45 protein-coding genes and 1 pseudogene (1 of these 46 running past the window's edge) are annotated in these 57,671 nt (G+C 55.7%); 39 read left to right on the top strand and 7 right to left on the bottom strand.

From position 1 onward, the window contains the following. On the top strand, positions 1 to 1,601 hold the final stretch of the coding sequence (gene hrpA, locus ACNAZA_RS13880) for an ATP-dependent RNA helicase HrpA (RefSeq protein WP_415797143.1). It extends 2,473 nt beyond the left edge of the window; 1,601 of the gene's 4,074 nt are visible here — the last part of the coding sequence; its start codon lies beyond the left edge, outside the window; the stop codon is at positions 1,599 to 1,601. A gap of 74 nt (positions 1,602 to 1,675) precedes the next feature. On the opposite strand, the gene ACNAZA_RS13875 is transcribed toward hrpA, so the two are convergent. From ACNAZA_RS13875 to ACNAZA_RS13855, 5 genes are all read right to left on the bottom strand, one after another. Further along, positions 1,676 to 2,161 carry a DUF305 domain-containing protein gene (locus ACNAZA_RS13875; RefSeq protein WP_415797142.1) on the bottom strand — a complete coding sequence of 162 codons (486 nt, stop codon included), beginning with the start codon at positions 2,159 to 2,161 and terminating at the stop codon, positions 1,676 to 1,678. Further along, positions 2,158 to 3,519 carry a YncE family protein gene (locus tag ACNAZA_RS13870; protein ID WP_415797141.1) on the bottom strand — a complete coding sequence of 454 codons (1,362 nt, stop codon included), beginning with the start codon at positions 3,517 to 3,519 and terminating at the stop codon, positions 2,158 to 2,160. Before ACNAZA_RS13870 ends, ACNAZA_RS13875 begins: the two co-directional genes overlap by 4 nt. Before the next feature lie 195 nt (positions 3,520 to 3,714). Then, positions 3,715 to 4,560: an anti-sigma factor family protein gene (locus ACNAZA_RS13865; RefSeq protein WP_415797140.1), complete on the bottom strand. Its 846-nt coding sequence runs from the start codon at positions 4,558 to 4,560 to the stop codon at positions 3,715 to 3,717. Position 4,561: 1 nt separating this feature from the next. Further along, positions 4,562 to 5,074 carry an RNA polymerase sigma factor gene (locus ACNAZA_RS13860; RefSeq protein ID WP_120967588.1) on the bottom strand — a complete coding sequence of 171 codons (513 nt, stop codon included), beginning with the start codon at positions 5,072 to 5,074 and terminating at the stop codon, positions 4,562 to 4,564. A 219-nt stretch (positions 5,075 to 5,293) separates the two neighbouring features. Further along, complete coding sequence (locus ACNAZA_RS13855) at positions 5,294 to 5,812, bottom strand: pyridoxamine 5'-phosphate oxidase (protein WP_415797208.1); 519 nt, start codon at positions 5,810 to 5,812, stop codon at positions 5,294 to 5,296. A gap of 281 nt (positions 5,813 to 6,093) precedes the next feature. Between ACNAZA_RS13855 and ACNAZA_RS13850 the strand changes: the two genes are divergently transcribed. The 28 genes and pseudogenes from ACNAZA_RS13850 to ACNAZA_RS13715 all read left to right on the top strand — a co-directional run bounded on the left by ACNAZA_RS13850 (position 6,094) and on the right by ACNAZA_RS13715 (position 45,086). Next, positions 6,094 to 7,776: a long-chain fatty acid--CoA ligase gene (locus ACNAZA_RS13850; RefSeq protein ID WP_415797139.1), complete on the top strand. Its 1,683-nt coding sequence runs from the start codon at positions 6,094 to 6,096 to the stop codon at positions 7,774 to 7,776. A 431-nt stretch (positions 7,777 to 8,207) separates the two neighbouring features. Continuing rightward, a pseudogene (locus ACNAZA_RS13845) lies at positions 8,208 to 8,953 on the top strand (IS5 family transposase). Positions 8,954 to 9,488: 535 nt separating this feature from the next. Beyond that, positions 9,489 to 10,307 carry an ABC transporter permease gene (locus ACNAZA_RS13840; RefSeq protein ID WP_415797138.1) on the top strand — a complete coding sequence of 273 codons (819 nt, stop codon included), beginning with the start codon at positions 9,489 to 9,491 and terminating at the stop codon, positions 10,305 to 10,307. Beyond that, entirely contained in the window at positions 10,304 to 10,978 is a 675-nt protein-coding gene (locus ACNAZA_RS13835; RefSeq protein WP_415797137.1) for an ABC transporter ATP-binding protein, read from the top strand. The genes ACNAZA_RS13840 and ACNAZA_RS13835 overlap by 4 nt, the downstream gene beginning before the upstream one ends. Next, complete coding sequence (locus tag ACNAZA_RS13830; protein ID WP_415797136.1) at positions 10,975 to 12,099, top strand: chain-length determining protein; 1,125 nt, start codon at positions 10,975 to 10,977, stop codon at positions 12,097 to 12,099. The genes ACNAZA_RS13835 and ACNAZA_RS13830 overlap by 4 nt, the downstream gene beginning before the upstream one ends. Before the next feature lie 65 nt (positions 12,100 to 12,164). Next, the gene (locus tag ACNAZA_RS13825; protein WP_415797135.1) at positions 12,165 to 13,961 is read left to right on the top strand and encodes a polysaccharide biosynthesis/export family protein; all 1,797 of its coding nucleotides are present in this window, start codon (positions 12,165 to 12,167) and stop codon (positions 13,959 to 13,961) included. A gap of 88 nt (positions 13,962 to 14,049) precedes the next feature. Further along, entirely contained in the window at positions 14,050 to 16,305 is a 2,256-nt protein-coding gene (locus tag ACNAZA_RS13820; RefSeq protein ID WP_415797134.1) for a coiled-coil domain-containing protein, read from the top strand. 41 nt (positions 16,306 to 16,346) lie between these two features. Further along, on the top strand, positions 16,347 to 17,654 hold the full coding sequence (locus tag ACNAZA_RS13815) for a coiled-coil domain-containing protein (protein WP_415797133.1): 1,308 nt from the start codon (positions 16,347 to 16,349) through the stop codon (positions 17,652 to 17,654). Beyond that, positions 17,654 to 18,847, top strand: a complete 1,194-nt coding sequence (locus ACNAZA_RS13810; RefSeq protein WP_415797132.1) for a glycosyltransferase family protein — start codon at positions 17,654 to 17,656, stop codon at positions 18,845 to 18,847. The genes ACNAZA_RS13815 and ACNAZA_RS13810 overlap by 1 nt, the downstream gene beginning before the upstream one ends. Positions 18,848 to 18,970: 123 nt before the next feature. After that, positions 18,971 to 22,513 carry a polysaccharide pyruvyl transferase family protein gene (locus ACNAZA_RS13805; RefSeq protein WP_415797131.1) on the top strand — a complete coding sequence of 1,181 codons (3,543 nt, stop codon included), beginning with the start codon at positions 18,971 to 18,973 and terminating at the stop codon, positions 22,511 to 22,513. Positions 22,514 to 23,108: 595 nt separating this feature from the next. After that, complete coding sequence (locus ACNAZA_RS13800; protein ID WP_415797130.1) at positions 23,109 to 24,530, top strand: mannose-1-phosphate guanylyltransferase/mannose-6-phosphate isomerase; 1,422 nt, start codon at positions 23,109 to 23,111, stop codon at positions 24,528 to 24,530. Between the two features lie 585 nt (positions 24,531 to 25,115). Then, entirely contained in the window at positions 25,116 to 26,120 is a 1,005-nt protein-coding gene (locus ACNAZA_RS13795) for a WcbI family polysaccharide biosynthesis putative acetyltransferase (RefSeq protein ID WP_415797129.1), read from the top strand. Positions 26,121 to 26,356: 236 nt separating this feature from the next. Beyond that, entirely contained in the window at positions 26,357 to 27,880 is a 1,524-nt protein-coding gene (locus tag ACNAZA_RS13790) for a glycosyltransferase family 2 protein (protein WP_415797128.1), read from the top strand. A gap of 369 nt (positions 27,881 to 28,249) precedes the next feature. Then, entirely contained in the window at positions 28,250 to 30,520 is a 2,271-nt protein-coding gene (locus ACNAZA_RS13785) for a capsular polysaccharide biosynthesis protein (RefSeq protein WP_415797127.1), read from the top strand. Positions 30,521 to 30,629: 109 nt separating this feature from the next. Continuing rightward, complete coding sequence (locus ACNAZA_RS13780) at positions 30,630 to 32,042, top strand: capsule biosynthesis protein (RefSeq protein ID WP_415797126.1); 1,413 nt, start codon at positions 30,630 to 30,632, stop codon at positions 32,040 to 32,042. Beyond that, on the top strand, positions 32,039 to 33,247 hold the full coding sequence (locus ACNAZA_RS13775) for a hypothetical protein (RefSeq protein ID WP_415797125.1): 1,209 nt from the start codon (positions 32,039 to 32,041) through the stop codon (positions 33,245 to 33,247). Before ACNAZA_RS13780 ends, ACNAZA_RS13775 begins: the two co-directional genes overlap by 4 nt. An 83-nt stretch (positions 33,248 to 33,330) precedes the next feature. Beyond that, the gene (locus tag ACNAZA_RS13770; protein ID WP_415797124.1) at positions 33,331 to 34,662 is read left to right on the top strand and encodes a cytochrome P450; all 1,332 of its coding nucleotides are present in this window, start codon (positions 33,331 to 33,333) and stop codon (positions 34,660 to 34,662) included. Between the two features lie 44 nt (positions 34,663 to 34,706). Further along, positions 34,707 to 35,006 (top strand): hypothetical protein, encoded by a 300-nt coding sequence (locus ACNAZA_RS13765; RefSeq protein ID WP_240466976.1) that lies wholly within the window; start codon positions 34,707 to 34,709, stop codon positions 35,004 to 35,006. Between the two features lie 175 nt (positions 35,007 to 35,181). Further along, positions 35,182 to 35,697 (top strand): hypothetical protein, encoded by a 516-nt coding sequence (locus ACNAZA_RS13760; RefSeq protein WP_415797123.1) that lies wholly within the window; start codon positions 35,182 to 35,184, stop codon positions 35,695 to 35,697. 371 nt (positions 35,698 to 36,068) lie between these two features. Next, on the top strand, positions 36,069 to 36,761 hold the full coding sequence (locus tag ACNAZA_RS13755) for a substrate-binding domain-containing protein (RefSeq protein WP_415797122.1): 693 nt from the start codon (positions 36,069 to 36,071) through the stop codon (positions 36,759 to 36,761). Positions 36,762 to 36,944: 183 nt separating this feature from the next. Beyond that, the gene (locus ACNAZA_RS13750) at positions 36,945 to 38,300 is read left to right on the top strand and encodes an MFS transporter (RefSeq protein ID WP_415797121.1); all 1,356 of its coding nucleotides are present in this window, start codon (positions 36,945 to 36,947) and stop codon (positions 38,298 to 38,300) included. A 55-nt stretch (positions 38,301 to 38,355) separates the two neighbouring features. Further along, on the top strand, positions 38,356 to 39,384 hold the full coding sequence (locus ACNAZA_RS13745) for an amidohydrolase family protein (RefSeq protein WP_415797120.1): 1,029 nt from the start codon (positions 38,356 to 38,358) through the stop codon (positions 39,382 to 39,384). A 139-nt stretch (positions 39,385 to 39,523) separates the two neighbouring features. Then, positions 39,524 to 40,207 (top strand): 4-carboxy-4-hydroxy-2-oxoadipate aldolase/oxaloacetate decarboxylase, encoded by a 684-nt coding sequence (gene ligK, locus ACNAZA_RS13740; RefSeq protein WP_415797119.1) that lies wholly within the window; start codon positions 39,524 to 39,526, stop codon positions 40,205 to 40,207. 180 nt (positions 40,208 to 40,387) lie between these two features. Then, entirely contained in the window at positions 40,388 to 41,305 is a 918-nt protein-coding gene (locus ACNAZA_RS13735; protein WP_415797118.1) for an amidohydrolase family protein, read from the top strand. Positions 41,306 to 41,486: 181 nt separating this feature from the next. Then, on the top strand, positions 41,487 to 41,945 hold the full coding sequence (gene ligA, locus ACNAZA_RS13730; protein WP_120967644.1) for a protocatechuate 4,5-dioxygenase subunit alpha: 459 nt from the start codon (positions 41,487 to 41,489) through the stop codon (positions 41,943 to 41,945). Between the two features lie 3 nt (positions 41,946 to 41,948). Continuing rightward, complete coding sequence (locus ACNAZA_RS13725) at positions 41,949 to 42,818, top strand: class III extradiol dioxygenase subunit beta (protein ID WP_120967646.1); 870 nt, start codon at positions 41,949 to 41,951, stop codon at positions 42,816 to 42,818. A 99-nt stretch (positions 42,819 to 42,917) separates the two neighbouring features. Further along, complete coding sequence (locus ACNAZA_RS13720; RefSeq protein ID WP_415797117.1) at positions 42,918 to 43,877, top strand: Gfo/Idh/MocA family oxidoreductase; 960 nt, start codon at positions 42,918 to 42,920, stop codon at positions 43,875 to 43,877. A 186-nt stretch (positions 43,878 to 44,063) separates the two neighbouring features. After that, positions 44,064 to 45,086: an aldo/keto reductase gene (locus tag ACNAZA_RS13715; RefSeq protein ID WP_415797116.1), complete on the top strand. Its 1,023-nt coding sequence runs from the start codon at positions 44,064 to 44,066 to the stop codon at positions 45,084 to 45,086. A gap of 9 nt (positions 45,087 to 45,095) precedes the next feature. Here ACNAZA_RS13715 and ACNAZA_RS13710 read toward each other — a convergent pair whose 3' ends face one another. After that, entirely contained in the window at positions 45,096 to 46,040 is a 945-nt protein-coding gene (locus ACNAZA_RS13710; protein ID WP_415797115.1) for a CoA transferase, read from the bottom strand. Positions 46,041 to 46,289: 249 nt separating this feature from the next. Between ACNAZA_RS13710 and ygiD the strand changes: the two genes are divergently transcribed. Next, complete coding sequence (ygiD, locus tag ACNAZA_RS13705; RefSeq protein WP_462936555.1) at positions 46,290 to 47,159, top strand: 4,5-DOPA-extradiol-dioxygenase; 870 nt, start codon at positions 46,290 to 46,292, stop codon at positions 47,157 to 47,159. Positions 47,160 to 47,362: 203 nt separating this feature from the next. On the opposite strand, the gene ACNAZA_RS13700 is transcribed toward ygiD, so the two are convergent. After that, the gene (locus tag ACNAZA_RS13700) at positions 47,363 to 48,559 is read right to left on the bottom strand and encodes an amino acid aminotransferase (protein ID WP_415797114.1); all 1,197 of its coding nucleotides are present in this window, start codon (positions 48,557 to 48,559) and stop codon (positions 47,363 to 47,365) included. A 116-nt stretch (positions 48,560 to 48,675) separates the two neighbouring features. Between ACNAZA_RS13700 and uvrB the strand changes: the two genes are divergently transcribed. The 9 genes from uvrB to dnaQ all read left to right on the top strand — a co-directional run bounded on the left by uvrB (position 48,676) and on the right by dnaQ (position 57,421). Further along, entirely contained in the window at positions 48,676 to 50,742 is a 2,067-nt protein-coding gene (gene uvrB / locus ACNAZA_RS13695; RefSeq protein ID WP_415797113.1) for an excinuclease ABC subunit UvrB, read from the top strand. 233 nt (positions 50,743 to 50,975) lie between these two features. Continuing rightward, positions 50,976 to 51,512, top strand: a complete 537-nt coding sequence (gene iscR, locus ACNAZA_RS13690; RefSeq protein WP_003054211.1) for a Fe-S cluster assembly transcriptional regulator IscR — start codon at positions 50,976 to 50,978, stop codon at positions 51,510 to 51,512. A gap of 170 nt (positions 51,513 to 51,682) precedes the next feature. Further along, positions 51,683 to 52,903, top strand: a complete 1,221-nt coding sequence (locus ACNAZA_RS13685; RefSeq protein ID WP_415797112.1) for an IscS subfamily cysteine desulfurase — start codon at positions 51,683 to 51,685, stop codon at positions 52,901 to 52,903. A 31-nt stretch (positions 52,904 to 52,934) separates the two neighbouring features. Beyond that, on the top strand, positions 52,935 to 53,333 hold the full coding sequence (iscU, locus tag ACNAZA_RS13680) for a Fe-S cluster assembly scaffold IscU (protein WP_415797111.1): 399 nt from the start codon (positions 52,935 to 52,937) through the stop codon (positions 53,331 to 53,333). 4 nt (positions 53,334 to 53,337) lie between these two features. Continuing rightward, a complete protein-coding gene (gene iscA / locus ACNAZA_RS13675; protein ID WP_120967660.1) occupies positions 53,338 to 53,661 on the top strand; it encodes an iron-sulfur cluster assembly protein IscA in 324 nt (107 codons plus the stop codon). A 163-nt stretch (positions 53,662 to 53,824) separates the two neighbouring features. Beyond that, on the top strand, positions 53,825 to 54,343 hold the full coding sequence (gene hscB, locus ACNAZA_RS13670; RefSeq protein WP_415797110.1) for a Fe-S protein assembly co-chaperone HscB: 519 nt from the start codon (positions 53,825 to 53,827) through the stop codon (positions 54,341 to 54,343). 105 nt (positions 54,344 to 54,448) lie between these two features. After that, a complete protein-coding gene (gene hscA, locus ACNAZA_RS13665) occupies positions 54,449 to 56,314 on the top strand; it encodes a Fe-S protein assembly chaperone HscA (RefSeq protein ID WP_415797109.1) in 1,866 nt (621 codons plus the stop codon). Between the two features lie 28 nt (positions 56,315 to 56,342). Beyond that, the gene (gene fdx, locus ACNAZA_RS13660) at positions 56,343 to 56,681 is read left to right on the top strand and encodes an ISC system 2Fe-2S type ferredoxin (protein ID WP_120967666.1); all 339 of its coding nucleotides are present in this window, start codon (positions 56,343 to 56,345) and stop codon (positions 56,679 to 56,681) included. 23 nt (positions 56,682 to 56,704) lie between these two features. Beyond that, positions 56,705 to 57,421, top strand: a complete 717-nt coding sequence (dnaQ, locus tag ACNAZA_RS13655) for a DNA polymerase III subunit epsilon (protein ID WP_415797108.1) — start codon at positions 56,705 to 56,707, stop codon at positions 57,419 to 57,421. The last annotated feature ends 250 nt before the right edge of the window (positions 57,422 to 57,671 follow it).

Here is a 57,671-nt window from a genome sequence, read left to right as displayed (position 1 = left end):
GGTTCCGCCAGGAGAGCAAGAGCAACCCCGATCTGCTGCGCCTGTCGCGTGACGAGCTGATGCGCCATGAGGCGGCCGGCATCACCACCGACAACTTCCCCAAGTTGGTGAAGCTGGGCGGTGTGGACTGCGCAGCCAGCTATCTGCACAGCCCCGGCGATCCGCGCGACGGCGTGACGGTGACCGTGCCGCTGTTTGTGCTCAATCAGGTGTCGGAGGAGCGGGCCGAGTGGCTGGTGCCCGGCATGCTCAAGGACAAGATTCAGGCGCTCTTGAAGAGCCTGCCCCAGCGCCCGCGCAGCCGTTTTGTGCCGCTGCCCGAGAGCGCGGCGCGGCTGGCCGAGCTGTTTACGCAGCCAGAGCACTGGGCAGAAAACACGAAGAACAGTGGGCTGATCGACGTGCTGCTCAAGCAGGTGCGCGAAGAAACCTCGCTGGATGTGAAGCGGGCCGATTTCAAGCTCGATATGCTGAGCCCGCATCTGTTCATGAACTTCCGTATCACGGACGAGCATGGTCGCCAGCTGGGCCAGGGCCGCAATCTGGGTGCCTTGAAAGCCGAGTGGGGTGCCAAGGCGCGCGGTGCTTTCCAGGCGCTTGCCTCATTAAAGATAGCTGCTGGCGCTGAAGCTGCTTCGGATTCAGCTAAAAACAAGCGTCAAGATGAGAAGAATCAAGCGCTAGCTGCTTCTCAATCAAGAGCAGCTACGCCGGCTGCCAAGACCGAAAAATCGGCGCCGGCCCAGGCGCATGATGCGCGTTACAAGGAATGGAGCTTTGGCCAGCTGCCCGAGCTGATGGAAATCAAGCAGGGCGGACAGACCCTGGTAGGCTTTCCGGCCTTGATCGACCATGGCGATTCGGTGGGCATCGAAGTGTTTGACGAGCCCGAGGTGGCGGCCGCCAAGCACCGCGTGGGCCTGCGCCGCTTGTTTGCGCTGCAGATTCGCGATGCGCTGAAATACCTGGAAAAAAACATTCCGGATCTGCAGAAAATGGCCGTGGCCTATATGCCGCTGGGCACGCAGGAAGAGCTGCGCGGCCAGATCATTGACGTGGCGATAGACCGCGCTTTTCTGCAGGAGCCGCTGCCGGCCAACGAAGCCGACTTCAAGCAGCGCGTGCAGGAAGGCCGTGGCCGCCTGACCCTGATCGCCAACGAAGTGGCGCGCATGTCCGCGACCATTCTGACCGAGTATGCGGCCGCCGCACGCAAGATCAAAGACACGAAAAATGCGCCAGAAGCCACAAAGGACGCGGGCGAGCAGCTACAAAAGCTGATGCCCAAGAACTTTATCGCCGTCGCTCCCTGGAGCCAGTTGGGCCATTACGCGCGCTATCTCAAGGCCATCACCATCCGCCTCGATAAATACCGGGCCGATCCGGCCCGCGATGCCGCCAAGCTCAAGGAGTTGCAGCCCATGGAGCAGCGTTACTGGCGTTTGCTGGCCGAGCGCAAGGGCCAGGTCGATGCCCGCATGCAGGAGTACCGCTGGATGCTGGAGGAGTTGCGCGTGAGCTTCTTCGCTCAGGAGCTGCGTACGCCGTATCCGGTCAGCACCAAGCGGCTGGACAAGGTCTGGCAGCAGCTGCAAAGCTGAGGTCGGCCGGGGGCGGTAGGGCTTGATAGCCGAGCCGCCTTTTCACCGTCTCGGGCATTGCAACTGTTGGCGCCTCAGTCTCCGCGCGTACCACCGAGCACGGGAAACTCGGCGCTGGCGGCGTTGCCGGTAGTACTAGCGGATTCAGCCTGGCGCAGCAAGGCCAGCCGCCTGGCCATGCTTTCAATCTCTATGGTCTGGCTGGCGATGATTTCCTCGGCCAGCTGGCGCGTCAGCGGGTCGCGGCCATGCTTTAACACCAGCCGCGCCATATCGACGGCACCCGCGTGGTGGGGAATCATCATGACCAGAAAATCCACATCGGCATTGCCGCTGTAGCCCGGGCCATGCATGTCCCGCATCATGCGGGCCATGCCGGCATCCATCTCGGTTTGGAACTCCGGCGCAGCGCCCGCGCTGTGGGTTGCGTGCATGGCCGCATGCTGGTGATCATGGGTCGCCTGCGCCAGTGCGTTGCCGGCCGTAAGCGCCGACGCCAGGGCCAGGCTCAGCACGCCATTCAGCGCAAGCCCCAGGCTTGGCAAGCAGGCTGTCTTCATGCGGTTTGCCCTTTGACGCCGGGTCGCACATAGACCAGATTGATGCTTTTCTTGTTGCGCAGCCCGCCCGAGGGCAGGGCCAGATTGCCCAGCGGGATCTGTGCAATGAATTGTGGCTGGAACGGATCGCTGACATCAAAGGCGCTGCACACGGTCTGGCCGGCGTTGGGCGTGCCGGGCAACTCGTCCTGTTCGTGGGCGACATAAAGCAAAGTGTTTTCAGGATTGGTCCACAGACCATGGGCTTCGCGGCCGTGGCTGAAAAAGCTGGCGACCATCTTGCGCTCGCCGGGCTTGGCGCTGCGGTCGATGATGGCGATCTGGCTGGAGGCCACGCCGCCGGAGCCGCTATCGTCCACCCGGGCCAGGCTGGCATAGACCACGCTGCCCTTGGCGTTGGCCACAAACTCCACATGGTTGGGCCGGCCCAAGGCGCCCAGGCTCACGTTGTCCAGCAGCTCGAAACCTTCGCGCGTGGAGCGGCAGGACACGGCGTCCATCAGCTTGTGAGAGAACCAGACCTCTTTGCCGTCGGGCGTGGTCTTCATGAAAGGCGTAAAGCCCAGCTTGTCCTGAGCGCTGATATCTAGCGTGCGCAGGTGCTGGGGCTGGGAGTAGCCGTCGGCGCCGGGGTTGACGCTGAACACATCGACCTTGGCCACTTTCTGGCTGGCCACAAAGGCCAGCGTGCCTTCGCGGTTGAACCAGACCTGTGCCGGGCCGTTGAGCGTGGGCAGGAACTGGCGTACCGCAGATACCTCTGAGCCCCGCAGCTGGCGCAGGGCACGGCCCACATCCAGAATGGCAATCCGGTCTTCGCCGCGCAAGGTGACCCAGAGTTCCTTGCCGTTGCGGCTGAAAGTGGGCTCGTGCGGTTCGCGCCCCACCAGAATGCCGCTGGACAGGCGCTCGGCGTTGGTGCTGGGGCCGGCGGCCGGGTTGGGCGTGTTGCCGATCACGCGTTTTTCCACCGCGTCAATCAGATAGATGTTGCTGGAGCCGCGCCCGCTGGTGGCGAGCAAGCGCCCATCGGGCGAGGGTACGGCGCCGTGAGCGTCAATGCAGCCGTGGTAGAGCGGCTTGTGGATCATTGCCGCATGGGTGGGTGCGACGCCGGCCGTGACGTAGCGAAACGGCGGGCGCGCATCTTCATCAAAACTGGTCAGATTGATGGTCGTCTCTACCGTGTTGCTGCGCGGGTCGATGACGACCACGGTGTTGGAGTCTTCGTTGGTGATAAACACCCGATCGCGTGCATCAATCCCCGCGGCAGTGTTTTGCGCAAAGCTGGCGGGCAGGGCCGCGACCGTGGCTGCGGCAGCCGTGTATCTGAGAATTTCTCGGCGATTGGCGTGCATAAAGATTCCTGAAAAATGGTGCTTGGTGAAAGAAGCGCGCAGGGCGAAGACGACCCGGCCAGGGAGCTGGCCGGTGATCGGGTGAACAGGGGTGGAGGTAGAGGAGGGCGGCTTGGCCGGTGCGCAGATTCTTCGTGCATTCAGCCCCGAAGTAACGGCCGCCCAATCGTTGCTTAGTTGTTGCTCAGCGGTCGTTTAACTGTCGTTCAACTGCCGGTAGACCTCGGTAGCCACGCGCGTCAGTTCGGCGCGGTGAGAGCCGCCAGAAATGGCGTAGCCCAGGTTTTTGTCTACCCAGTAAAAGACGTTGACCGGACCGTCGGTACCAAAGCGAAAGGCGGTTTCGGGCCGATTTGCGGCCTTGGGTACTTCGCGGGTGACGTAGAGCGTCAGGCGCTGGCCTATGCTGTCGTGGTACATGAACTGCGCGACCGGCCCAGTGTCGCCGGGCAGCAAGCGTCCGCCAATCAGCTCATAGCCAACAGCATGCAGGCTTGGCGGCTTGATTTCGATTCCGAGTCGCTTGGACAGCCAGCTTGCCAGTTGCTGCTCCTGGTCGGCATCCACTTCCACCGGGCGTCGTACATCGGGGCTGTACACCACATGGGCCACGGCCGCCCGCAGTGCAAAGCCGCTGAGATCGCCGCTCTGGTAGGCGACAGCGGCAGAGTGTGCGTTGAAGGCCAGCCGGGCGCTGCGGCCGTCGTCTATGAAGCCGCGCGCCACCCAGGCCGAGCTGGCGCAGAGTACGGCAATAGCCAGGCCTGCGGCAAGGCTGCGCCAGGGCCATGCCGTGGATTTGGGGCCTAGCGGCAGGCGCAGGGGCAGCGGTTCCTCAAGCACGGGATTGAGCAGATGGCGCAGCGACTGGTTTTGCGTCTGCCAGTCCTGCACGCGGCGGCGTTCATCGGGACGCGAGCTCAGAAACTGTTCGATTTCGGCGCGCCTGGCCGTGGAGAGCTGCTGATCGGCATAGGCGTGCAAATCGGCTTCGGTGATCGGTGGCGTGCCGCCGGGGGGAATGAGTTGGATTTTGTCCATGTTATTTCACGCGCTGCAGTTTGCTGCTGACTTCGCGTCCTTCCATTTCGGCGCGCAAACGCTCCCGTGCCCGCGACAGCCGTGACATCACGGTGCCGATCGGCACCTGCAGCACGCTGGCCACGGCCTGGTAGCTCATCTCTTCCACGCCGACCAGCAGCAGCACCTCGCGCTGGTCATGCGACAGCTTTTGCAGCGCCCGGTCCAGATCGCGCACTTCCAGCCTGTCCGAAGCGCTTGAGCGTTCGGGCTGTTCGGGCAGCGCATCCCCAGTGGCATCTTCGGGCGTGCGGCGCTGGCTGCGCATGCGGTCCACAAACAGGTTGTGCATGATGCCGAACATCCAGGCCCTGACATCGCCGCGTCTATGCCACAAGGCGAAACGCTCCCAGGCGCGCTCCAGCGTGTCCTGCACCAGATCGTCGGCACGTTCCCGGTCGGAAGTCAGACCGCGCGCATAGCGGCGCAGGCTGGGAATGCAGGCAACAATATCCGCTTCGTCTTGGGCGCGCATGGAACTTGAATGGTGTTTTTTAAAAGTTGGCCCTCGGGCTTCACTGGATAGACGCAGCCGAGCCGGCGTTTATTCCCTGCCGTGTTGAATTTCCTGTTTTTAATTTCGCGCCCTGGCAAGGCCAGATAGCGGTTCCAAGCCAGCTTTGAGCAGCTTGATAGGGTTGTAGCTCAGATATAGAAAGCGCAGATAGCTATTGATTAAATAGCAAAAAACGCTTTATTCGGCCTCGGCCGGATTGAGCGCCGCTATCAAATCATGGGCCGACACATTGCGTGCCGCGCCAAATCCGGCCACATGGCGGGCCAGCGTGGGGGTGATGCAGACAAAGCGAAAGTCTCCCAGCGCAGTCATGGGTTCGGCTTCGGGAAAGCGCTCCAGATAACTGCTGCGTGCGCCTTGCCAGAGCACGCTGTCCTGGCCAGGGGTGGACGCCACGCCCTGAATGCTGACGCGCTCCAGTGCATGCACGCCTTGTCCGGCCACTTCATCGGCCGTCATCAAAAGACTCACGGCCGGGTGCAGTGCCATGGCCTGGGTATGGCCGGCCAGGGCGCTGACATGCAAGACGATGCAGCTGAAGCGGCTGTCCCAGGCCCAGGGCACAAAGGACAGCAGGGGTGCGGGCAGGGCGGCGAGCTGCGCAAAATCGCTCACCGGTTGTACTGCCAATGCGGCAGTACGCCGGCTGACAAGCAGTGCGCGCAGAGATTGCTGAAGGCGGGATTCGTGCGTCATGAGCCGATGGTAATCGTTGTCGCTATGAACCACCCATAGCATGAAGGCTGGCGTCAGCTGAAACTTGATTGCTTTCATTTTGATAGCTAGATGCGCAATCAATGAAATGCACGTAGGGCGAATGACCTAGATTTTGAGGTCGCCTTGGTGACGCTTTCCTGGTTCAACCCCGATGTGATTCACGGGCAGTCGCACTAGCCTGCAGTCTGCGTAGTCCAAATGGACTAGCGTCTTCATTGCACCTTGGTGTCCGCCATTCCTTCTTGAACTGCACGTTGCCCATGTCTGCTCATCACACGTCCTGGCCTTCCCGTTTGCCGCATTCGATCACCGTTCCCGCCACCAGCATTTGGGAGAATCTGGCCATCAATGCCCGTCGCTATCCGGACAAGGCGGCGCTGGTGTTTCTGGGGCGCAGCACCAGCTACCGTGAGTTGCGCGAGGGAACGGAGCGCATGGCCGCCTATCTGCACGGCCTGGGCGTGAAGCAGGGCGATCGCGTACTGGTGCTGATGCAAAACACCTCTCAGCTGGTGCTGGCGCATTACGCCATTTTTCGTGCCAATGCCGTGGTGGTGCCGGTCAACCCCATGAATCTGGCCGAGGAGCTCAAGCACTACATCACGGATTCGGGAGCCAAGGTCGCCATCACCACGGCCGATCTGGCGCTGGAGCTGGCCAAGGCCAGCAATGCCTTGCCTGCCGAGCAGCGACTGGCGCATATGGTGGTGACGCGTTTTGCAGACGGCTTTGATGCCGATGTCCAGGGGCTGGATGCTCCTCCGGAAGCCTGGCGCAACTGGATGCTCAGGGACTATGCCGCTGCCGATTTGCAAGGCGGCGAGGTCCATGCCTGGCAGCAGGCGCTGGCCTGCAATACGCCGCCACCCGCCCACGTAGTGGGGCGTGATGATCTGGCCTTGCTGCCCTATACCAGCGGCACCACCGGCCAGCCCAAGGGCTGCATGCATCTGCACCGCAGCATCAATCACAACGCGGTGGCAGGCACGCTCTGGGGCAGCGGCTGCAGCGAGAACGTGGTGCTGGGTGTGGTGCCCATGTTTCACATCACGGGCATGGTCTCGGTGTTGCACAGCGCCATCTATATGGGCGCCACGCTGATCATCATGCCGCGCTGGGACCGCGAGCTGGCGGGCAGACTGATCTCGCACTACCAGGTCACCAGCTGGACCAATATCCCGACCATGGTCATCGATTTGCTGGCCAGCCCCAACTTTGCATCGTTTGATCTGTCCAGCCTTAGATACATAGGCGGCGGCGGTGCTGCCATGCCGCAGGCGGTGGCTCAGCGTTTGCTGGATCAGTACGGCCTGCGTTTTTGCGAAGGCTATGGCCTGACGGAAACGGCGGCCCCATCGCACAGCAATCCGCCAGATCGCCCCAAGCAGCAGTGTCTGGGCATTCCCTTCATGAGCACGGACGCCCGCGTCATCAGCCCCGACACCTTGCAGGAAGTGCCGCAAGGAGAGCAAGGCGAGATCGTGGTCTGCGGCCCAGAAGTATTCGAGGGTTACTGGCAGCGCCCCGAGGCCACGGCCCAGGCGTTCTTTGAGCTGGATGGCAAACGCTTTTTCCGCACGGGTGACTTGGGTCGGGTGGATGAGGACGGCTATTTCTTCATTACCGACCGCCTCAAACGCATGATCAATGCCAGCGGCTTCAAGGTATGGCCGGCCGAGGTAGAGGCACTGATGTTCCGTCATCCTGCCATTCAGGAAGCCTGTGTCATCTCTGCTAAGGACGCCTATCGCGGCGAGACCGTCAAGGCCGTGGTGGTGCTGAGAGCCGGCCACGAGGGCACCACCGAGAAAGATGTGGTGCAGTGGTGCCACGACAATATGGCCGCCTACAAAGCGCCCCGTATCGTGCAGTTCACTAGCGCTCTGCCCAAAAGCGGCAGCGGCAAAGTCATGTGGCGCTTGCTGCAAGAGCAGGAGGCCTGAATCGGGTTAAGTGTTAAAGAGCGGCAGGTGTGCTCTGCTAGCAATGTGTATGGCTTTGCCTTGAGTTGACCATAGTTGCGGAGGGCTCTGCTACAAACAAGATGCGGTGGCTACTTCAGCACTTATAGTGTGCTTGAAACGTCCACCTTTGCGTGATGCAACGAACGGTGGGATGAGGGGTTCGAGCTGTTTCCACAGCTATTGACTGACTGGGCATGAGACATACGGCTACCAAGCATAAATGGCAAGTAGTGTTAGCCGCTTAAATGCTAGGCAATGGCAGTGGTTAACATGCGGCCTGTGGCCGAGCTATCCCAGGCGCATACAGATTTTTGGGAACTCGTAGTCAACGCAGAGTGCATGTTGAGGCTTAAGCCGCTAACGCCACTTCCCTCTGAGACTTGCATGAAAAATTTATGCTTCATGCCCTCATGGCAAGACAACCCGTTAGCAAAAAACTGTGGTATCAGCTGCAGCCCTGATCCCAGCCTTCTCGCCTTCCAGCAAAGGTGGGGTGCGCAAGCTATGCGTGAGCGATGAGGCTACCCTCAATGGCATCCTGTTCGTGTTGCACACATGGCATTCCATGGGGAGACCTCCCCCAGTCCCTGGGTTACGGCAGTGGCATGACTTGCTGGCGGCGCCTGCGTGACTGCAATGCCAGTGACGTCTGGCAGCGATTGCACCAAGCCATGCCGGTGCGTCTGCGTGAACATGACCAGATTGATTGGAACCGGGCCTGCATTGAGGGCTCTTCGGTGCCAAGCCCCTGGGGGCAGGAAACGGGCCCAAATCCCATCGACCGAGGCAAGCTCGGCTCCAAACAGCATATCGTCGTAGATGCCAGAGGCATCCCTCTGGTGATTCTCGTCAGTGGGGCTAACAGGCGCGACTCCAGATGTTCAATAAGTGTATGGATGCGGTACCTGCGGTTGCAGGCTTGCCAGGCAGAGCACGCAAACGTCTCAGGCGGCGGGGCATCGCCAGCCGGATTGCAAGGCGAGGTGTCGAGAGCAGTGAGAAACTGGGTACGCATCTCTGGGTTGTCGAGAGAGCACACGGATGGTTTGCGGGCTTTGGCAAGTTGCGAATCCGTTTTGAAAGGCGCATGGATATCCACGAAGCGTTGCTGAAACTGGCCGCTGCGATCATCTGTGCATGCTTCGTGGATTGGTAGTGTCAGCCGCTCTAAGTAACGGGCCACGCCGTAGCCCAGGCCTCTATGGGCACGGTTCCCGCAAACGCAAAGGCCTGCGCCTCCATGGGAAGGCTAACTGCCCTTGTATTGGGCTCGCCTCTTATTGATGTCCTAGTGGCATCAGTTACCTACTGAGACAAGTTCATGCTTCATATGCATAAAACACCGGCCTGTCGCCTTTGCCTTGAGCGACAATGATTGGTCGCGTACAGATGGTCGCTCATTTCGATAGCACATTGCTCTAAATTGAGTTGGACGGTAAGACGGTTGAGCTCCTCTTTTTTGTAAAAGATCGGCTCTGAAATAGGGTGGATAAAAAATCCATATCCATATTGTTTTTTTGATTGATATAATTAATTAAAATGGAGAAATTACAACAGTGAATTTTTTTTGAGATGTTTGATTAATTTTGTAAATTACAATTTAAATATCTTGCCGGGTGGAAATGATTTTTTCACGCAGTGGGCGCTGATGCGTTCAGACTTTTTTTTGGTGGTGCATCGCGCAAGTATTTATGGATGAGACAAAAAAAATCGCAGACAACTCTGCGTTTCGGGGGGGGAAGGCATGGATTGCAGCGGCGCATGTCTGGCGAGCACTTTTTCTGCGCGAGGCGATGGTCAGGCTGTTTGGTTCTCGCTTCGCATGGGTATGGCTGCTGATTGAGCCTATTGCCCATGTATTGTGGCTGGTTATAATTTTCACTTTCATTCGCATACGCCACATCGGTGGGGTTGAAACAGCGCTATGGCTGGCAGTCGGCATGCTGGTGTTTATGACGTTCAAACGCACTCTCAATCAGGTGCAGAACGGTGTAGATGCCAACCGCTCTCTGTTTGCCTACAGGCAGGTGCGCCCGCCCGACGTAGCGCTGGTTCGTGCGGCAGTTGAAGGCGTCAGCATGCTGATCATCAGTGGTCTAGTGTTTGCGATTGGCGCTTTTATGGGGTGGATGGCGTGGCCGGAAAGTGCATGGAAGGTACTTGAGGCCTTTGTTCTTGCCTGGCTTTGTGCCATTGGGCTGGGCATGATTTTTGCGGTATTGGTGATGTTGGTGCCCGAGTTGCAACGCATCATTGGTTTCATCATGATGCCGCTCATGATGATATCTGGTGTTATGTTGCCGCTCTCGGCCATTCAGCCACCCTATGTGGACTGGCTGCTTTACAACCCGTTAGCTCATGCCATCGAGGCCGCTCGCCTGGGTTTTGCGCCTTATTACCACGCGGTTGGGGGGTTGGATTTGGCCTATGCCTACCAATGCGCAGTTGTGCTCATCTTTACGGGGTTACTGTTGTTCAGGCGCTTCAATCAAAGGCTGGTGACTAGATGATTGAAGTGGTTGATGTACACAAACGCTATTACACCGATCATGGCAGAGGGCCTTGGGTTCTTCGAGGGGTAAATTTCACGATCCCAGATGGCTGCAGTGTAGGCTTGATTGGAGGTAACGGTGCAGGCAAGTCCACGTTGCTTCGTATTATTGGTGGGGTGGACTATCCATCTCAAGGCGTGGTGCGCAGACATTGCAATGTGTCCTGGCCCATGGGCTTTGGCGGCGGTCTGCAGGGTAGTATGACAGGGCGTCAGAACACCAAATTTGTGGCACGTATTCACGGTAAGGGGCATGACTTGCCACGCATCCTGCAGCAGGTGCAGGATTTTGCCGAAATCGGCCCTGCTTTTGAGCAACCTATCAAAACCTATTCATCCGGTATGAAGTCGCGCCTGCAGTTTGCGCTGTCGCTGGCGTTTGACTTTGATGTCTATATATCTGATGAAGTGACCTCCACTGGTGATAGAGCATTTAAAGACAAAGCCGTCCAGGCTTTCAAAGATAAAGTTGGTAAAGCCAGCTTGATCATGGTCTCCCACAGCGAAAAGACATTGCAGAATTTCTGCCAAGCTGGCGTTTGGCTGAATCAGGGAAAAGCCCAGTGGTTTGACCGAATTGATGATGCCTTGCGCGCTTATCGCGACAGTATTTCTTCCCCTATTTTATGAATTTATCGTTCCTCTCCAGGAGCCGTTGGTCACGTCGGCTTCGTTCCTCTTCTCTGAGTGCGGTGACTTTGATGCTCTGCATAGCCTGCGCTTTCTATTGGCTAGCGCTTGCATCAGACCGTTATGTCTCCGAGTCTCGGCTGATAGTTCAAAGCAGCAATTTGCCAAGCGGAGGATCTTTTGACTTGGGTAGCCTGCTTTCGGGTGGCGGTGGTGCCAATAACCGCAGCGATCAATTGCTGTTGCGCGAATATTTGCGCTCACCCGATATGGCCGAATTGCTGGACAAACAGTTGCAACTGCGTGAGCACTTCAGCGCCTCGGGCGACTGGATCAGCAGGTTGTGGACGGCTGATGCCAGCCGTGAGCATTTCTATTGGTATTACCTACGGCGTGTGCAAGTGGAATATGACGAGTTTGCCGGTGTTCTCGTCATCAATGCCCAAGCCTTTTCTCCCGAGATGGCTCAAAAAATTACAGGCACCTTGCTTCTGCAGGGCGAGCTATTCATGAACCAGATGGCTCATGCCGTGGCGCAGGATCAAGTTAACTTTCTGGAAGGTCAGGTTCGAGCGCTGGAGACCAAGGTGCGTAGTTCGCGCCAGGCTGTGCTTGAGTTTCAGGAGCAAAAAGGGCTGATCTCGCCGGAGGCCGCTGCACAGGCCATTGCCGTCATTGTGGCCAATATGCAAGGTCAGCTGGTCGACCTGCAGACCCAGCGCGGCGCGCTTCAGGCCTATCTGGTGGCCGACCATCCGAGCATTGTTTTGCTCAATCAACGGATCGATGCCTTGGAAAAACAGATGGCGCTTGAAAAAGACAAGCTCGCAGCGCCCGGCGGCAAAACTCTGAATCGCACGGCAGAGGCATTTGCCCAGCTGGAACTTCAGTCCAAGTTCGCACTGGACATGTACAAGACGGCGCTGACAGCACTTGAACAGGGGAGGCTTGAGGCTACGCGAACCTTGAAGAAAGTTGCCGTGCTGCAACAGCCTAATTTGCCAGAGCGCTCTATGCGCCCACAGCGAATCTACAAAACCAGTATCTGGGTGATAGGTATTTTGCTCTTAGCTGGCATTGTCCATTTGCTGTTGGCCATCGTCAAAGATCATCGCGATTAATGCTATTTATTTGATGGCTTCAAGTGCTTTTTTTGTGCTTGAACTCATAAAGAGAATTTCCCAGAATGTTCAACAATATGGTGTATGGCGCTACCCAACGGGTAGCAAATAAAAAAACTCGACGCTCATTCACACTGGCTGTTACGGTGCTATGGGGTTTGGGGAGTGTGCAGCCCGTGCTGGGGCAAGCTGATCTTGGGCTGGCTCAGGCCCTGTACGGAAGCAACGCGGGCGGGGCAGCAAACATAACCGCCGTGACTGCTCCCGGCAAGGATGCCAAGGATTTTGCTTCAGGGGCAAAGCCCGCAGACATGCGTGTGTCTGTGCCTGTAGCGCAAACTCAGGATCAGTTGGCGAATCAGTCCAGCGATGTATATGGAGCGCAATTGTTTACAGGTGCCTTTTCGCAACCAGGTGCAATGCAATTCAATCCCGACTATGCCATTGCCATTGGAGACCAGATTCAGGTGCGCTTGTGGGGGGCGTTTGCATTCGAGCAAATGTTAACGGTGGACCCTCGCGGCAATATCTTCCTGCCTCATGCGGGACCGGTTCCCGTAATGGGCGCACGTAACCGTGAGCTGGAGGGCCTTGTGCAAGCCGCAGTTCGCCGCACCTTTCGTAACAATGTGAGCAGCTATGCCAGTTTGGCAGCCGCCCAGCCTGTACGTGTGTTTGTGAGTGGCAACGTCAATCGCCCTGGCCTGTATAACGGAACCAGCATGGATAGCGTGCTGCGTTACCTAGATATGGCCGGTGGCGTGGATCCTGAGCGCGGCAGCTACCAGCAGGTGCAAGTCAAGCGTGGGCAGAGCACTCGTGCCACCGTCAATCTCTATGATTTTTTGCTCCAGGGCAACATGCCCATGGTACAGCTAGCAGATGGCGACGTGATTTTTGTGCCTCCCTATACGCAGCGTGTCAAAGTCAAGGGTTTGGTTGTCAACGCAAAGCGCTTCGAGTTTTTGGGTAGCCAACAGACAGTAGCGCAGCTAATGATGCTGGCAAAGCCTTTGGCAACAGCTACACACGTTCGTGTTATGCGCAATACCGGCAATACTCGCAATGCCGAGTATTACCCGTTGAGTGAGGCGCATACAGTGACACTGGCCAATGGTGATGAGCTGGAATTCACCGCAGACAAAAAGCCCGGCACCATCACGGTGCGCGTGGAAGGCGAGCACAACAGTGCACAGGAGTATGTGCTCCCTTACGGCTCATCTATGGGCTTATTGTTAGAGCAAATTCAGCCCAATGCCAATTCGGATATGGACAGCGTGCAACTGTTTCGCGAAAGCGTGAAGCAGCGTCAAAAAGAGCTATTGGCGACCAGCCTGCACAACCTGGAAATGAGTTTGCTCACCGCGCGTAGCGGAAGTAGTGATGAGGCACGCCTTCGCAAAGATGAAGCTGAACTGAGCCTGCAATGGGTGCAGCGCGCCAAAGAGGTGGAGCCTGTGGGGCAGGTGCAAATTGCTAAAGCCAGCCAGCTCAAAAGCATGTTGCTGGAGAACGGTGATGTGGTTCGCATTCCACGCAAGGATGATCTGGTGTTGGTCAGCGGTGAAGTGCTGTTTCCTAACGCCGTGGCATATGACGCCAAGTTGAATCTGCAAACTTATATCAATCGGGCTGGCGGTTTGACCCAAATGGCCGACAACGCGCGCGTAGTGGTTGCCAGGCGTGATGGCTCTTATGAGCAAATGGATACCGATCGCTTGTTTGGTCACACCGATATCAAGGCGGGTGATCAGATTTTAGTGCTGCCCAAGGTGGACGAGAAAAAGCGCCAGTTCTGGAAAGATATGACACAGATCATCTATCAGGTCGCCATTAGTGCAAAGGTAGTGCTGGGGTTGTAAGCAATTTCAAACTGACGCAGCGGCACGATAGCTACCAAACGCTTAGGTCGGCGCATATCGCGCTCAGTCTTGTCCAACAGGCGTAGCCATGTGGAGAAATAACATGAAGAAGATAGTAATCGTCGGCCATCCACAATCAGGCTATGAGAAGGTGGAGCATTTACTTGTCGAATGTGGTATGGCACGCGCAGAGCCTTCCCGTAGGGAAGGTCTTACGCCAGTGCAAATCAACGACACTTTGATGAAGGCCCACGGAGCCGTGTCTTTGGCTCAGTTGGAGTCAGTCGAGCAACTTCAGCAGATCACGGTTGCACCCATCTGGCAAGGTATGGCGTTAGACCTGATGCTCACTAACTTGGATCAGCGGCTATGGGGCTGGGCAGATCCTCAAGCTATCTATCTGCTGGACTATTGGAAAGAGCAGGACCCGAATGTAGTCTTTGTGATGGTATACGCTGAGCCTGAAACTATGCTCACCCGTATGCCTATAGAGCAGGCGGCCTCTTCCCAAGGAGAACTCCGGCATCGCATGAATGTCTGGAAGGCATACAACGCTGCTCTGTTGTGCTTTCACTTGCGCAACCCGGGCCGCAGCATTTTGGTGCATGCGCGCCAAGTGCAGGCATCGGCCCAGATATCGTTGGGGCACATCAGCGCGCGCATTGATGCCATCCTGCATTTGCCGCCTAATCTGCTTGCTTCCTTAAAGGTGGACGGCTTAGCCGCAAACGCCGCTTTGGCTGCTGGAGGTAATGCCGAAGACATTGGCGCTCAGTTTCAACATATTCAAGGTAAGAGGTTTAAGAAGGCGCGAAAGCGCTTGCGCGCGCGATTGCAAGCCCTACAAGCCGGCACCGAGCAGCAGTTGAAGGCGATGCCTGTGTTGCAAGCAGAAGTTGAGCAATCTGTTGCCAAAGCTTCAATGTTGGAACAGACCACGGCTACTGATTCAACCCCTGCCGAATGGGAAGGTCTTGGCGATGATGCATTGGTTGCTTTGCTGGCTCATCAGTTGCTGGGGGCTGACTCCCAAGTTATCCAACTGTATGGTGAACTTCAGGCTGCCGCCACGCTACCCCACGAAGTTGTAGGCCAGCCAGAAGACCAGAGCAGCGGGGCGTGTAACGCGGCGTGGCAGACTCTGGTGGATCAGCGCTTGGCCCTGCAAGAGCAAGCGCGCTACGTCAAGATGCAGGCATCACAGATTGAAGCCTTGAATGAGCATGCTTCGCATTTGGCTCAGAATCATCGCCTGTTGCAGAACGACTGGCACGATTTACAGGTGCTGAAAGAGGGCCTTACCAGTCGGTTGGCGCAAGCCGATCAGAAGGAGCAGGCTGCGGAGATAGAAGGACGTCAGTTGCTGTCTCGGCTGCACCAGGTGCAAGAAGAAATGCTGTATCACAGTACGCAAGAGAAGCAGCGCACCTTGCATTTGGCCGATGCTCAAATGCAAATCAGCCAGCTGAAGATTGAACTCGATGCAGTTCGCTCAAGCTCCACCGAGTCCAATGTTCTTTTAGCACAGGAAAACGAACTGTTGCTGGCTCAGTTGTACCAAGTGCAAGAAGAGCTAGAGCGCCACCACCGGCATGCTGAGGAACAGGCCCATAAACTAGCGCAAGCCCATCAACGGGAGCAGGTTTTGGGAGCAGAGGTAAGTCGACTATTGGCCGGGCTCCATCAGGTGCAAGAGGACGTTGAGTGTTCTCGTATGCAAGGAAAACAGCAAACCCTGCAGTTAATCGATGCCCAAACGCAAATCGACCAGCTTAAAGCTGAGCTGGGTGCTGCTCGCGCCGACTCCAATGCCACTGAACCCAATTCAGCACTGGAGCAGGAAAACGAGCTGCTGCTGATGCAGTTACAGCAGGTTCATGTACAACTGGAACGCTATTACCTAGAAAGCCAGTGCCTGAAGCCACTAGAATCGGTAGCGCCAAGTTTAACAACTGTCGCCGCGACCAAAGTGCCGAGACAGCCCGACACTCGAATGATTTATTTTGGTGCTGGTGAGCGAATTCGCCAACAGTTATCGTACAAGCTGGGCTCGGTCATGATCGCCCACACCAAGAAAAAAGGTGGCTATTTATCGCTGCCGTGGGCACTTTGGAAAGTCTCTCGGCAGCATGAAATCGAACGGCCCCAACGTGAGGCATTAAAGTTACCTCCGATCAATCGTTACCGAGATTCCTGGGAGGCTGACCGCCATCGACAACATCTTTCGTATCGGTTGGGCAGTACTCTACTCCAGAATTTACGCAGCCCCTTAGGGTGGCTGCGTATGCCTGGAGCCCTATGGTTAGATGTGCGCGAGTACCGGCAACGTCAAGCCTGTAACTGACAGCGAGTTGGACACGTAACCTAAGGACATAAGCGCGACGCATGGAAGAACAAAACCATCTCCTAAAATGGCTAGACCATCTGTACCAACTGTCCCCTCCTACGGGCGTTATGTGCGTCGGCGCAGGCAACGGGGACAGCGGATGGGTGGATAGATTGCAGACCTGGGATGCCCAGAATGTGACTTTGGTTGAGGCTGACGAGACCCAGTTTACTCGTCTTGAGAAAAATCCAGTGGTGTCGCAACTATGGCAACTGCGTAACGAAGTGGTCGCTGAGCGTAGTGAATCGGTTTTGTACCATCAAGCGACCCTCGCCAGCGAAAGTGGGCTTGTTGATCCAGAGAGCTTGCAAACCGTTTGGCCAAACATACGAGTTAAGTATCGGAAAAATCGTCAAGCGCTGGCGCTGGCTGAGTTGCTATCGGACTCTCCGTCAAACTGGCTCTGGATCGATTGCTTACCTGCCTTGAATCTGCTGCGCGGAGCGGGAGATGCGCTACTCGGAGTTGATCTGGTTATGGCTAGGATTTTATTGAATCCTCCGGAGGTATTGGCCGAGCTGGGGCTGTCTTCCCTTCAAGCCTTTTTGGAGGCGCGTGGTTTACGGCGACTGTGTATTGAGGAAAGCCGAAACCCTGGTATTGGGCTTGTCTTGTTTACCCGCGATACACAGTTTGTAATTAAGAGCCTGCACCACAAAGTCGGTCACTTGGAGAGCCAATTGCAACACGCGATCGAAGTCAAAGAGTGGGTCGAGGCCACTAGTCAGCAGCAGCAGCAGCAAATTTTGCAATTGGAGACACGACTTAAAGAGACCGCAGACAAAGCTATTGATGCCAAGTGTAGACATAAAGATCTCTTAATGCGGGCGGAGCACGCAGAATGCTTGGTGTCGGAGCAGGCATCGAAGCTGGACTCCACTCGAGAGAGGCTTGATAAAATGTATGCAGAGCACGATTCTTTAGTGCAAAGCCAGCAAGAACTGCAAACTGAGTTGACTCAGCTTCGCGCCGAGCGTGAGCAAACACAGCAGGCTTTGTTGCAGCAATCCACCTTGCTCGCAAGCATTCAGGAAGAGCATATACAACGATTGGACGAGGTCATTGCCCAGTCTGAGAAGCTGAAGGGTCTGTTAAGCGAAGGTGGAGTCGAAAACAATAGGGTTCGTCAAGCCCTGCATAAGAAGGCCGTCGAACTCCGCACTGCTCAGGCGCGCTCAGACCAATTGGAAGAGAACCTCCACCAGCAGCAACATATAAACAAGCAGCTGACGGTAGAAATCACTCGTGCTCAGGCCCAGATCGACCTAATCGAAGGCTTGGAAATAACTGATCAGCGCCCTCTGTGATGAAAGATACGGACGAGCCTGGATTGCAGGCAGCTGCAACGAGTCACCTTGACTTGACCTTGCTTGAGCGATGGTGGCTGGATGGAAGCTGGACTTTTTTGGTTGAGGCGGACAGTCAGAGAAGAGAGCATCACGTAGATCAACCTACTGCTCTGCTGTTCTTTGCTATTGCCCATCTACAGACTGGCGACCTTAATAGAGCAAAGCTTCTAGTGCAAAAGGCTCTCAATCTAGGTTGCGATCACAATACTGCAAAGCAAGCGTTGCTCGCAGCGTCTGTGGAAAAACTTGCTGATGCAACCCGTATCCAGCAAGGAGCGCAAGGGATGGCAAGCAATCTTCCCGGACTTGGTTCAAACGAACGTGCGAAGCAGCTCCGCGCTGCAGCACTGAGAAGTGTAGGCAGTGTCACAAGGGTGATGGCTTCAACTGCAAAAACCACTGGGAACAAGGTGCCGGCAGTAGATCGGCCTGCGTTTGAGATCGCCCGCACGGTAGGCCAATACGGTCGCATTGGCATCTTGTCTGGCTATTACCCTGGTACTCGATTCAACTCGCAGGTGAACCATCGGCTATATGCCAGCCGATATGGCTATCGTTACATTTTTGACAGTACTCCACGTTTTGACAAGCGTACCTACATGCGCAAGCTTGAAGCCATATTGGAATATCTTGACCTCTTTGATTGGTTGTTCTGGATTGACGACGACGCCTACTTTACTGATTTTTCGGTGCCGCTAGAGCGGTTTATCGGGCTTGCCCCGGACGCTAGTTTTATAGTCTGCAAGAGCCCTTCAACCAAGAGCCTCTTTACACGTATCTCTTCGGGGCAATTTCTATTGCGCAACACCGCGTTGTCAAAGAAGTTCATCGAGGCGGCTTTGAGCACTGACCTTCGTGAAGTACAGAAATGGTGGAAAAGCGACTTGGGTATGTTTACTAAGGGCGATCAGGATGCAATGGTGTACCTGTTGGAATCCAATCCCCAATATGCTGCTCCTTTTTTCTCCATCTTAGACCACCACAATTTTAACAACCGAGAGTTTGAGTTCAAGCAATGTCTGGATGAGCATTTTTTGGTTCATTTTACTGGGACGCAAAAACATCGCGACAAAGCATTATTCTGTCAGCGGATGCATTGTAATGAATTCCTTAGTCCAGCTGAACTTGTTAGGGAGTTGGTGCTGAGATGAAATTATTATTCCGATTTGTTGTTGAGATTATTTTTGTTCTTATGAAAATTTTGATTTTAATTGCTTCTTGTTCTTTATTTTTCATCAATAATTTTTTATATTTTTTGCATGCAGCGTAATACCATGAAGACTATGAATTTGAAAATCTATAAGAATCTGGACTTGGTCCCCGAAGAGTGGAAACGCGCCCGTGAACAGGCGTCCGCAGGTATTGGAACGGACTGGTATGTGTTCAACCCAACGTTGGCGCGTGTGGGAGACGTCTATGTGATGACGTATCGGGTAGTCGATGAGGTGCTCAAAACCCGAAGGATTGCATCCTGCAAGCTCACGCTTGATTTGTTGATTGTGCCTGATTCAGTCACGCCGTTGTCTGATCTGATCGAGTTTTCTGATGCGGCTGGTTTCTCTGAGAGAACTTTGACTTGGCATGCAGATCCGCGTTATTTTCGATTGGGCAAGGATCTTTACCTTTTCTGGAATGACGGTTCGCTCAAACCTGCGAATCATCAATTCTTACTTCAGATTGGCCAGGATGGTCTGAAACCGGCCGGTAAAGCTAGGCTTGTGCGTAAGGAGCCGCACGAGTTGCGTATTGAAAAAAATTGGCAGTTCATTGAGGCAGAGAAAAGCGTCTATGCGGTGTATGAAAATCGTCCACTGCATCTGCTATCGGTAGATATGTCAGGTAACGGAGTAATTCCTTGTCGTGAAGCGGTAAAGACCGATTGGATGACGGGGTACGAAGAGAAGTTTGGCCATATTCGTGGCGGAGCCCAGCCGGTGCTGCACGATAACAGCTTCTTGACTCTGGCGCATTCCAGTCACAAGAACAGTCACGGTAAACTGGTTTATCACCCCTGTTTTTACCGTTTTGAATCAAGCTTCCCTTTTCGTGTGACTCATCGCCCTAAAGGGCCATTCACGATTCCGATACACGGATATGAGAAACCTCGGTTGCCCCCATTGAACAAACAAACTTCGTCGGTTGTTTATCCATGTGGACTGGTCGTGGAGAATGAAAGAGCTGTTATCTCATTTGGAATCAACGATGAGTCCTGTGCAGTTGGTTTTTTCAATATGACTGATATCATGAACTCGATGGAGTCTGTTGACGAGCCGGCCGCATTCAAAAAATCTGCTGTTCCGGCAGGCAAGACTGCTGCACTAGTCATGACGAAGGATGATCAGCGGGTTCCCTTGTTTTGGTGGAATGCCCAAGGCAAGCGCTATGACCCAGATGCAGGAGGTCGTTTCTTCGCCACCGGAAATGTAGGTGATATAGCTTCCAGGCTGTTCGTGGAAATGTTGTCGAATGTTGAAACTCGTCCGCCTCGAAAGAACGAACGCAAACTGTTGTCTATTGGCTCTATTTTACAAAACGCTGCTGATGGTGACGTGGTCTGGGGCTCGGGTATCAAAGGTAGTGCTGATGGCTTTAAGTACCCGGTGCATGAGCTATCGGTTCACGCAGTGCGGGGGCCGCTGACGGTCGATTTTCTGAGGCGCCAAGGCATCTCGCTGACCCACCTCAATGAGCTATTTGACCCGGGTTGCCTGATTCCCTATCTGTATGCTAAGGAACTAGGTAATACCGTTCCGCGCAAGCGAAAAATTTGCATCATTCCTCATTACAAAGATGACCTTATTTTGCGTCAGCAGCATCCTGACCTTTCTGGCGCATTCCTTTCGGTGGACGCGATGCCTCTGGATTTTATCAAAGGCATGCTGGGCGCCGAACTGGTTATATCCAGTTCTCTGCATGGGATTATTTTTGCAGAAGCATTAGGGATTCATGCCTTATGGCTTGCTCCAATTAATGGAGAAGACGAGCTCAAATACTACGACTACTATTATGGTACCGGGCGTTATAACGTTAAACGCTTCACTACCGTTGAGTCCGCATTACGTGCTGAACCAATGGATTTGCCTCGTTTTCGGTTTGAGGATTACTTACGAACATTTCCTCATGAGGCTATTCGGGGACTTTGCAAGACGCCTCCGGATACCGTGAGAGCCAATTGGATCCAGCTGCCGGCAGCTGCCGACAGTCCTGCACCCGTTGCTTTGCTGGCTTCAAAAGCATTCACTAGTTTGACTAATCGCGTGGTCGTTCAGCGTCCGCCCTCTCTCAACCTGACCGAGGCGATCACAGCCTTTCGAAGCCGACAGTACGAAGCTGGTGTTTCCGCGCTTTTGCTTGCTTGGGATGGCGCAATGGTGAGCCATGATGTTTCGCTTCAGTCCACCGTAGAAAAGGCAGCATTCCTGTATTTAGGTTGTCGTGATCTTGGTGCGATTGCAGGCGGTATTGGTTCTGACGTCGACAGCATCACAAGTCTGCATACAGTGATTGTTGATGCCATCCATCAGAGTCCGATGGAGGAGGTTGCCCCTAAGCTAATGGCGGTCATCAGAGAAAAGGTTGCATCCACATCCAGTGGAACTTTTTGGCATTTGCTGCAAGCGCTGGTTATGCGTAAGCTGGGCAAATTGGATGAAGAGGCTGATCTTCTTAAAGCGGCAAGTGTCTCTGAACCATTGAATTTTTGGACTAATGTGCAGCAGGTGTATCGTTTTACTGTTGACCTGCCCAGCCTGAATCATATCGTTGGTTGTGTCCGCTCTAAACCTCAGCAATTTGTGGACGAGCATGAATCATTAAAGGTGTATTGCTACCCATCGTTCAACAAGATCAATTCCTATCAAAAATTGCTGTACCAAAAGCTTGAGGCGTCAGGAAAATCGGTTCGCTATTGCAGTAAGCTTACTGAACTAGAAATGCTCAAGAGGGAGCCAGGAAAGACTCAGCTCTTACATTTGCACTGGACATCTGCCTTCTTTAAAGATGTTGATGCAGTTGATTTTTCTCGTCGCGCTTCTTATGTCTTAGATTTACTGAGCCGGCTTAAAGCTGAAGGCTTTTCACTGGCTTGGACCATTCATAACACGATTAGTCACGAATCGGTAGATTCGACAAACGAGGAGTCTTTCAACCGCAATCTGTACTCGCTGTGCGACTGGGTTTTTGTTCATCATCCGATGGCGGTGCGAGCAATAACCTGGCTGCCAGATACCAATAAGATTCACTTGATAGAGCATGGGTCTTATGGCAGTTCTGATTCAACGGATCGGCTCACTGCCCGGATCAAGCTTGGCCTGAATTTTGACGGACCGCTGCTGTCTGCCATTGGCCATATGCGAGATTACAAAGAGTTGGATAAATGTCTTCCTATGGTGTTGGATGTGCTCAATAAACGACCTGATGCGCGCTTTTTGGTCGCGGGTCAGATTCAGTCTCCAGCCTTGCGACGGCTTCTGAGTAAAAAGAAGCGCGATCAGGTGATCGTGATTGATCGAGTTTTGTCGCCAGAAGAGCTACATTTGTGTATAGATGCAACCGATTTTGGTCTTCTTTCATACCGAGATGTGCTCACTTCAGGTTCGCTCATTCACTGGCTTTCCCGAGGAATCCCAGTCATTGCCCCCCAGAAGGGCACTATTCCAGGCTATGTGCTGGATGGTTGGAATGGTTTCCTTTATGGCTCCTATGAATCTTTGTCTAATTTAGTTCATCAGTGCCTTGCTATGCCTCCTGAGCGACGGGCCTGCTTGCGAAGCAATGCCTTGGCAACAGGAAAGGGTATGCAATGGCAGCTTTTTTGATGGTGTTATTCACTGAATTTTTTCCAAAAATAATAGCTTTAGCCTGAGGTGTGCTCTATTTTAAATCACGTAAGATTTTTATTGGTAGAAGCCTCCTTAGCGTATATATCTATGTTTAAGTAATAAATCTAATGTTTTTGAAAATTCGCTGTATATTTTTTGCTTGAATCACATTTTCTGCCGAAAAAGTGCCTCGCTTATTAAACCGCAACGGTATGGATTCCTGAAGAATGAGTCATGCAGGGCCTACTGGTTTTATTTAAGGGCCATTTTGATTAGATCATTTGCAATAACGTCAGATAAAATAATAATCAGAATTGCTAATGTGCTTCGTTCTCTGGTATTGGTCGATTGATTATTTCATTGGCCAAAAAATAACGAAAAAAAGGTAAGGTGGGATTAGCGTTGAAACAGTAATGTGTGTTCAAGTAAATCATAAGATTTTCTGATTTCGGCTATTTGAAACGGAAAAGCATACCGCCTATTTTTCTGGCTTATAAGTTTCATTTCGAAAAATATCATAAAACTCAATATACCTGCCCTATACTGTTCGATCTGAACTGTTGAAGGGTTGAAATCTTAAATAGGTTTTAATATGACTCTAACTATTCCCGTCATTATGGCAGGCGGTACAGGCACCCGTCTGTGGCCGCAGTCGCGCGAGCAAAGGCCTAAACAGTTTCTGGCGCTGGCACCAGATGGGCAAGGCACCATGCTGCAAGCCACGATGCAGCGACTGAATGGGCTTGGCTTGGCTGAGCCGCTGCTAATTTGTAACGAAGCCCACCGCTTTTTGGCCGCTGAGCAGTTGCGTGCTATCGGCCACGAAGGGGCTCGAATTTTGTTGGAGCCAGCAGGTCGTAATACGGCGCCGGCGATTGCCCTCGCTGCCCTACAGGCTACCCGCGGCGGTTCTGATGCGGTGTTGCTGGTCTTGGCTGCAGACCATGTGATTCCGAATGCGACGGAGTTCCAGCGTTGCATCAAACTCGCGCTGCCAATTGCACAAGCGGGCAAGTTGGTTACCTGTGGCGTGGTACCAACTCATGCGGAAACAGGTTATGGCTACATCGAGAAAGGCGCACCGATCGGTGATAGCGGCGGCTTTGCAGTCAACCGTTTTGTTGAAAAACCCGATGTAACTACCGCACAGATGTACTTGTCAAGCGGGCACTTTCTATGGAATAGCGGGATGTTCGTGTTTAAGGCTAGCCGCTATCTGCAGGAGTTGGGACGTTTCGCTCCTGAGATACTGCGTGCCTGCCAGGCTGCTATGGACGGCGCTCAGGAAGACTTAACCTTTGTGCGTGTGGGCAAGGCTGAGTTTGAAGCATGTCCGTCGGACTCGGTGGACTACGCGGTGATGGAAAAGACGGCTGATGCCGTGGTGGTTCCGTTGGATGCGGGCTGGAGTGACGTGGGTTCATGGTCGGCACTTTGGGATGTGAGCCCGAAGGATGCCGCAGGCAATGTGCTGCGTGGCGATGTGCTTATGCATGACAGCACTGGGACCTATGTGCATGCCGGCAGCCGATTGGTGGCGACGGTAGGGGTGCAAGATTTGGTGGTGGTGGAAACCAAAGATGCGGTAATGGTGGCCCACAGGAGTCAGGCGCAAGAGGTTAAAAAGATAGTGGATCGGCTCAAGGTTTCGGGGCGAGATGAGCACCACAATCACCGTGAGGTGTATCGACCCTGGGGCGTATACGACAGCATCGACAACGGGACGCGTTATCAGGTCAAACGCATCACGGTTAAGCCAGGTGCAAAGCTCTCTGTGCAGAAGCATCACCATCGTGCGGAGCACTGGATCGTGGTCAGTGGCACGGCACAAATTACTAATGGTGACAAGACATATCTGCTGACGGAGAACCAGTCCACTTACATCCCGGTGGGCCAGGTACATGCTCTGGAGAATCCTGGAAAAATTCCACTGGAGTTGATAGAGGTGCAATCGGGCTCTTATCTAGGTGAGGACGATATCGTTCGGTTTGAAGACAGGTATGGTCGCTCCTGATTTTTTGACTAATGCCCAGCCAAAGATGCAAAGCCGTTCCTGATTAATAATGGTGATGTGCTGAAAATTTACGCAATGCTGTTGTGAAATTTTATCGCATATGCAAAGAATTTGAAGTGGATGAAATCTTACTCCGCAACCCTTGGGTGATCGGGATTTTTCGTGCGTTGATGATAGATGAATGAATAATTCCCGGAAATCGTCAGTCTCAGGATTTATAGCGCGGTTGAAGGTCAATGCATTGAAGTGGCATTATGCCTCTATCGGAGGATAAGCTGATTTTTCTCACATTTGATGCATGATTTGTACGTTTCCCAGCTACTGGTGATGTGACTGTAGTCAGTCATGTGGAGGATAAGATTAGCTATTTTTCATAGAATCCACACATAAAATCTATTCGATGGTAATTACTGGTGTCGACGAAGTTATTTTGTGAGAGGTTTATATATAAAGAATTTTTTTGAGAGTTGTTCTGTTTATTTTCAATAAATAACGCTACCTAGAAGGTCTATTGTTTTATTTTTATAGATCGATATGGGGAATGTATTTTTGAAATTTGTTTGTGTGAATTATTTTGCTGCATAAATGAATGTATTAATATATGGCGGATGCCATGCAGAGGTTATTAGGCGCTCACTTGAGAAATATGCGCTTGGCGAGCATAAATTTCAAAAGATAGTCAATTTTAGTCTTATTGCTTCTAGAGTTAGTTTCCCATATGATATTTTAAAAAATATTGATCTTGTTGTTTTTAATCCAATACATAACAAGGGTGAATGGAATACGCTTCACCTTGAGGAGTATTGTTTTGTTAATGGGGTGAGATTAATAAAATACCCGTGGTTGCAATGGGGGGGGTATTGGCCTCATGCTGCTCAAAGGCGATGGGGAGATGTCAAGGAATGGTCTATCCCATTGATACGTAAAGAATCTGAAAAATATGAGAGTATTTCGGAAAATTACTGCTCGATATTCAATGAAGGGGTAATTTCTCAAGCAGCTTCTGGCTGGCTGGACAAAACGACTCAGTTTCTTCGTGATGCGGAAAAGCGCGGCTCGGTCGATATTAGCATAGTGGATTGGGTATATGGTAGATATAAAGAAAAGCGACTTTTTCAAACGCCAGATCACCCATGTACGGAACTTTATAAATATGTAATAGGCAATATTGCCTCCGCAGCTGGATTGACTTTGGATAAGAGTTTTTTCCATATATCTGCTGAGTTGCAGCCTGGGGTGATGACTCCAATATTACCGAATGTTGCGAGTGCTTTGCATCTTAACTTCACTGGAGGCGAATGGCGTCACGATGAAATTTGGGGTGACTCCGAATTAACGCTTCGAGATTTTGTAGATTCTCATTTTAGAAAATCGCCGTTGTTGCTTGGTAAAGCCATTGTTAAAACGGTAAGAAAAGATATATTGGGGAAGAGGGCTATAGTTCCCGCCGGAAAAAAATTTCTTCTGGAGAAAATGCCTAACAATAGTGTTCGGCATCATCATTTGTGCAATATAAGGCTTGCTGATGGTGGTGCGCAGCAGTCTCTGTTATATAAGCCTCACTGGGCCTATTTTGAGCCCGAATTTTGATTGAAAATTTCAAGAGATTTCTGCATAGATTGGTGTTTTTTTATTCTTGCGATGCTAAGTATCAGCTGGCAGTGATATGGAATTTTGATGAATAATTTCTCGAGCGCATTTTTGTTAAAATTTGGATATATATTTTAATATATAAACATAAATGATTTATTCCCGTTGAATTAACGATCGACATTATTTGATTATTGTCAATCCTGAAATAAAACGAATGAATTGGTATATATTAATTGCGAAATTTTAGTGTTGAATATTTAGTTCGAATTGATTGGTATTTCTTGATGTTTAGTTACTTATCTAGTCTTTTGCATGCTGTTCAAGGTCGGTTTTCTCATTCTATGGCAGTAATGCCGCATCATGCAGCCACCAATTACAGCTGGGCGCCTTGGGTATATTACCGTTTGGGAATGTATGCAACTGTTGCAGATTTTCAGAGTCTACATTGCGATTGGCGTACTGCTATGGCACGGGCTGTGTCTTTAGCTGCATGTGGGCATAGAGAGGAGGCGAAGACATTGGTTTTTGCAGCGCGCGGGCGGTTGGATTGCCGCCCTTTTCTCGTGCCGTTGGCGGATGCACTGGCGCCTTTCATGCCGGAGCAGGCTCTCGACATATTGCAAGACACCAATGCCCCGCCAGCGCTGCTTTCTGCCTTGCTGCTGCGTGTAGGGCGAGCGGACGAGGCTGCCGCGGTGCTGTGTAAAGCTATTGGAGCTGGGCAGGCGGACAAGTGGCCGGAGCTGCATTTGTACCAATCGAATGCCTTGAGTGAAGAGCCGCAACCTCAGTTGGCGCGGCTTAATGCATTTTTGCAAGCAAAACAGGTGCCACCGCTAGTCTTACGTGATCAATCCTTGCCGCCCGGGCCTTGCAATGTGCAGATGGCAGAGGCAGCAGTGGGCGTGTATGGGCCACTGGTCAGCGTGTTGATGACAACATTTCGCACAGGTGCACGAGCCGGGGTTGCCATTGAATCTGTGTTGCAGCAGAGTTATCGAAATATTGAACTGATCGTGGTGGACGATGCCAGCGGCGATGACACGCCCGATATCGTGCAGGCTTGGGCTGAGAGGGACAAGCGCGTCAAGTTGATTCGCTTGCTGAGCAACGGCGGCACTTATCTGGCTAAGAGCGTGGGTCTGCAAATGGCGCGAGGGGAGTTTGTCACTTGCCACGATTCGGATGACTGGTCGCATCCGTTGAAGATTGAACGGCAAGTGCAGCCTTTGCTGGACAACAAGAAATTGGTAGCCACAACCTCGCATTGGGTACGTATGCAGGATGATGGGGTGTTCTATGCGCGGCCGGTGCATTCTTTGATGCGCTTGAACCCATCGTCGCCGTTGTTCAGGCGTAAGCAAGTGCTGGCGCAGGCTGGCGCTTGGGATTGCGTGCGCACAGGTGCCGATAGCGAGTTTTTGGCACGGCTACGCCTGGTTTTTGGCAGGCATTCCATCAAGAGGATTACGCAGCCGCTGGCCTTGGGGTCGCACAGAGCAGACTCATTGATGACTGCATCTAGCACCGGCTATTCGGATACGGGCATTTCGCCTCAGCGGTTGGCATATTGGGAGGCATGGTCGCGTTGGCATATCGACGCTTTGCGCGACAAAGACCTTCCTCGATTGCCACTGGATATGGCTCGCTTGGCGACGGATCGGCTTTTCTTTGCCCCTGCTGGAGTTGCTCTAAGTGCTTCGGATGTGACTGCATGTCTAGCGAGCGTGGAGTATGGCAGGACCACCTCAGAGTGAGGGCATCTGTATCTGGCAATCTGGGCCTTGGAGCGTGAATGTGCAGTTGAAAGGCGTTGTGCGCGGGAGCGCTAGAGAATGCTCGCGAGGTGCTGAATGTTGTGCTGGGGGGGGCGTGAGCCTAGCGCAGAAATTTACGAAGGCGCTAAGTTTTTCGCTTAAACGCTTAGGGAGTGTTTAATTGCATTTGAGCGGGCATGTACAGCAAATTTCACGTGCAGTTGCGGCCGATGTTCGAGTTATGAGCACCGCGATCTATTTGCGTCTTGAGTGATCTGCGCGATATGGTGGAAGGTAGCGAAGGACACTAGCTGTTTGGATAAAGCAGTTCTTTCCCAGAGACTGGCCTATTGAGAAGGGCTGTCGAGGTTGGCAGCAGATGCCTATCTTCAAGGTGAGTTGCCGCAGAATTTGGCAGGGTTGTCTGAAAAACATGTTGTTCTTGATTCTTGGGAGATTTGCATGAACTCGAGGTGGATGAAGGCTGTGCACGAGTCTTTTCATCGGCGAGTGAAGCTCGCTAGCCCAAGGCCTATTGCATTTGAGAAATCTGTGACAAGAAGAATTGGTATTTTTTCGAGGGGAATACTAAAGATTCCTAAGCTTGAGGTATTGCTAGAGGCCACACCTGTGCGGTTGCTTGATTGGCGTGTGGTCGTGGTTGACGCGGTAGCCGGCTGGGGTTTAAGACCTAGTACGCGCAAGGCATTAGCTCATACCGGTAAGCATGGTCTGCAGTATGTAGCGCTGGAGGACGGATTTCTACGCTCTTTCGGTACGGGTGAACATTACCCGCCGTTATCGCTAATAGTTGATGACCAAGGTATTTACTACGACTGCACACGACCTAGCGCGTTGGAGCGTTTGCTGTGCAGTGATACGGATGTGCTTTCGCCAGACGCATCCTTGGCGTGTCAAGCCCGTGAGCAGTTGCTGACTGCAGGTCTGAGCAAGTACAACCATGCTCCGGATTTGCCTGAAGGCTTATTGCGCACCAGTGATACGCAGAGAGTGTTAGTGGTGGATCAGACGGCGGGCGATATGAGCGTGACGCTGGGTGGTGCGGATACTACAACCTTTAAGGCCATGCTGGCGGCTGCGCTGGCTGAGAACCCCAAAGCTACTGTATATGTCAAGACTCATCCGGAAGTGTCTTCCGGTCGCAAGAGAGGTTATCTGGCAGATGTGCAGCCTGATGAGAGAACCGTATTGTTGCGCAATGCAGTGAGTCCAATGAGCTTGATCGCCAGGATGGACAAGGTTTATGTTATTAGTTCTACCATGGGTTTTGAAGCCTTGCTGGCAGGCAAGCCGGTGACTTGCTTTGGTGTGCCTTGGTATGCAGGTTGGGGTGTGACAGATGATCGACAGCTCACGCATCCCGCCCTGGTGCGTCGCGCAGGGCGCGCGCGTACGGTTGATGAGCTGTTTGCCGCAGCTTATATGCGCTACACGCGCTACCTTAATCCTGAGACGCAGCAACTAGGTTCAATTGTGGAGGTGATAGAGTGGTTGGAGTGTCAGCGGAGGATGGCGCGGCGCTTTTCAGGCCGAATGATCTGCGTGGGTTTTCCTCGCTGGCGGGCCTGGAACTTTCGCGAAATGTTGTCTTTGCAGCCGGGGAGCGTGATGCATGCGCGCAGTGCTAGTGCAGCAGCAGCAATGCAGCCGAAAGAAGGCGATTGTCTGGTTTGCTGGGGCAGGGTCCCTCCTGAAGGGGTTCAGGAATTGTCTGAAGCCTCTGGAGCACGCCTGCTGAGGATGGAAGATGGCTTTGTGCGTTCCGTGGGGCTGGGTTCGGACTTGATTCCACCCCAGTCCTTTGTACTTGATGCCCAAGGCATTTATTTCGACCCAAGTCAGCCTTCTGAACTGGAGGGGCTGCTCAATACGCGGGCTTTCACCGTTCAGGATCTTGAGCGTGCCAGGAATGTGCGCGCCTTCATCGTCAAGTACGGCATCACCAAGTACAACCTGGAACCCAATCTTTCCGTGGATTGGCCGATAGATGGCAGGCAAGTGGTTTTGGTGCCGGGTCAGGTGGAGGATGATGCTTCCATTCGCTTTGGATGTGACTCCAAAGGCGTACATACTAATCTGGGGCTAATCCAAGCTGCACGTGCAGCGTTCCCTGCTGCATTCATTGTCTTCAAACCACACCCCGATGTAAGCAGCGGCAATCGCAATGGGCATGTCGACAAAGTTCAAGTGTTGAAGCATGCCGATTACATAGAGCTTGATGCTTCGGTTGTCAGTTGTATCGAGGCTTGTGATGCAGTGGTGACGATGACGTCTTTGACGGGCTTTGATGCCTTACTCCGTGGCAAACATGTGTTGGTGCATGGCCGGCCTTTTTATGCAGGCTGGGGATTGACAGAGGATGTGCTCCCGGTCCCAAGGCGGAAAAGACAACTTTCGATGGATGAATTGGTTGCCGGAGCTTTGCTGCACTATCCCTTGTACTGGGATCCGTTGCTCAAAGGCTACACGACTTGTGAGGCAGTTTTACTCAGGCTACGGGAGGAGCGCGATGACCGCGCTGCAGACGGCTCTCTTCAGAAACTCAGGTATGGGGCGATCCGACGCAAATTAAGAAAAATAGTCATTTTGTTTCAATCTTGTTTTTTTAACCACAATTGAAGCGATATGTGACCTTTATCATTCTGGTCGTGATTACGGGTTTTAGTTGCTAGATTTTCTGCATCGCACATGCGATGCATTATTTTTTTACAGTTTTTGAGGGGCTGTTTTGGAGAAAGTAAGCAATTCCGGCTTTAAAAATAAAAGAGTATTACTGCTCCAAGGACCTGTAGGTCCATTTTTCTCAAATCTGGCTAGAGATTTGCGAAATGCAGGAGCAGAAGTTCTCAAATACAACTTCAATGCAGGAGACTGGTTGTTCTATCCCACTGGGGCCCAGAGCTTCAAGGGAGCAATCGAAGACTGGTTGCCTGAGCTCAAGAGGTTTGTTCTTGCGCAAGCCATTGATGCAGTGTTGCTGTTCGGAGACTGCAGGCCTGTGCACGCAGGAGTCAGAAAACTCGGTCAGCAAATGGGCTTTGCCGTAGGGGTGTTCGAAGAAGGCTATTTGCGGCCTGACCATGTGACATTTGAGCCGATTGGAGTCAACGGTCATTCGCAGTTTCATACAACTTTGGAGTCCTGGCTCAGCTCCGTGGTGGCTGCAAGTGTCAGCTCGTCGGGCAACGAGGACCATGGTGATTGCATCAAGACCGTATCTGGCCACCAGCCGGTAGGTCGCTCCTATTGGCATGGGGCGATGTGGGGCATGCTTTATTTTTTTGCCGCATGGCTTGCTCAGTGGTTTTGGAACAATAGCTTACACCACCGCAAGATGTCGATTGTTGACGCTCCTTGGTGGTGGCTGTCTTATGGACGCAAGGCTTGGTATTGCATTGCCGAGCGTGGTGTTGAGCAGCGGCTGACAGATGAAAAGCACGATCAATTTTTTCTGGTGCCGCTGCAAGTGCATAACGATGCACAAATCACCGTGCATTCAGACTATGAGTCGGTTTGCAGTTTTATCGACCATGTCATGAGCTCTTTTGCCGCTGCGCTGCGTAGATCCACGGCGGGAACAGACAGTGCCTTTAACGTCCTTGCTTCGTTGGCAGATGATCTGTTGGTGTTCAAGCACCATCCCATGGACAGAGGACACAGAGACTATTCCAAGGTCATACGTTTGTTGACAAAACGTTATGGACTTGAAGAGCGTGTGCTCTACATACACGACCAGCATTTGCCCAGCCTGCTGAAGGCGGCCAAGGGTGTTGTTTTGGTCAACAGTACCACGGGGCTGTCGGCGTTGGGGCATGATGCGCCCGTGAAAGTCTGTGGGAGTGCCTTGTATGACATGCCTGGGCTGACCTATCAAGGAAGTCTGAGAGATTTCTGGTTTGCTGCACCATCTGCCAAGCCTGACAAGGATGTGTTGAGGCGTTTCAAAAAAGCATTGCTTGAGAGAACGCAGCTCAATGGCAATTTCTATAAAAAGCTGTCTATATGCCAGTGGCGCTGCGGCGTGATGCTGCAAGGGCAGATGGCCCAGCGTCTGTGGCCTGAACACAATGTGCTGTCGCAACAAATCATCCGGAAACATCTGCCTGAGCCGTTGGCGCAAGAGGTAAATACAGGTCAATGATCGAGAAAAGTAATACAGGGCCTTTACGCTTGGTGGTGTTCGTTGGAGGATTTGATCCAAGGGGAGGGCGCTACTACCACCGCTTGTGCGCCCAGCAAGCCAAGCTGCAGGCGCAGGTGGACCAGGCCGTTTATTCAGTGGGTGAACTTAAAGCGCTTCAGGTGAGTGAAGAAGGCAAGGCGCATTCGGTGTGGAGTTTGGGAGGGTCTTCTCCAAGCGCTTGCGAGTATGTGTTTTTTGACTGGACCGACCATATACGCACGCATTGGCCCAAGTCGCTTTATGCCGTGTGCAAGGCAGGTCTTCGAACTTATGGAGAAGCGCTGATCAGCTGGCGCAGTCTTCGTTCGTTGGGCGCGGCCCTTCCCTATACCTTGCTTGCCTTTGTCTATCCGCTGATCTTCATGCTGCTGCTCGGCTTGCTCGGAATAGCATGTCTTTACGGTGTCTGGCATGCGAATACAGACTGGCCATGGTGGAGCCGTGCCCTGGCTTGCCTGGGTGTAGTTGCTGTGATCGGGTGGGGTGGGAAAAAGCTGGATGGCTTGTTGCACATCAGCTGGCTGCTCAGGATTTTTAACTTTGCACGTTCAAGTGCCAGAACTTCAGCGCCCGGTACGACAGAACAAGAGCGCATTCACGATATGGCCCAATGGCTTGCGCAACGAGTTCGGCAACAACCCGATTTGGAGTTGGTTGTGTTGGGCTTCAGCGTGGGAAGTGCTCAGTCCATCCAACTGCTGGATGCACTGTCTGATGCATTGCGCAGCTCAGATGTGGCGCCAGTGAAAGACCGGGTGACATTGCTGACCCTGGGCAATTGCATTCCCTTGTTCTCGTTCTTCCCGACGGCTGGTAGTTTTCGTTCAAGTGTGAGCAAGGTCGCCGCTGACCCCGAAATTTACTGGGTGGATATCTCCTCCCCGGGTGACAGCGTAAGCTTTGGCATGTGCGATTTATTGCGGTTGGCGTTACCCGACGCGTCTCCTGCGAATGAGTCTTGCGTCAATCCTCGTCATATGTGCACTCCGCGCTTTCACAAGCTGTTTGAGCCTCGCCGTTATCGCTTCATTCGGCGCAATAAGATGCGCATGCATTTTCAGTATCTGATGGCCTCCGAAAAAGCCGGAGCCTACAATTTTTTTGCCATGCTCACTGCGCCCACCTCTGTGCGCCAATACGTAGAAAAGTTTCTGGTTCGATGAGTCGTTTTTGCCCCGTATATCCCAAGCCCCATCCTGAGAAAGCCTCCAAGCTCAAGATGTTTTTGCATGCCCGGCGTTCCTGGATGGATGCCTTGTTTGAACGCAGCTACTCCATGCAAATGGGTGAGGTTCATCTGCCTGGCGTGGATCTGTACATGGTCAATGACACCAAGGAAATCAAGCGTGTGATGCAAACGCAGGCGCAGGATTTTCCTAAAAGTCATCTGCTGCATGAGTCCTTGAAGCCCTTGCTCGGGGACAGTATTTTTACGACCAATGGGGCGCTTTGGCAGAGTCAGCGTTCCATGATGAATCCCGCTTTTGAGCAGGCACGGCTGAATGTCGCATTCCCGCGCATGCTGGGTGCAGCCAACGCCATGCTAGAGCGGCTGGCCGAGCAGCAAACACAAGTGCCGTATGACATAGAAGTCGAAATGACGCATGTCACTGCCGATATTATTTTTCGCACGATTTTCTCCATGCCCATGCAGGGCGCTGATGCGCACCAGGTGTTTCATTCATTTGCGCACTACCAGGCACTGGCACCCAAATTGATGCTCCCGGCGCTATTTGGCATTCGCTGGCTCAAACTACCCTGGCTCAATTGGCAAAGCAAAAAATCCGCGAAGAAAATCCGCAATCTGCTGCATTCCATGATCAAGCCGCGCTATGAGGCGCATATGCGTGGCGAATCTGGCGAGCACGAGGATATTTTGGCGGCCTTCATGACCGCCAAGGATCCTGAAACCGGCAAAGCATTTACTGAATCCGAATTGGTGAATCAGGTGGCCATGCTGTTTTTGGCCGGCCATGAAACCTCTGCCAGTGCTCTGACCTGGGCTTGTCATCTTTTGGCCAATTCGCCCGATATTCAGGCGAGAGCGCGCTTGCAAATCGATGAGGTGTTTGCCGGGCGCGAGCCTACGCAGGCAGATATGAAAAGCCTGCCTTTGCTGTGGAATATTTTCAGGGAGACTTTGCGCCTGTTCCCTCCGGTGGGTTTTTTTGCCCGGGAAAATACCAGTGCCTGCCCTATGCGCGGGAAGCAGCTCAAGCCGCACAGCACGGTGGTGGTGGCTCCCTGGCTGCTGCAGCGCCACCGCAAATGGTGGAAGGAGCCCGATGCTTTCGATCCAGACCGCTTTGACAGACAGGAGAGCAAGGAGGCCATCAAGCACGCATATATGCCGTTCAGCATGGGACCTAGAGTCTGCTTGGGGGCCGCTTTTGCGTTGCAGGAAGCGGTTCTCATCTTGGCATGTTTGTTGAGAGAGTATGAGCTTTTGCCGGTGGACGACCATGTGCCCCAGCCTGTGGGACGCTTGACAATCCGTTCTGAAAACGGAGTGCAGGTGCAACTGAAAAAACGCAACCCGCTAGAGCTTGCTGAGGGCGCGACGGGTGTATCGGCATGAAAGAGCGCTTAGCGGGGTTTGCGCTGATGTGCGCCATTGTGCCCATGGCATTTTTGGGCTACCTGCTTTTGGTCATCGTGGGTTTTTGCGGCAAGGCGGAGCGTGGCCGTTCGGGCGTCAGAGCCCTGGATCACTTTGTCAACGCAACCTTGTTCAATGGTTATGCATGGGAGAGTGTCTCGTCACATGCCTGGCGTGAACGCGAGAACAAATCCTGGGCGCGCGCAGTCATCAAATTAACCGATTGCTTCCAGAAAGACCATTGCATGCGGGCGAACAAGCGTGAGCAGCCGGTGGTGGACTTGATCCTGAAAAAAGGACTGGATAGACAAACGATTCGATAGCATGTACCCGGGCCGATGAGGTGCAATGTCAGCCAAATCATGGCTGGAAACGTTGCTTGTAGATGACGGTACGAGTTGAAGGCGAGCTTGGTTCCAAGTCTCAGCCTTCTACCCAGCCTCCCATCCCATCCCGCGCCTTGCTCGCAGCGGCACTTCACAACGACTTCAGTCCCCTATGTCTATTCATCGATTTTCTGTGCACGGCTTGGCTGTTCTGGCATTGCTGCTGGGGGCCGCTGCGGCGCATGCCCAGGCCTATATCAGCGGTGCCATATCCGGGCAGCTGGCACCTGGTGTCTACGGGCGGGTGGATATTGGCAATGCGCCGCCGCCGGCGCTGATGTATGCGCAGCCCATGCTGGGCATGCCCGGCGCCAGGGCGATGCCCCATGCGCAACCGATCTATCTGTGGGTGCCGCCCGATCATTCACGCAATTGGCGCCGCTACTGCGGGCGCTACAGCGCTTGCGGTCAGCAGGTGTATTTTCTGCGAAACGCACCCCCGCATTGGCGTGAAGCGCGACGCGATCGCCATGACCATCATCACGGCCGTGGCTGGGAGCGTGAACGCCATGACGAGCGCCGCTGGCAACGTGAGGAACGCCGCGAAAGAGATTGGGACAGGGACGGGCGGGGCGGACGCGGTCACGGCAACGGTCATGGGCGCGGGCATGATCGTCATGATGACTAAATCCAAGGGTTAACCATTGTTTTTACTGTTGCTTACGCACAGCATTTAAAACAATGAATTCCTGATTTGATAGCGCTTACCTCTTTTGTTTAAAAGAGATAAGCGCTTTTTTATTGCCTATCTTTGTTTGGAATATGAGGCGTCTTGGCTATGCTTTGCAGGCATAGCTGCTAGCCCGGCAGCTGGCTAGTCCGGCTGGGTGATGACGCACACAATAGCTTTATCTGTTGTTGAGTCAAAGCTGTCATGCTGCAAAACGTCCATCCCTGCATGCCGAACTGCGGGGCTATCCCTTCATTCAAGCCCCTGTATCTAGATCAAGGTCGATCTGCGTCTGCGTTGCATGCGGCCATGGCTCTGAGGGGTAAGGCATGAGCATGGTTCTTCGCGGTATTTCTTCCATGGCCACACGCCAGGTGCTGGCCGAACTGGCGGCAGCATGGCAGGCGCGCGGCGCAGAGTCCGTCACGATTGAATCCGTAGGCGGCGTGGATGCCGCCAAGCGTGTAGCGGCGGGCGATGAAGCATTTGACGTGGTCTTTCTTGCCAATCAAGCCATCGACAAGCTGATCGCTAGCGGCCGCGCCGTGGCCGGCAGCAAGGTGGATCTGGTGCTGTCGAGCACCGTAGTTGCCGTGCCGGCAGACGCGGCACAACCCGACATTTCCAGTGAAGATGCTTTGCGCGCCGCCGTGCTGGCTGCGCCCAGCATCGGCTATTCCACAGGCCCCAGCGGCGTGGCTTTGCAGCAATTGTTCGAACGCTGGGGTATTGCCCAGCAGATCCAGCCTCGCATTGTTCAGGCGCGCCCCGGCGTGCCGGTGGGCTCGCTGGTCGCTTCGGGGGAAGTGGCCTTGGGCTTTCAGCAACTGAGCGAGCTGATTCACGTGGCCGGCATCGCCATCGTCGGTCCGCTGCCTGCGGCTTGCGCCATAGACACCGTGTTTTCAGGCGCCGTGGTGGCGGGCTCGCACCAGGTCGAGGCTGCCCAGCGTCTGCTGGCATTCATGGCTTCGGCCGAGGCCGCAGAGGCCAAGCGGCGTCAGGGCATGGAGCCGGCCTGATTGCACAGCGGCCGCTGTCGGGAATGGCAAGGCCATTTCCTGGCAATTGATTTTCACCATGGAACAAGACAAAGGGCAGATATAGCCCTTCGTGACAGACGCACAGAAGTCTTCGCCGAAGGCTTTGGCGCCCGCCGCGAGATTGGAGCGTGAGGCGACAAAGAGAGGCAACCGAGAACCAATATGACTTCGCAACATTCTTCTGGCAGCGCGGCTTCGTCCGTGGCCAATGTACAAACGGTGCTCAACGAGCATCCGTTTTCCGGCTTTCAATGGGTGATTTTCGCCCTGTGTTTTCTGATCGTGCTGCTCGATGGCTTTGATACTGCCGCCATCGGCTATATCGCTCCTTCGCTGATCTCGGAGTGGGGCGTAAGCAAGCCCGCTTTGGCGCCCGTGCTCAGTGCGGCCCTGTTTGGTCTGGCCGCAGGCGCCATGTGCTCCGGCCCGCTGGCGGACCGGCTAGGCCGCAAGGCGGTGCTGGTGGGTTCGGTGTTTGTGTTTGGAGTGGCCTGCCTGGCTTCAGGCTATTCGCATGACATCACCACCTTGACCGCGCTGCGTTTTGTCACCGGCATCGGCCTGGGCGCCGCCATGCCCAATGCCGTAACCTTGATGAGCGAGTACTGCCCCGATGCTCGCCGTGCCACGCTGACCAATGCCATGTTCTGCGGTTTTCCGCTGGGTGCAGCTTTTGGCGGCTTTCTGGCCGCCTGGATGATTCCGCATTTCGGCTGGCGTAGTGTCTTGCACCTGGGCGGCATTGTGCCGCTGGTGCTGGCCGTGCTCTTGCTGCTGTTGCTGCCCGAGTCGGTGCGATATATGGTGGCCAAGGGCCATTCGGCCGAACGCATTCGCAAGGTGCTCACCCGGATTGCCGGCAATGCCGTGCAAGGCGTGCAGCGCTTCATCATGACCGAAAACAAGCCCGTGACCGAAGGTCAGAGCGGCATGGCCGTGGTGTTGTCCAAACAGTACCGTGTGGGCACCATCATGCTGTGGGTGGCTTACTTCATGGGTCTGGTCATCTTCTATGCGCTGATGAACTGGATGCCGGTGTTGTTCAAGGAAGGCGGGCTGGACCCCAAGACCGGTACGCTGGTGGCGGCGCTGTTCCCACTGGGCGGCGTGGGTGCCGTGGCTTTTGGCTGGCTGATGGATCGCTACAACGCCAACCGCATCATTGCCGTGGGCTATGCGCTGACCGCCTTGTCCATCTGGTGGATTGGTCAGGAAGCCGGCAGCCTGGGCTGGCTGGTGGTCTCGGTGTTTGTGGCCGGCACCATCATGAATACGGCGCAATCTTCCATGCCTGCCTTGGCCGCGGCTTTCTACCCCACCAGCGGTCGCGCCACCGGCGTGGCCTGGATGCTGGGCATAGGCCGCTTTGGCGGCATTGCCGGTTCGTTTCTGGTGGCTGAACTCACGGTGCGCCAGATGAGCTTCAGCCAGATTTTCACCGTGGTTGCCATTCCCGGCTTGATTGCCACAGCGGCCCTGGTCATCAAGCAGCTGGCAAGTCCCAAGTCGCAAGACTGATGCTGAATTTGACGACCCCCTATTTGATTTCCTTCTCATTCAGGAGCGCATAACAATGATCATTGACGTACACGGTCACTACACCACCGCCCCGGCTGCGCTGGGCGTATGGCGCGATCTGCAGATTGCCGGCTTGAAAGACCCATCCCAAGCCCCCAAGGCGGCCGATCTGAAGATCAGCGATGACGAGATTCGCGAAACCATAGAAACCAATCAGCTGCGCCTGATGAAGGAGCGCGGCTCGGATCTGACCATCTTTAGCCCCCGTGCTTCCTTCATGGCTCACCACATCGGTGACTTCGAGACCTCCAGCACCTGGGCCGCCATCTGCAACGAGCTGTGCTTTCGCGTCAGCGAGCTGTTCCCCGAGCACTTCATTCCTGCCGCCATGTTGCCCCAGTCACCCGGCGTGGACCCCGCCACTTGCATTCCTGAGCTGGTCAAGTGCGTGGAGCAATACGGTAATGTCGGTATCAACCTGAACCCCGACCCGTCGGGTGGCCACTGGACTTCGCCCCCGCTGTCCGACCGTAGCTGGTATCCCATCTACGAAAAAATGGTGGAGTACGACATTCCCGCCATGGTTCATGTCTCCACCAGCTGCAACAGCTGCTTTCACACCACCGGTTCGCACTATCTGAACGCCGACACCACGGCTTTCATGCAATGCCTGACCAGCGATCTGTTCAAGGACTTCCCCACGCTGAAGTTCCTGATTCCCCATGGCGGCGGCGCCGTGCCTTATCACTGGGGCCGTTTCCGCGGTCTGGCGCAGGAGATGAAAAAGCCGCTGCTGGAAGAGCATCTACTCAACAACATCTTCTTCGACACCTGCGTCTATCACCAGCCCGGCATCAACCTGCTGACGGAAGTGATTCCTACCAAGAACATTCTGTTTGCCAGCGAGATGATCGGCGCCGTACGCGGTATCGATCCGCAAACTGGCCACTACTACGACGACACCAAGCGCTATATCGAAGCCACGCAGAACCTGACGGCCGAAGAAAAGCAGCAGGTCTACGAAGGCAATGCGCGCCGCGTGTTCACGCGCCTGGACTCGGCCCTCAAGGCCAAGGGTATGTAAGGTCAGCCGTATAGAAAAAAGGAGCGGCTAGCGCAGACCTCACATAGGTTTTAGCTTGTAATCAAATTGAAGTTGATTAAACGCAGGCGCTAGCAGCTCTTATTTTTGATTCAATCACTGCGAAGCAAAGAGGTATTCCATGTACGAACTCGGAGTCGTTTACCGCAATATCCAGCGCGCCGATCGCGCTGCCACCGACGGCCTGGCCGCTCTGGGCTCGGCTACCGTGCACGAGGCCATGGGCCGCGTGGGGCTGCTCAAGCCCTATATGCGTCCCATCTACGCGGGCAAGCAGGTTTCGGGTACGGCAGTGACCGTGCTGCTGCAACCCGGCGACAACTGGATGATGCATGTGGCAGCCGAGCAGATTCAGCCCGGTGACATCGTGGTCGCTGCCGTGACTAGTGAATGCACCGACGGCTATTTTGGCGACCTGCTGGCCACCAGCTTCCAGTCGCGCGGCGCTCGCGCTCTGATCATCGATGCCGGCGTGCGCGATGTGAAGACGCTGCAAGAGATGGACTTCCCGGTCTGGAGCAAAGCGATTTCCTCCAAGGGCTGCATCAAGGCGACGCTGGGCTCGGTCAACATCCCCATCGTCTGCGCCGGCATGCGGGTGACTCCCGGTGACGTGATCGTGGCCGATGACGACGGCGTGGTCTGCGTGCCTGCCGCCAAGGCTGCCCAGGTGCTGGACGTGGCCCGCAAGCGTGAAAGCTTTGAAGGCGAAAAGCGCGCCAAGCTGGCCTCGGGCATCCTGGGCCTGGATATGTACAAGATGCGCGAGCCCTTGGCTGCCGCCGGTCTCAAGTACATCGACTGAAGTCGAGTCACTCCCTGAGGCGCTTTGCGCCTTCCCCCTCTCTGCTTCGCGGAGGAGGACGACAGCCTCGCTGCGGGGCGGTGGGGCCGCCCAGGCCCTTGCTTGCTGTCACTGGCTTAGAACATGCCAGTGCCAAGAGAGTGAATGAAATTTTGAAGAGTGAATTGTTGAGGAATAACAATGAGCCAATTTGAAAAAACCCCCGGCTGGATGGACTGGTACGCCAACCCCAGCAAGCCCAGCTTCAAGCTGCCCGCTGGCGCTGTGGATGCGCACTGCCACGTGTTCGGCCCCGGCAACGAATTTCCTTTCGCGCCCGAGCGCAAGTACACACCTTGCGATGCCAGCAAGGCCCAGCTGTTTGCGCTGCGCGACCACCTGGGTTTTGCGCGCAATGTGGTGGTGCAAGCCACCTGCCACGGTGCGGACAACCGTGCCATGGTCGATGCCTGCAAGGCTTCGGGCGGCAAGGCCCGTGGCGTGGCCACGGTCAAGCGCAGCATTTCGGACGTAGAGCTGCAGGAGCTGCACGACGCCGGTGTGCGTGGTGTGCGCTTTAATTTCGTTAAGCGTCTGGTGGACTTCACGCCCAAGGACGAGTTGCTGGAGATTGCCGGCCGCATCGCCAAGCTGGGCTGGCATGTGGTGATTTACTTTGAAGCCGTGGATCTGCCCGAGCTGTGGGACTTCTTCACCGCACTGCCCACCACCGTGGTCGTCGATCACATGGGGCGCCCCGATGTGAGCAAGGGGGTGGACAGCGAAGAGTTCGCTCTGTTCCTCAAATTCATGCGCGAGCACCAGAATGTGTGGAGCAAGGTATCCTGCCCCGAACGTCTGTCCGTCACCGGCCCCAAGGCGTTGAATGGCGAGCAGAATGCCTACCAGGACGTGCTGCCGTTTGCGCGCCGCGTGGTGGAAGAGTTCCCCGAGCGCGTGTTGTGGGGCACGGACTGGCCGCACCCCAATCTGAAGGACCATATGCCCGACGACGGTCTGCTGGTGGACTTCATCCCCCATATCGCGCCCACGGCCGAGCTGCAGCAAAAGCTGCTGGTGGACAACCCCATGCGTCTGTATTGGCCGGAACTGGCCTGACACCCCCTGAGGCGCTTTGCCTAGGCGGCGCCGCACCTTCCCCTCTCTCGATGCGTTGTACCGGGAGGGGGACGACAGCCTTGCTGCGGGGCGGCCCTTGCTCGCTGTCTCTCGCCTGGGTTGTGCCAGTTTTTGAAGGGCAGGGCAACTTGCCCTTGACAAGGGTTAAGAGGAGAAATTTATGGCATTGGAAAAACCATACCTGGATGTGCCCGGCACCATCATTTTTGATGCCGAGCAGTCCCGCAAAGGCTACTGGATCAACCAGTTTTGTATGTCGCTGATGAAGGCCGAGAACCGCGAGCGTTTTCGGGCCAACGAGCGCGCCTATCTGGATGAATGGGCGATGACGGAAGAGCAAAAACAGGCCGTGCTGGCGCGCGACCTGAACTGGTGCATGCGCACTGGCGGCAACATTTATTTTCTGGCCAAGATCGGCTCCACCGACGGCAAGAGCTTTCAGCAAATGGCGGGCTCCATGACCGGTATGACCGAGGACGAGTACCGCGCCATGATGATTGCCGGCGGCCGATCTGCCGAAGGCAATCGCTATGTGGGCGAGGACGGCGACGCACAGGCGCATCGTCAGCCGCAAGGTGCTGCGGGTGCAGCCGGCAACAAGAACAAGGAAGGCAACTGATTCATGGCTCGCATTACTGCATCTGTTTTCACCTCGCATGTGCCCGCCATCGGCGCCGCCATGGACCTAGGTAAAACCGAGGAAGCCTACTGGCAGCCTCTGTTCAAGGGATATGACTTCTCGCGTCAGTGGATGAAGGACAACAAGCCCGATGTGATTTTTCTGGTCTACAACGACCACGCTACGGCTTTCAGCCTGGACTGCATTCCCACCTTTGCCATCGGCACGGGCGCGGAGTACGAACCCGCAGACGAAGGCTGGGGCCCACGCCCCGTGCCCAAGGTGCAGGGTCACCCCGAGCTGGCGGCGCATATTGCGCAATCCGTGATCCAGCAGGACTTTGACCTGACCATCGTCAACAAGATGGACGTGGACCACGGCCTGACCGTGCCCTTGTCGCTGATGTGCGGCGAGCAAGACCCCAAAACCGGCTCCTGGCCTTGCCCGGTGATTCCGTTTGCCGTCAACGTGGTGCAATACCCCGTGCCTTCGGGTCAACGCTGCTTCAACATCGGCCGAGCGATTCGCAAGGCCATCGAGAGCTACGACGAGGACATCAATGTCCACATCTGGGGCACAGGCGGCATGAGCCACCAACTGCAAGGCGCCCGTGCCGGCCTGATCAATCAGGAATGGGACAACAAGTTCCTGGACCTGCTGATCGAAAACCCCTCGGGTCTGGCCCAGCTGCCGCATATCGACTATGTGCGCGAGGCCGGTTCCGAAGGCATCGAGCTGGTGATGTGGCTAATCGCGCGTGGCGCCATGTCCGACGTGGACAGCCCGGCACCGCTGCCCAAGGTGGCGCACCGTTTCTACCACGTGCCTGCATCGAACACCGCGGTGGGGCATCTGATCCTGGAGAACCAATGAGCGTGCCCCCACGTTCATGGCTTCGCGTATTCACTGCCCCTAACCAATAAGGAACAAGGGGCCTTCGCCTCCTTGAGGCGGCTCTACGGAGACTCATTTATGTCTAAAACCATCAAAGTCGCCCTGGCTGGCGCAGGTGCCTTCGGCATCAAGCATCTGGACGGCATCAAGAACATTGACGGCGTGGAAGTCGTCTCCCTGGTCGGTCGCCGTCTGGACCAGACCCAGGAAGTGGCCGACAAATACGGCATCAAGCATGTGGCCACCGATCTGGCTGAAAGCCTGGCGCTGCCCGAAGTCGATGCCGTGATTCTGTGCACGCCCACGCAAATGCACGCCGAGCAAGCCATTGCCTGCCTGAAGGCCGGCAAGCATGTGCAGGTTGAAATCCCTCTGGCCGATGCCCTGAAGGATGCGCAGGCAGTGGCCGAGCTGCAAAAGCAGACCGGTCTGGTGGCCATGGTCGGCCATACCCGCCGTTTCAACCCCAGCCACCAGTGGGTGCACAAGAAGATCGAGGCCGGCGAGTTCAACATCCAGCAAATGGATGTGCAGACCTATTTCTTCCGCCGCACCAATATGAACGCCCTGGGTCAGGCCCGCAGCTGGACGGATCATCTGCTGTGGCATCACGCTGCACACACGGTGGACCTGTTTGCCTACCAGGCCGGCAGCCCCATCGTCAAGGCCAACGCCGTGCAAGGCCCCATCCACAAGGATCTGGGCATTGCCATGGATATGAGCATTCAGCTCAAGGCCGCCAATGGCGCCATCTGCACACTGAGCCTGTCGTTCAACAACGATGGCCCTCTAGGCACTTTCTTCCGCTACATCGGCGACACCGGCACCTATCTGGCGCGCTACGACGATCTGTACACTGGCAAGGACGAAAAGATTGACGTCTCCAACGTCGATGTGTCCATGAACGGCATCGAGCTGCAGGACCGTGAATTCTTCGCTGCCATCCGCGAGGGCCGCGAGCCCAACTCCAGCGTGCAGCAGGTGTTCAATTGCTACAAGGTCTTGCACGACCTGGAGCAGCAGCTGAACGCTGAATAAGTCCTGGTGACTTGTTGAGCTGTACAAAGGCTGGGGCTGGGCTCCGGCCTTTGTTGTTTGAGCCTGGATATTGGCAAGCTTGTCGAAATTGATAGCTGTATGCGCATGTCAGTCAAGCGCTACAGGCCAAAATCAATCAAAATCAGTCTCCATTGCCGCCCGATAGGCATTCAAAGGATTTCCTCTATGCAAACCCGTCAACTAGGCCCATTCACGGTCAGCAACGTAGCTCTGGGCTGCATGAATTTCAGCCATGCCTATGGCGCATCGCCCAGCGTGGAGCAGTCTCATGCCGTGCTGCATGCCGCGCTGGATGCCGGCGTCACCTTGTTCGACACTGCGGCGCTTTATGGTTTTGGTGCCAATGAATCGCTGATCGGTCCGGTGCTCAAGCCTCACCGCAACCACATCACCTTGGCCAGCAAATGCGGCATGGCCGGTGTGCGCGGTGATGACGGCGTGATGCGCCGCGTGATCGACGGCCGCCCCAAGACGCTGCGCCAGAACTGTGAAGACAGTCTGCAGCGCCTGGGCACTGATGTGATCGATCTCTACTATCTGCACCGCTGGGACAAGAACGTACCCATCGAAGAATCGGTGGGAGAGATGGCGCGCCTCAAAGAGGAGGGCAAGATTCGCGCCCTGGGCGTGTCCGAAGTCGGTGCCGATGCGCTGCGCCGCGCGCACAAGGAACACCCGATTGCGGCCCTGCAAAGCGAGTATTCGTTGTGGTCGCGCAATGCCGAGTTGGGCACGCTGGCCGCCTGCAAGGAGCTGGGCATTGCCTATGTCGCCTTTAGCCCCGTGGGCCGTGCCTTTCTGACCGGCAAGCTGCAGGAAGTGGGCGCTCTGGTCAAAGGCGATATCCGCGCCACCATGCCGCGTTTTGCGCCCGATAGCTATGCGCGCAATCTGCGTCTGCTGGCGCCCATGCAGGCCGTGGCCGAGAAAGCCGACTGCACGCTGGCCGAGCTGGCCATCGCCTGGGTGCTGCACCAGGGCGAGCAGGTGATTGCCTTGCCCGGCACCACCAGCGTGGAGCATCTGCACGAAGACATTCGCGGCGGCAGCGTCAAGCTCAGCCCCGAGTTGCTGGCCGAGCTGGATGACATCTTCAGGCCTGAAGCCATTGCCGGCGACCGCTACGCGCTGCAAGGCCAAGGCGAGGTGGATACCGAGAAATTCGGCTTTGAAAAGCGCCCGGCTTAAAAACAGCGGTCAGTGCGCGCTGGGCAGGGCATGCAGCGGTATGTCCCGCTCCTGGGCCAGTTGCATCAGCTGCTTGCAACTGAGGGCGGCCAGAAACTGTGCCACGCCGGTGTGGATTTCCGGCTTGCGCATATCGCTGGGGTGGGTGAAGGGCAGTTCTGCCGCTTCGCACAGGCGCTGGGCAAAATGCGGCTCCAGCGCAGCCACGGCAACCATGCCATCGGCGCAGGGGTAGATACGATAGCCGGCGTGGCCCCCGCCTACGTCTCCCTTAGGCTGAGTCAGGCCCCAGTGCCAGGGCAGGGCCAGCCACTGGGCGGCCTGGGCCAGGCCCACTTCTCTGAACACGCCGCGCCCGCTGCGGCTGCTGACCAGCACGGCTTGCAGCACGGCTTCGCTGGCCATCAGCGCACCTGCCATATCGGCAAACAGGCTGGGCGGCAACTGGGTGCTGTGCACCAGTCCGGCTTCGGCCTGGTAGGTCAGGTCGTGGCCGGGTACGTCGGCCAGTGCTCCTTCGCTGCCCACCACGCGCACCAGTGACAGCCGTGGATGGCGCTGCTGCAGCACCGCCCAGTCCATGCCCAGTTTCTTCAGCGCCGAAGGCCTGAAAGAGGTCAGCAGCACATCGGTTTGTGCCAGCTGCGCATGCAGGCTGGCTTGGCCGGCTTCAGTCTTGAGGTCGGCCTGCAGCACGTTGATGCCCTCATGCATCTGCCCATAGGCTTGGGGGCAGTAGAGCTGCATGGGGTCGGCACCACCGCCGCCGCCACCGTCTTTGCTGGCGCTGGACAAGGGCTCCAGCTTTCGGCATTGCGCTCCCATGCCGGCGCAGCGCCACAGGGCCGCAGGTCCGGGCAGATTGAGGGCCAGGCTCAGAACGCGCACGCCTTGAAGCGGGGCAAAGCTTTGGGGATCGCCGTCAGTTTGGGGATGGTTCTGGTGGGTGTTCATAAGGTTGTCGTGGCCTTGAGCAACGGCTCTTGTATCGCGTGTGTGGCTAAAGACCTGGCACTTTCAGGACAGTGTGTTGCGCCAGCCAGCCTCCACAAGGGCATTGCTCTGTGGCAAGCTTGGCCCATGTTGAAAAAGCTGCACTGGCTGTTGCCTGGGCAGCGCTGAACGGATCTTATGCGTCGACGCACGCTTGTTGCCCTGGGCTCCACAATGGTGGCGGCATCCGGGGCTTGGATGGCTTATTCCATGACCACAACCTCACCCACTGTTTTGCCCCAGGAGCTGCTGCAGCAACTCAAGCCCTCGCCGCGCATGCCGGTCATGTTTCTCGGCCATGGCAGCCCCATGAACGTGATCGAGGACACGCGCTGGCGCCAGAGCTGGAAAGCGCTGGGCGCGGAGCTGGCCGCCAAAGGCATTGCACCGCAGCTGATCTTGTGCATTTCCGCGCACTGGCTGACGGAGTCGGACTGGGCTTTGACCGGCATGGCCCAACCGCGCACGATTCACGATTTCGGCGGCTTTCCCCAGGAGTTGTTTGATCAGCAATACCCGGCGCTGGGTGCACCTGAGGTTGCCAGGCAACTGGCTGCTGAGCTGCATTCGCCGCTTGATGGCTCGGCCTTGCGGGTGGATGAGAAATGGGGCTTTGACCACGGCACCTGGTCGGTGCTGCTACCCATGTTCCCCGAAGCCAAGATTCCCGTCATGCAGCTGAGCATGCCTTATGGTCTGCCGCCCGAAAAGCATTTTGAGCTGGGTGTTCAGCTGCGGGCTCTGCGCGAGCGCGGCGTGCTGATTGTGGGCAGCGGCAATGTGGTGCACAACTTGCGGGCGCTGCGGCGCGATGTGGCGGATGACCAGGCGTTTGACTGGGCCCAGCAGTTCGATGCCCAGGTGCAGCAGCGCTGGGACAGCGGCAATCTGGCCGATCTGTCCACCTTTCTGGACTGGGGCCCGCAAGCGCGTCTGGCCCATCCCACGCATGATCACTATCTGCCGCTGTTGTACGCAGCGGGAGCAGTGCAGGATGGCGAAGCACCGCGCGTCTTTAACGACGCTTTTCAATATGGGGCGCTATCGATGCGCTCGGCCATCTGGGGCTTGAATACTTGATGAGCTACCAGATTTGATAGCTGCTAGCGCATGAATCCATTGAGTTTCAGGCCTTTATGAGCTTGAAGACAAGACTGATAAAGCGCAGGCAGCTATCGAAATAAAGTGGTTGAAAACCGACGGGGCATAAAAAAGAGCAGCGGATCAAAAGTCCGTTGCTCTTTGGTTTTTCAGGGCTGCCGCAGCGGCCCTGAGTTGTGACTTTAGATCACGGCGGCGATGGCCTTGCAGACATACTCGATGTTCTTGCTGTTCAGGGCAGCGACGCACATGCGGCCGGTGTCGGTGCCGTACACGCCGAACTCGGAGCGCAGGCGCACCATCTGCTCCTTGGACAGGCCGGAGTACGAGAACATACCGATCTGGGTGGTGATGAAGCTCATGTCCTGAGTCACGCCGGCAGCCTTGAGGCCGTCGACCAGCTTTTGGCGCATTTGCTTGATGCGCACGCGCATCTCGCCCAGCTCGGCTTCCCACTGGGCGCGCAGCTCAGGGGTGTTGAGCACCGCAGCCACCACGGCGCCACCGTGGGTAGGAGGGTTGGAGTAGTTGGTGCGGATGACGATCTTCAGCTGCGACAGCACGCGAGCGGCTTCTTCCTTGTCGTTGGCGACCACGGACAGGGCGCCCACGCGCTCGCCGTACAGGCTGAAGCTCTTGGAGAAAGAAGTGGAGACGAAAATGTTCAGGCCGGCGGCCACGAACTTGCCGATCACGGCACCGTCTTCGGCGATGCCGTAGCCAAAGCCTTGGTAGGCCATGTCCAGGAAGGCGACCAGGCCCTTGGCCTTGACCACTTCAATCACTTGATCCCACTGGGCGGCAGTGATGTCGTAGCCGGTGGGGTTGTGGCAGCAGGCGTGCAGCACGACCACGGTGCCGGCAGCGGCAGCGTTCAGGTCGGCCAGCATGCCGGCGAAGTCGATGGAGCGGGTGGCTGCGTCGTAATAAGCGTAGTTCTCGACTTCAAAACCGGCGTTCTGGAAGATGGCGCGGTGGTTTTCCCAGCTGGGGTTGGAGATCAGCACCTTGGCATTGGGGTTGAGCTTCTTCAAGAAGTCAGCACCAATCTTCAGGCCGCCGGTGCCGCCGATGGCTTGCACGGTGGACACACGGCCGGACTTGACCACGTCGGATTCGGCGCCGAAGACCAGAGCCTTCACTCCGTTGTCGTAAGCGGCGATGCCGTCGATGGGCAGGTAGCCACGTGCCGTGGGCTTGTCCATCATGGCCTTCTCAGCGGCTTGCACGCATTGCAGCAAGGGCAGCTTGCCGTTGTCGTCGAAGTACACACCCACGCCCAGATTCACCTTGTTGGCGTTGGTGTCGGCAGCGAACTGATCATTCAAACCCAGAATAGGGTCGCGGGGGGCCATTTCGACGGCGGTAAACAGAGACATGAAAAATCCTTGATGGATAGAAATAAGTCAGGTCACCCCCAACTACTCTAGGTTAGGCTTGAGGGTTGGTCTGCCATTCTACCCGCGCTAACCCTATGCGTCATGGACATGACATCATGCAAGAACAAGATATGACTGATGCGCCGCAAGGCAGCTTTGTGCACTACCCGGACTCGCCCTTCGAGCTGTTCCAACCTTATCCGCCTGCCGGGGACCAGCCGACGGCGATCGAACAACTGGTCAACGGCGTCAATGACGGAGAGTCGTTTCAGACGCTTTTGGGCGTAACTGGCTCGGGCAAGACTTTCACCATGGCCAATGTGATTGCGCGCCTGGGTCGGCCCGCCATCGTGTTTGCGCCCAACAAGACACTGGCCGCACAGCTGTACTCCGAGTTCAGGGAGTTTTTCCCAAAAAATGCGGTCGAGTACTTTGTCAGCTACTACGATTACTACCAGCCTGAAGCCTATGTGCCCCAGCGCGACCTGTTCATTGAAAAGGACAGCGCCATCAACGAGCACATCGAGCAGATGCGGCTGTCGTGCACCAAAAGCATCATGGAGCGGCGCGATGTGGTGATCGTGGCCACGGTGTCCGCCATCTACGGCATTGGCGAGCCCGAGAGTTATCACCGTATGATCATGACGGTGCGCACCGGCGACCGTATGAACCAGCGCGATGTGATTGCCCAGCTGATTCGCATGCAGTACCAGCGCAATGATTCGGATTTCAGCCGGGGCACCTTCCGTGTGCGCGGCGACACGATCGACGTCTTCCCCGCCGAGCATTCGGAGTTGGCCGTGCGCATCGAGTTGTTCGATGACGAAATCGAAACCCTGCAGCTGTTTGATCCGCTCACGGGCCGCGTGCGCCAGAACATTCCGCGCTTTACCGTCTATCCCAGCAGCCACTACGTCACGCCAAGAGACAAGGTGCTGGTGGCCGTGGAGACCATCAAGCTGGAGCTGGCCGAGCGCCTCAAGCAGCTGGTGGAGATGGGTAAGCTGGTGGAAGCCCAGCGTCTGGAGCAGCGCACGCGCTTTGACCTTGAGATGCTGACCGAGGTAGGGCATTGCAAGGGCATCGAGAACTACACCCGTCACCTGTCGGGCGCAGCCCCCGGCGATCCGCCCAGCACGCTGACGGACTATCTGCCGCGTGACTCCATCATGTTTCTCGATGAGAGCCACCAGATGATCGGCCAGCTCAACGCCATGTACAGCGGTGACCGCTCGCGCAAGACCACGCTGGTTGAATATGGCTTTCGCCTGCCTTCGGCGCTGGACAACCGCCCGCTCAAGTTTGAAGAGTTCGAGCAGCGCATGCGTCAGGTGGTGTTTGTTTCGGCAACGCCCGCCGATTACGAGAAAACCCATGCCGGTCAGGTTGTGGAGCAGGTGGTACGGCCCACGGGTCTGGTTGATCCTGAAATCGAAGTGCGCCCGGCCACACACCAGGTGGATGATGTGCTGCAGGAAATCCGCCTGCGCGTGGACAAGCAGGAGCGCGTGCTCATCACCACGCTGACCAAGCGCATGGCCGAGCAATTGACGGAGTATTTGACGGACAACGGCGTTAAGGTGCGGTATCTGCACTCGGATGTGGACACGGTGGAGCGTGTGGAAATCATCCGTGATCTGCGCCTGGGCGCCTTTGACGTGCTCGTCGGGATCAATTTGCTGCGCGAAGGCCTGGATATTCCGGAAGTGTCGCTGGTGGCGATTCTGGATGCTGATAAGGAAGGCTTTTTGCGCGCCGAGCGCAGCCTGATTCAAACCATAGGCCGCGCGGCGCGCAATATCAATGGCAAGGCCATCTTGTACGGTGACCGCATCACGGAGTCCATGAAAAAGGCGATCGGAGAGACCGAGCGGCGCCGCGCCAAGCAGGTGGCGCACAACGAAGCTCACGGCATAGAGCCAAAACAGATTGTCAAGCGGGTGAAAGACCTGATTGATGGTGTTTACAGCGGGAAAAGCAGCAAGGAAGCCGAGCGTATCGAGCAGCAGGCCCTGCAGCGGGCGCGTGTCGAGGATATGTCCGAGAAGGATGTAGCCAAGGAAATCAAGCGCTTGGAGAAGCAGATGCTGGAGCACGCGCGTAGTCTGGAGTTCGAGCAGGCAGCCCGCATACGCGATCAATTGGCCCTACTCAAAGAGCAGTTATTTGGGGCAGCTCCGTAGGAGACGTCCGGCAAATTGCAGTTGCTTGGGCGTTGCTGTGAGTTGTTACCCGACAAAAACAATGGGGAATGTGCTATACTCAACGCAAACACTCAACAACAAACTTCCCTCTCAGAAGGGCTCTGAACCTATTAACAGGACGGAGTAAGGGCGGAGACTGTGCCTGCCGGGTCTCTATAAAAGCACCACGCAGGCGTTTCTGTAACGAACAATCCTGATTGAAGGAGCTCGGAATGCGTCTCACAACTAAAGGCCGTTTTGCGGTCACCGCGATGATCGACCTGGCCCTGCGCCAGAACAATGGCCCCGTCACGTTGGCTGCCATCAGCCAACGCCAGCAAATTTCGCTGTCCTACCTGGAACAGCTGTTCGGCAAGCTGCGTCGCCACGAGCTGGTGGAATCCACTCGCGGCCCCGGCGGCGGCTACACACTGGCTCGCAAGGCAACCGATATCACCGTGGCAGACATCATTGTCTCCGTGGATGAACCTATCGACGCTACCCAGTGCGGCGGCAAGGAAAACTGTCTGGGCGAAGCTGGTCGCTGTATGACTCATGAACTGTGGGCTGCTTTGAACCAGCGCATGGTGGAGTTTCTTGACTCCGTCACCCTGCAAAAGCTGGTGGACGAGCAACTGGCCAAGGGCATCCAGATTGAAGACAAGCCTGTGGTGCGCCGTGCGATTTCCACAGCACCTGTGGTCAAGCCTATCCGCGTGAATGCACCTAACTCGGTGTTCGCTCTGGGTAACGCCTTCGCCAAATCCTGATCGCACTCAGCGGTCAGCGAAGGTCTGCAGCACTCTCAAGGTGCTGCCAAGCAAAAGCAGGGCAGGGTGATATGCATGGCTGTGCGGCATATCCACGCTGTCCGGGTGGGGCTTTGCGCCCATCAATTCCTCTCACGATTTGTCAGCCGAATAACTAGATTGAGCCAGTCATGGACATGACCCCGCACCTTCCTATTTACCTTGACTACGGCGCAACCACGCCAGTGGATCCCCGTGTGGTGGATGCCATGATTCCGTGGTTGCGTGATCAGTTCGGAAATGCGGCTTCTCGTAGCCATGCCTGGGGCTGGGCTGCTGAAGAAGCGATTGAAAAAGCCCGCCAGCAAGTGGCTGACCTGATCAATGCCGATCCACGCGAAATCGTCTGGACCAGCGGCGCCACCGAGTCTGACAATCTGGCCATCAAAGGTGCTGCCCATTTCTATCAAGGCAAGGGCAAGCACCTGATCACTGTCAAGACCGAGCACAAGGCTGTGCTGGACACCATGCGCGAGCTGGAGCGTCAGGGTTTTGAAGTGACCTATCTGGACGTGAAGGAAGACGGTCTGCTCGATCTGGATGTGTTCAAGGCGGCGATCCGCCCCGACACCATTCTGGTCAGCGTGATGGCCGTGAACAATGAAACCGGTGTGATTCAGGATCTGAACACCATTGGTGCCATTTGCCGCGAAAAAGGCATCATATTCCATGTGGATGCCGCACAGGCCACGGGCAAGATGGTGCTGGATATGCAGGCCATGCCCATCGATCTGATGAGCCTGGCATCGCACAAGAGCTATGGCCCCAAGGGTATCGGTGCTCTGTATGTGCGCCGCAAGCCCCGCGTGCGCCTGGAAGCCCAGATGCACGGTGGCGGACACGAGCGCGGCATGCGTTCGGGCACGTTGCCTACCCACCAGATCGTGGGCATGGGCGAGGCCTACCGCATTGCCAAGGAAGAGTTTTCCAAGGACTACGAGCACGCCAAGCGTCTGCAGCAGCGCCTGCTTGATGGCCTCAAGGACATGGAGCAAGTGTTTGTGAACGGTGATCTGGAGCATCGTGTGCCCCATAACCTGAACATGAGCTTCAACTTCGTCGAAGGCGAATCGTTGATCATGGGCATCAAGGGTCTGGCCGTATCTTCCGGCTCCGCCTGCACATCCGCCAGCCTGGAGCCCAGCTATGTGCTGCGTGCCCTGGGTCGCAGCGATGAGCTGGCCCACAGCAGCCTGCGCATGACCATTGGTCGCTTCACGACCGAAGAAGAGATTGACACCGCCATTGAAGCCATTCGCACCAATGTAGCCAAGCTGCGCGAATTGAGCCCACTGTGGGAGATGTTTAAAGACGGCATCGACCTCAGCACTATTCAATGGGCGGCACACTAAGCAAAGATCAGAAGTTCAAGAGGTAGACACCATGGCTTACTCCGAAAAAGTGGTTGACCACTATGAAAACCCCCGTAACGTGGGCTCGTTCGACAAGGGCGATGACTCCGTAGGCACGGGTATGGTGGGTGCACCTGCCTGCGGCGACGTGATGAAGCTGCAGATCAAGGTCAATCCCGAAACCGGCGTGATCGAAGACGCACGCTTCAAGACTTATGGCTGTGGATCGGCCATCGCTTCCTCTTCCCTGGTGACTGAATGGGTCAAGGGCAAGACGCTGGACGAAGCCGAAGCACTCAAGAACAGCCAGATTGCTGAAGAGCTGGCTTTGCCACCCGTGAAGGTGCATTGTTCCATTCTGGCCGAAGATGCCATCAAGGCCGCTGTGAGCGACTACCGTGCCAAGCGCACGGTGGCTGTGGAAGCCTGAGATCATGGCGATCTCTATGACTGAGGCGGCTGCCCGTCATGTGAGCCGGTATCTTTCCCGCCGTGGCAAGGGTATTGGTGTTCGCCTGGGTGTGAAGACCACAGGTTGCTCCGGCTTGGCTTACAAGCTGGAGTATGTGGATGAGGTGCAGGCTGATGATGTGGTTTTCGAAGATCACGGCATCAAGGTCCTGATTGATCCCAAAAGCTTGGCCTATATCGACGGTACGGAGCTTGACTTCGTGCGCGAGGGGCTGAACGAGGGCTTCAAATTCCATAACCCTAATGAGCGCGATCGTTGCGGCTGCGGCGAGAGCTTCAGAATTTAACTGCCCCTGAGCCGCTTTGCGGCTTCCCCTGGCCGGGCGCCCCCAGGAGGGACGCCCCCTCGCCGCAAGGCGGCGCTTGCTAGGTATCTCTGGCCTTGGTCAGCTCCCTGGTTTTGAATAAAGGAAGCCGCCTCAGCTTTGCTGCAGGCGGCTTTTTAATGCCATGAATCTGCAATCCGACGACTTTGAATTGTTTGCGCTTCAGCGCCAGTTTGCGCAAGAGCGCAGTGTGATTGACGCGCGCTGGAAAGAGCTGCAGCGCGAAGCCCACCCCGATCGCTTTGCCGCACAAGGGGCTGCAGCTCAGCGCGTGGCCATGCAGTGGTCTGTGCGCATCAACGAGGCCTATCAACGTCTGAAGGATCCGCTCAAGCGAGCCGCCTATCTGTGTGAGCTCAATGGCGCACCTGTGCGGGCGGAGGACAACACCGCCATGCCGGCCGCATTCTTGATGCAGCAGATGGAGTGGCGGGAAGCGCTGGAAGAAGCCGATAGCGAAAAGGAGCTGGATGCGCTCGATGCTGAGGTGCTGGCAGCGCGCCGCCGCATGCTGGCCGAGTGCGGCCGTTTGCTCGACGAAGCGCATGACCCGGCTGCGGCCGTGGCTCAAGTGAGAGCCCTCATGTTTGTTGCGCGATTTGCCGAGGACATAGAGCGCCGCCGCGATCAACTGGGACAATAAGACCCAGCAGTTCTCTCTGCGATGTATTCCTGCAGATGCAAAGAGAAAGTCCGATCTTGAAAAGGCCATCCCCGCTGGCCTGTCACCTTCATAAATAGAATTTCCATGGCGCTTTTGCAGATTTCCGAACCCGGTCAATCTCCTGATCCCCACCAACGGCGTATCGCAGTCGGTATCGACCTGGGAACTACCCATTCGTTGGTGGCCGCCGTACGCAACGGTGTAGCCGAGTGCTTGCCTGATGAGCAAGGCCGCGTGCTCCTGCCTTCCGTGGTGCGTTACCTGAGCGGCGGCCGTCGTCAGATCGGCTTTGATGCCAAAGAATCGCAGGCCGCAGATGCAGTCAACACCATCAGCTCGGCCAAGCGTTTCATGGGTCGCAGTCTCAAGGACATCGAGTCGCCCGAGAAACTGCCTTACCAGTTCGGTGCAGACAGCCTGAGCAGCGGTGTGATCGCTATCGAGACCGTGGACGGCGCCAAGACGCCCGTGGAAATCAGCGCTGAAATTCTCGCCACGCTGCGCTTTCGCGCCGAAGACACTTTTGATGATGAGCTGTATGGCGCCGTCATCACCGTGCCCGCTTACTTTGACGATGCCCAGCGTCAGGCGACCAAGGATGCGGCCAAGCTCGCCGGCATCAACCTGCTGCGCCTGATCAATGAGCCCACGGCTGCGGCGATTGCCTATGGCCTGGACAACGCGGCGGAGGGTGTTTACGCCGTTTACGACCTGGGCGGCGGCACTTTCGATATCTCCGTGCTGCGCCTGTCCCAAGGCGTGTTTGAAGTGATTGCCACGGGCGGTGATTCGGCCCTGGGCGGTGATGATTACGACGATGCGCTGGCCGCTTTTGTGGCTGATAAAACCGGCGTGCAGCTGCAAAACGCAGCCGATAAGACGGGTTGGCGCATTGCCGCACGCAACTGCAAGCAGGCGTTGACAGATGCAGAAACTGTAGCATTTACCGCTGATCTGTCTTCGGGTTCAGTACGTTTTGATGTCAAACGTGAGGATTTCAGCGCGGCGACTGCTCACCTTACTGCTAAAAGCCTGTCTGCCGTGCGTCGTGCACTTAAGGATGCCGCCTTGACCCGCGATGAGGTGCAAGGCGTTGTCATGGTTGGCGGCTCCACGCGCATGCCGCAGGTGCGCCAGGCCGTGGCCGATTTCTTTGGCAGCCAGCCGCTGACCAATCTCAACCCCGACGAAGTCGTGGCCCTGGGCGCCTCCATCCAGGCCAATCAGCTGGCGGGCAACAACACGGCAGGCGATTTGCTGCTGCTCGATGTCATTCCGTTGTCTCTGGGCGTGGAAACCATGGGTGGGCTGGCTGAGCGGATCATCACCCGCAACGAAACCATTCCTACGGCACGTGCTCAGGATTTCACCACCTACAAGGACGGGCAGACCGCTTTGGCCATTCATGTGGTGCAGGGCGAGCGCGATCTGGTGGCCGATTGCCGCAGCCTGGCCCGCTTCGAGCTGCGCGGCATTCCACCCATGGCTGCTGGTGCGGCACGCATTCGCGTGACCTTTACCGTGGACGCCGATGGTCTGCTGGCGGTGAGCGCCAAAGAGCAGATCAGCGGAGTGGAGGCGAGCATCAACGTTAAGCCTTCCTATGGCCTGTCGGACGATGAAATCGCCCGCATGCTGCAAGACGGTTTTGCCACTGCCCAGCAAGACATGAAGGCTCGTGCCTTGGTGGAAGCCCGTGTGGACGCCGATCGCATGCTGCTGGCCACGCAAAGCGCTTTGCAAGCCGATGGTGATGTGCTCAGCAGCGAGCAGCGTGAGCTGATTGATGGGCTGCTGTCCGCCCTGCGTGTCAGCGTGGGCAGCGATGATCCTGCCGTTGTTGAGCACGCCACACAGGCTCTGGCCAAGGGCACGGAAGCCTTCGCCGCCGAGCGCATGAACCGCAGCATCCAGCAGGCTCTGGCCGGCAAGAACGTGCAGTCCCTTTAATTCGATCCGCAGACATTAGCAGTCAGTCATGCCCATTATCAAAATCCTTCCCCACGCCGAGTATTGCCCGAACGGAGTCGAAATCGAGGCGCCTGTCGGCACGTCGATCTGTGAAGCCATGCTGGACAATGGCGTCAACATCGAACATGCCTGCGATATGAGCTGTGCCTGCACCACATGCCATGTCATCGTCAGAGAAGGCCTGAACTCGCTCAATGAAGCTGAGGAAGAAGAAGAAGACCTGCTTGACCGTGCCTGGGGCCTGCAGCCTCAGTCCCGCCTGTCGTGCCAAGCCATTCTGGCGCGTGAAAATGTGACGGTGGAGATTCCCAAGTACTCCATCAATCACGCCAAAGAAAACCACTGAGCACAGCAAAGAAAAGGGCAGGCATGTCGCGCCAAATTATTCTGGATACGGAAACAACGGGTTTGTCGGCGGTCGATGGTGATCGACTGATTGAGCTGGGCTGTGTGGAGATGGTCAACCGCAAGCTCACCGGCAATAACTTGCACCTGTATTTCAATGCCGGGCGCGACAGCCACCCCGATGCCTTGCGTGTGCACGGCATCACCACGGAATTTTTGGCCGACAAGCCGCGTTTCGAAACCAAGATCGACGAGATCTGGGAGTATCTGCAAGGTGCGGAACTCATCATTCACAACGCACCTTTCGATTTGGGCTTTCTGAACAACGAGCTCAAGCTGGCCAAGCGTCCGCCCCTCACACAATGCATCTCTGGCGTGATCGACACCTTGGTCATGGCCAAGGAGATGTACCCGGGCAAGCGCAACTCGCTGGACTCGCTGTGTGATCGACTCGGAGTCGACAACTCCGGCCGCACGCTGCACGGCGCCTTGCTGGATGCCGAGTTGCTGGCAGATGTTTATATCAACCTCACGCGTGGCCAGGACGCGCTCATTGTTGCTGAGGAGCCTTCGGAGGCCGAGGCCGCAGGTGCCATCACCATTCCTTCGGTGGACCTGAGCACTTTCAAGCTGCAAGTTGTTCGAGCCAACGAGCAGGAGTTGCAGGCACATGCCGATGTGCTGACGCAGCTGGACAAATCCAGCGGCGGAAAAACCGTTTGGCGCCAGCTCGAGGCCTGAACTGAAGTAGCAGCTTGCCGGTTTGCCAGAGTCGGACTATCGGCGGCTGCCCGAATTTTTGTGTGACCTGTCGGACTTCGGCTGCTGTAGATGCGGTTTTCGCACTCAGCGCGAAATGGAGCAATGCGGCGGGGATGCGGACAAAAACTTGGACTACCAGGAGGTAGTTCATGTACTCATACGCAGACAGGATTCGTGCAGTTGAGCTTTATATCAAGCTTGGCTTGCGTGTCAGAGCCACGATTCGCCA

This window comes from Comamonas aquatilis, from assembly GCF_965139575.1.
Classification (GTDB): Bacteria; Pseudomonadota; Gammaproteobacteria; order Burkholderiales; family Burkholderiaceae_C; genus Comamonas; species Comamonas aquatilis.
The sequence above is the reverse complement of the archived record's forward strand: the minus strand, read 5'-3'. Positions and strand labels throughout refer to the sequence as shown.

Coding starts and splice junctions, on each gene's coding strand:
- ACNAZA_RS13875 (WP_415797142.1), bottom strand. CDS start 2,161: ATGAAGACAGCCTGCTTGCCAAGCCTGGGGCTTGCGCTGAATGGCGTG.
- ACNAZA_RS13870 (WP_415797141.1), bottom strand. CDS start 3,519: ATGCACGCCAATCGCCGAGAAATTCTCAGATACACGGCTGCCGCAGCC.
- ACNAZA_RS13865 (WP_415797140.1), bottom strand. CDS start 4,560: ATGGACAAAATCCAACTCATTCCCCCCGGCGGCACGCCACCGATCACC.
- ACNAZA_RS13860 (WP_120967588.1), bottom strand. CDS start 5,074: ATGCGCGCCCAAGACGAAGCGGATATTGTTGCCTGCATTCCCAGCCTG.
- ACNAZA_RS13855 (WP_415797208.1), bottom strand. CDS start 5,812: ATGACGCACGAATCCCGCCTTCAGCAATCTCTGCGCGCACTGCTTGTC.
- ACNAZA_RS13850 (WP_415797139.1), top strand. CDS start 6,094: ATGTCTGCTCATCACACGTCCTGGCCTTCCCGTTTGCCGCATTCGATC.
- ACNAZA_RS13840 (WP_415797138.1), top strand. CDS start 9,489: ATGGATGAGACAAAAAAAATCGCAGACAACTCTGCGTTTCGGGGGGGG.
- ACNAZA_RS13835 (WP_415797137.1), top strand. CDS start 10,304: ATGATTGAAGTGGTTGATGTACACAAACGCTATTACACCGATCATGGC.
- ACNAZA_RS13830 (WP_415797136.1), top strand. CDS start 10,975: ATGAATTTATCGTTCCTCTCCAGGAGCCGTTGGTCACGTCGGCTTCGT.
- ACNAZA_RS13825 (WP_415797135.1), top strand. CDS start 12,165: ATGTTCAACAATATGGTGTATGGCGCTACCCAACGGGTAGCAAATAAA.
- ACNAZA_RS13820 (WP_415797134.1), top strand. CDS start 14,050: ATGTGGAGAAATAACATGAAGAAGATAGTAATCGTCGGCCATCCACAA.
- ACNAZA_RS13815 (WP_415797133.1), top strand. CDS start 16,347: ATGGAAGAACAAAACCATCTCCTAAAATGGCTAGACCATCTGTACCAA.
- ACNAZA_RS13810 (WP_415797132.1), top strand. CDS start 17,654: ATGAAAGATACGGACGAGCCTGGATTGCAGGCAGCTGCAACGAGTCAC.
- ACNAZA_RS13805 (WP_415797131.1), top strand. CDS start 18,971: ATGAAGACTATGAATTTGAAAATCTATAAGAATCTGGACTTGGTCCCC.
- ACNAZA_RS13800 (WP_415797130.1), top strand. CDS start 23,109: ATGACTCTAACTATTCCCGTCATTATGGCAGGCGGTACAGGCACCCGT.
- ACNAZA_RS13795 (WP_415797129.1), top strand. CDS start 25,116: ATGAATGTATTAATATATGGCGGATGCCATGCAGAGGTTATTAGGCGC.
- ACNAZA_RS13775 (WP_415797125.1), top strand. CDS start 32,039: ATGATCGAGAAAAGTAATACAGGGCCTTTACGCTTGGTGGTGTTCGTT.
- ACNAZA_RS13770 (WP_415797124.1), top strand. CDS start 33,331: ATGGATGCCTTGTTTGAACGCAGCTACTCCATGCAAATGGGTGAGGTT.
- ACNAZA_RS13765 (WP_240466976.1), top strand. CDS start 34,707: ATGGCATTTTTGGGCTACCTGCTTTTGGTCATCGTGGGTTTTTGCGGC.
- ACNAZA_RS13760 (WP_415797123.1), top strand. CDS start 35,182: ATGTCTATTCATCGATTTTCTGTGCACGGCTTGGCTGTTCTGGCATTG.
- ACNAZA_RS13755 (WP_415797122.1), top strand. CDS start 36,069: ATGAGCATGGTTCTTCGCGGTATTTCTTCCATGGCCACACGCCAGGTG.
- ACNAZA_RS13750 (WP_415797121.1), top strand. CDS start 36,945: ATGACTTCGCAACATTCTTCTGGCAGCGCGGCTTCGTCCGTGGCCAAT.
- ACNAZA_RS13745 (WP_415797120.1), top strand. CDS start 38,356: ATGATCATTGACGTACACGGTCACTACACCACCGCCCCGGCTGCGCTG.
- ligK (WP_415797119.1), top strand. CDS start 39,524: ATGTACGAACTCGGAGTCGTTTACCGCAATATCCAGCGCGCCGATCGC.
- ACNAZA_RS13735 (WP_415797118.1), top strand. CDS start 40,388: ATGAGCCAATTTGAAAAAACCCCCGGCTGGATGGACTGGTACGCCAAC.
- ligA (WP_120967644.1), top strand. CDS start 41,487: ATGGCATTGGAAAAACCATACCTGGATGTGCCCGGCACCATCATTTTT.
- ACNAZA_RS13725 (WP_120967646.1), top strand. CDS start 41,949: ATGGCTCGCATTACTGCATCTGTTTTCACCTCGCATGTGCCCGCCATC.
- ACNAZA_RS13720 (WP_415797117.1), top strand. CDS start 42,918: ATGTCTAAAACCATCAAAGTCGCCCTGGCTGGCGCAGGTGCCTTCGGC.
- ACNAZA_RS13715 (WP_415797116.1), top strand. CDS start 44,064: ATGCAAACCCGTCAACTAGGCCCATTCACGGTCAGCAACGTAGCTCTG.
- ACNAZA_RS13710 (WP_415797115.1), bottom strand. CDS start 46,040: ATGAACACCCACCAGAACCATCCCCAAACTGACGGCGATCCCCAAAGC.
- ygiD (WP_462936555.1), top strand. CDS start 46,290: ATGACCACAACCTCACCCACTGTTTTGCCCCAGGAGCTGCTGCAGCAA.
- ACNAZA_RS13700 (WP_415797114.1), bottom strand. CDS start 48,559: ATGTCTCTGTTTACCGCCGTCGAAATGGCCCCCCGCGACCCTATTCTG.
- uvrB (WP_415797113.1), top strand. CDS start 48,676: ATGCAAGAACAAGATATGACTGATGCGCCGCAAGGCAGCTTTGTGCAC.
- iscR (WP_003054211.1), top strand. CDS start 50,976: ATGCGTCTCACAACTAAAGGCCGTTTTGCGGTCACCGCGATGATCGAC.
- ACNAZA_RS13685 (WP_415797112.1), top strand. CDS start 51,683: ATGGACATGACCCCGCACCTTCCTATTTACCTTGACTACGGCGCAACC.
- iscU (WP_415797111.1), top strand. CDS start 52,935: ATGGCTTACTCCGAAAAAGTGGTTGACCACTATGAAAACCCCCGTAAC.
- iscA (WP_120967660.1), top strand. CDS start 53,338: ATGGCGATCTCTATGACTGAGGCGGCTGCCCGTCATGTGAGCCGGTAT.
- hscB (WP_415797110.1), top strand. CDS start 53,825: ATGAATCTGCAATCCGACGACTTTGAATTGTTTGCGCTTCAGCGCCAG.
- hscA (WP_415797109.1), top strand. CDS start 54,449: ATGGCGCTTTTGCAGATTTCCGAACCCGGTCAATCTCCTGATCCCCAC.
- fdx (WP_120967666.1), top strand. CDS start 56,343: ATGCCCATTATCAAAATCCTTCCCCACGCCGAGTATTGCCCGAACGGA.
- dnaQ (WP_415797108.1), top strand. CDS start 56,705: ATGTCGCGCCAAATTATTCTGGATACGGAAACAACGGGTTTGTCGGCG.